This is a genomic window from Clostridium neonatale (assembly GCF_900465025.1).
Lineage (GTDB): Bacteria > Bacillota > Clostridia > Clostridiales > Clostridiaceae > Clostridium > Clostridium neonatale.
Map to the genome: position 1 here is coordinate 288,358 of NZ_UICR01000002.1, position 57,671 is coordinate 346,028.

Genomic DNA, 57,671 nt, shown 5'->3' on the forward strand with positions numbered 1-57,671 from the left:
CCTTCAAGTGAAATAAACCCACCTTTACCTTTAGATACAATAAGTTTATTACTTCCACTAATAGATACATTTCCAGCACTCATACTTATTCCGCCTTGAGTACCTATATTTAGATTATTATTACTGCCTAGGCTTATTCCACTCTCATCATTAAAGCAGACATTCATGCCACCTCTATAAAAGTTTATGGCTCCTGGAAGCATATCTAAGTAGTTTCCACTTTCTGTTGCATAATATCTGTTATCTGGATTTGCACATCTTCCAAATGTAGATCCATTTTTTCTTACACATCCAGTTACTACAGGTCTATCATATTCATTTTGGAAATAAAGCATTACATTATCTCCAACTAGTGGCATTGAATAAAGTATATTTCCTGTTGGTGGTGCATAAACAAACCATGCAGCCTTATTTATATCCTGTTTTTCATCAATATTTAGTTTTAACTTTAATATTTCTCCTGTTGTTTCTAGTACTGTTCCTTCAAGAGACATTCCGTTTAGCTTCTCATTATAAATCTTTTCCTGCCATATGCCATTTTCTCTGCAAAACCTATACTTATATATCAATTCGCCTTTAATATATTCAGCTTTATATTGATTAATATAAAAATCTATATTTTTGAATTTTATAGAATCTCCAATTTTCATACTTTCTCTTAAGTTTACTTCATAATAGAAATAATCTGTATCATGAAGATTTCCATTCAATGCTGATATTTTATTATACTTGTCTAAATCCTTAACGGCATTATAATTGACATCATCATTTACTATATAAGATTTTCCTGTAGGTTTTCCAAAATAAAACATATTAGTCAAGTTTATTATATCAGAAATCAGCTCTAATCCCAACTGGCTTACTATCCTTTTTAAAAACTCATAATCTGTTTCTTTATATTGAAATAATGGCTTTTCAATTCTCATTGGCATACTCATACATTGTCCAAATCCAAAACCTGCATAATCTTTTAATATTTCATTAATTAAATCATCATAGCTCATATTCTCATCTTGAAAAGATCTGCTTTTTTCTTGTATATCTAATAATGAACTACTTGTTAATGCTTCTATTTCTAAATAATATATACCATCAATATTAGTTGTTCTAACATTTTCTATTATTCCATTAAATATTATTTCCCTTTTAACTTCTTTACTTTCATCTTCTTGTATCTCATATAAAATTACATTATCATTTGTGGAAGCTTCTATAGAATACCTAAAATTAATACTGTCATCTATCAAACATTTAAGATACAAATATCCATGTTCGTTTGGTTTATTTGTAACCTTAGCATCTTCTATTTTTAGTATTTCATAAGGACATTCTACACTTAATTTTCGAATTGCTTCCTTAATTATTGTAATCCCCTCCCTTTTATTTCCCCTTATTTTTGTCCGCTTGTTACAAATGTTATTATTCCGCCTTCACAACAGCAAGCAGTTGATTCTTCTGTGATAGCAGCTTGTCCTTCAACTAATGTATCTTCTTTAGGATTCTGCCAATCTCCAGTTACACTAGGAACACATATTTCTCCTGTCTTTGTACATATTCCAAAAAACGGTATATTAGCACCAGTTGCTGTATCTTTTTTATTTAAAATAGCCTCTCCTTTAACATAGCTTCCATGACTTACAGGTAAATTTATTTTCCTATCATGTGTTCCAAGTGAGCAGTGCATAAAAGCTCCTCTTACTACATACTCAACTCCCATAAAATCACTCCTTACTTTTCTGCTTCCAATCTTTCTAAAGCAATACCTTTAAAATCTCTTCTTAATAGACTTTCCGCTGTATCTAGCCTTACAACTATTAAAGTTTTATCACTTTCTTTAATTTTGAAGATTTTTTTGTTTTTTATCTTTTTTTCATCTAACACGATTTTTTTAACAATTGTTTTATTTAAATTAAATTCACTTTTTTCACTTAAAGCTTCAATTTCTTCAAATATAGGTATATAATAAACATTTTGCTCTTTCTTTTCATAATCAATTAATATAAGCATTTTAAAAATTATATTTCTATTATATTTTTCTAATATTTTCTTTAATTCTTTTGATATTAAAAATATCTGAGTATCAAGAATATCTAAGTAATCAATATTGTCGCTTGATTTAACATAAATACAATTATTATCTTCAATATTATCTGCTCTTAATAAATTCAAATCTCTTGTATTGATATTGTTAAATAAATCTATGATTTGCGGAGTATTTGAATATCTTTTATCTTGCTTTAATAAAAAATAATCCATAAATTTTTCCTTCCATTCTTATCTTATAGCTTAATTTATTTTTTCTGCCCTTTGACTTACTGTGTATTGATCTTAAACCCACTCATAACAATATCATCTTTAATTACAATACTTGCGCCATTTTGTGCTAATGTTACTCCTCCACCACCAGAGATTGAAACATATCCTCCATTTATTCCTATACTTGGAGCTGACATTGATATTGATTTATCACTATTTACTGTAATTCCATTCTTATCATTTAAAGTCATTGTATTTCCACTTGATAAAATATCTATTGCTCCTGGCCTCATTATTATCTGCTTGCCATATTTTGTTGAAAAACTTTTTACTGCTGGATCTTGCCTAGCTTGTGAATTTGTAGACTTAAGATCAACTGCATTTATAACGTAGCTGCTTCTTTCAATAGTATCTGGAAAATATAATCTTATTGCATCTCCAATCTCAGGCATACAGTACAATCCTGTTCCATCTGGTGATGAAAATACTGTTGAATAATGTATCCATATTGTTTTATCCACTGTATTTGAATATCCATCGATTTTAAGTGCTACCTTAACTATATCCTTTGTTACATCTATTATTTTTCCATCTAATGATGCTCCAGATATTTTTTCATTGAATATCTTCTTAACCATAGTTCCATTATCATCTCTTAAATAATACTTATTAGAAAGTATTCCATTTACTAAAGCTATCTCACACTTGTATACACTTAAGCTTTTTTCCTTAAAGGTTACTGAACTAAATAATTTTAAAATTCTATTAGTAGTGACCTCATAAGTTATAAAATCCACATCATTTAGTGGAACATTGCTGCTACTGCTGGCTTTAAGGTTATATTCTCTTAATCCCTTATTTATTGAATAATTAAACTCAGTTAAATTGCATGGTACACTTGCTCCACCTTTTCCTATAGAATATTTAACTCCACCTAATATACATTCTGGAATAACTGGAACATTAAAATGTGAAACCAGCCTCTTTAAGAATTCCCAATCTGTTTCATTATATTGAACAACTATTTTATCTATTATTCTTCCTGCTGATACATAATCTATCATTTGAACATTTCCATACATACTATTTATTTTGTTAAAGATTTCCCTATAAGCTAAGTTGTCCCCTTGAAAACTTCTGCATTTCTTTTCTATATCCATTAAATAAGTATTGCTCATAGCACTAACTTCTAATGTTTTTACATTATTAAAAGAATTTATTGATATATTAGTAACTCCACCATTAAAAACTTCAGTTATATTTCCTTCATTATCTTTTATAGATACTTTTATAACTGGAGAATTTCCTGATTCTTCTACATACCCATCATTTAATTCATCTGAAATAATGCCTTTAATATAAAACTTAGCATGTTCATTTATTTCTCTTATTAGTTTTAAATCTAATATTTTTTCAAATACATATGGCTCAACTATTATGTCCCCTTGTGTATACACATAATCTAAACTCATAAATTTCTCATCTCCTAACTATTTATTATCTATTAATTCTTCATTAGATATTTTTATTGTATTGACCATTTGAACTATAACATCATCTTTCCATTGTTTATGTTCACTATAGCTACAGCTAAAAGTTCCCATTAATGTCTTTCCTTGAAATTCCAGTAAAAATACAAAATTATATAAAAAGTCATCTATTGCTGAACTTTTATAATCAAAATACCCTATTTTCTTTTTATTTACCTCTAGTACTCCTTCATCAAAATATATGTTTGCTGGATTTAGTCTTTGGGTTATTGCCTTCATCATATCTTTTAAATTTTCTACATACTCATCACTCAACTGACTATCAATAAGCTTTAAGGTTATTGCAATGGCTCCAGTACTATTACTTTTTATTATTTCTGGTCTATTCTCTGATGGATACTTAAGCTTTCTTGCTTCAATTGGCATATCTTCAAATGTATTAGGTATATACATTTGAAATAATCCATCAAAAAACTCTGTTTCTTCAAATTCATAAAAACTCTTATTAATTTTGACTTGCCCTGAACATATGTCTTTTCTAAGTTCTTTTTCTTCTGCTGCATTAATATAGTCTAAAATTTTCTCATCCATTCCTTTTTCCAACTTTTATTACCTCCCTTGTGTTAATCAATCAATATCTTCTTACGTCCTCTCCCTTGTCTGCTATTTCCTCCTAAGCCTTCTTTTTCTCTCTTTAAAATATCTAAAAGATAAAAATAAATTTCTTCATTAGAATAATTTCTATTTTCTATTTCTAACTTGTAGTATAAATAATGCATTATTATTTCTTTCTCAATACTCTCTTTAGCTTGAATGCACATTGTTCCAAATGTTATATCCCAAGGTTCAATTGAATTACATCTTAAAATCTCACTTCCAAATGATCTTAAAATTATTGGAGATAATCCAGCCTCATAATTAGTTGAATGCAGTGAATAAATAATATTTACCGTATCATACTCTGTGCTTAAATCTTCAAATCCAGTATAATGAATTCTTAAATGTGCACCTTCCCTAAGAAAAAATCTGCAAAGTTCTATTTCATCTTCTTTTATTTCTATATTTTCATCTAAATAAATTTCTGTAGTGTTTTCTATAAAATCTTTATTTGTTATTTGTTCTAAAAAACGTATTTTAAGCACCATGAGCTTGTTATTACACTTATATTCAACCTCTTTATCTTCTTCTAAAATATAAATAACATCATTATGTTTGATTATTCCTCTTTTTATTATTAAAACTTCATCGTTAACATCTATTTCACAGCCATAAATTATTCCATTACAATATGATTTAAAAGTTATATCAATAAAGTTCCTTGGATAATCTCGAAGCTCATTAAGCATTTCTGTTTTTAAAAGTCTTCCTGCCTTAAATAATGGATACTTATTCTTAAACACTGAATCCTCCTTACGTTGTCTAATTTTATTTTTTACTCTTCTAATCGGATTATTTTTCTGCCAAGAAAAATAGATGAAATACTAAAATCAAAGAAATCCATCAGGATTTCCTCCTTAATTGTTAATTGTAAATTGTCAATTGTACATTGCCTCAGTTTGTTCCATCAAAAAAGTTTTTCTCCCATTTATCATTTTCAAAGTAAAAGAATTCTTCTTTTCCAATATACAGTTCATGATCTTGCCTAAGTATTGCAAGTACATAAAATCCCCACTGCTCTTTTTCTACCCACACAAAGAATTTCACTTCATTATTTTCAATATTATCTGTTTCGTATTGCTTTATATGAGGATATTTTTCTATAATATTTTTTGCATTTATAATTTCTAATTCATCATTATTAAATTTATAATCATATTCATATTTCACATTATTATTACTATCTTTTAAGTAAAGTTTTAAAAGTATTCTATCCATAAACCTAGAAACAAAGCCTCTATTTACCTCATTATTTTTTATAAGAGTAATTTCTTCACCACTATGTGTAAATGCTGTAAGAGTATATGGAAGTGTTAACGTCTTATTTTTTATCTGTATGTCTGCATATCCAAAATTCTTAGAATGTAAATACTTTAATGTACCCTTAAGACAGCTTAACTTTAAGTCATAATCTTCTTCTGAATCTTTTTTACTTTTATTTATTTCAATAATTCTTCCTGGAATAAACTCCTTTAATGCATCTTTAAATATATCTACCTTGCAGGATTGTCCAGTAAGTTTTATTAATGAATAATCATAAAGTTCATCATTTTCATATAGTTTTTCTAAGAATTTTTTTATAATTCCATAAACATCACCCTTAATAAGGCTGTTAATTTCATACGTTGTTACTGTTAAGCTTGGTGCCTGTTTTACTATTCTCAATGAATCTTCTGCTTTATATGAAAGCTTCCATTTATCAAATATAATAAATTCACTTTCTTCATCAGTTTCAACTGAATTATTTTTCACCTCTTCTGGAACTAAATTTATTTTTATAAGCTCAGGCCTTGCAAAAAATATTTTTTTAACTTCTTCTGCTAAATTAAATAAAAAGTAATAATTATTTCTAACTTTACAGTAGTCTTCTTTATTTCTAGTTTCATATGATTTGAACTTTGTTGGAATTATGTTTTCTGCTTTTTCATATTCATTGTCCAAAGTTTCATAAAGTTCTTTTATTCCATGTTTATCTATGCTTCTAAAAATATCTATTTTAAATTCATCAATAAGTGCTTTCTTAATTTCTACATAGTTCTTTTTTACTAACGCATCTGCCATAAGTATTTTTAAAAACTGCAATATTCTAAAGGTAATATTATTTCCTCCAAAATCTGTATCACCATTTTCATAAGAAGTTTCTATATTTATTTTGTAAGAAATCCTGTTATTTTTTATATTAAATGTAGCACCTGAAAGATCCGTCGTTCCCCCACCACAATCTATAATAAGTGCCTTATATTCTTCACCCTGCACATACTTATTTCTATCAATTAAATCACTTATAGTGTTATAAAGTACGCCGACACTTTCTTCTAACATATTTTCACTTTCTACATTGTAATCACTTAAGATTTCTTTAAATAATTTATGGAATTTATACTTTTGCTTTATAGGACATGAAATGTAAATATTTTTGAATTTACATTTAAATCTTTGGGTTGCTAAAGATATGACATATTCTAAATAAGCTTTTATAATATGCTTTCTTTTTATAAAGGTTGTTTTTCCATGAATATCTATTACTTTTTCACTTTTTTCAAAATCACTTATCCATCTTTTTATATCATAAAAAACAGTTAAACTATCATCTACATATCTTTTCTTTGATGCTGCCATTGCATCATATCCAAAAATATATTTTATTTCATCATCATTTTCATTTATATATTTAACTCCTACTATGCTTGGAATAAGTGGTGATAATACATAATCTTTTTTTGTTGTATCTACAAGCTTTACAAGCTTTACTTTCTCATCTTCATATAATTCATATTTTCTTTCTTTAATTAAATTTTCATTTAATCCATTAAAGACTTCCTTATCTATGTAAATTCCTGCTGTAGTGTTTGATGTACCAAAATCTATTGCAAGAGGCATGCTTGTCTCTTCTAATTTTTTTAATTCATATCTTAAGACTGGAACCGAAGAATATTCTATTTTTTTATCAATATCACTATTTACTCCTTCATAAATATCATAAAGAAGCTCTGATTCTTTTTCTTTAAAAAATAATAAATTGTAAAACTTACTTTTTCCCTCTCTTGCTTCTACATCTTTTCCTTTTACTAAAAAATATTTATAGCTGTTATTTTCTTTAATTTTTTTAATATTTAGTATTGTGCATATATTAAAATTACTATCAGCTAAAATTACATTTCCTTCTTCAATTTCTCCATCAATTTTTAGCTCATAATCATCATAGATTTCCATTGATAAGTTTTCATATATTATTATTTTTCCTGAGTAATCTGTAACATTACTTGAAACCTCTTTTTTTGAAACTTCTTTAATAAATTTTTCTATGTTATCTAATCCATCTTCAATATAATTATTAACAAGGCGATTATCCTTTTCACCTCTATATTTCATTATTAATTTTATAAGTTCTTCCTTATCAAGAGGATTAACTATGCTTTTAACTAGCTTTTCTTTAGCGCATATTTCTCTCAATTGAAAAGTGGTCATAAGAAGCAAATCTTTTTCTTTATAAGTTTTTGATATATCATCTTCTATTTTATGCAATTTATATGTGTATAACCCCATATTATCCTCTCATCTCCTTAACTACTCAACCATCATTATTTCATTAATATTCATAGTTTTTTCTTGGCCAATTATTCCAAAATGTTTATCCCAAAACAAAAAACTAGTCATATTTATAGGCAGAAATGTATCTACTATTGCATTTATCTTACCTTCAAAAGTCTCATTTTTATATTCACTTAAGTAAATGTAAATATCCTTTGGTGCATCTTTGCTCAAATATATTGTGCTGTATTTAAATATTTTAACTAACACTTTATTGAATAATTCTAAGGATGTTCCTGTCTTATATAAGGTTATTAAACTATTTAAAAATATGTCTTTTTCTTCTTTGTTAAAAAAATCTATATTTGTATTCAGGTCTTTTCCAAATACATTTTTCCTTATATCCTTTAATAGAAACATTTTATAAAATTCATTTTTTGAAAGACCACTTTTTAAATCCATCTCTCCTAAATAATGAATCAATATATCAAAGAGTGTATTTCTAAGTTCAATATTCTCTTCAAAATTACTATCAAATAGCTCCTGAAATATTTCTTGAAATCTATAAAACGAGTTTATTTCTATTTGTTTGTCTCTTGGAATATCTGTAAAATTAATCTCATCAAATGCTATTTCCATATATGGGCTGAATACTTTTGCCTGCTTAAATCTAATCTTTTCCCTGTTAACATTTTGTTCATCAGCTTTTAAAAAGATATCGTAAATGTAATTCATATTAATCGCCCTTCACATTTATACTCTGGATAAATAAATTGAACTTCACCTACTAGAAAGCTTAAAATATCATTATTTAAATAATCTTCCTTATTTCTAGACTCAAAATATAATACCAATGCCTTTTTCACATTATCTTCTCTTATTTCATCTATTATAAAATCATTTGCATCATATATTTCTCTGCTCTCTTCTTCAAGTAAATCCTCAACAACTACATCTTTAAATATTAATTTTTCAGAAATTTTAAATGATCCTATAAGTCTTGCAATTTCACTTTTACTTTTTATCATATATCTATTATTAAATAAAAATTTATTTGAAAAATTTATGTTCATATAGTTATTCATAATCTCATATTCATAAGCTCTAATCTTATCTTCCTTATAATTAACTATTTTATATATGCGCCATGTTACTGGGTTTGATATTTTTGATGTAAGTAAAATAGAATCATCTTTAAAAGTTACATAATTTATTTCTTCATCACTCGCATTAACTAAATACCCACTATCTTTTCCTTCTTTAGCTAAAGAAATATTATGTTCATAATTAATCTTATCTATGCAGGGTACTGGAAATCCGTTGCATTTCATCTTTATATTTTTAACATTCCATATTGGCACCATATCATATTTTATATATTTACTGTATTCTTCAAAGTCTATATCAATTTTCATAATACTTTCATCTTTTTCAAATTCACCTTCATAACTAACAAGCATTACTTTTGCTATTTTATTAACATATGGCATATTAAGTGTTTTCCACCTAATATTATTATTTATAAAAGCTTTATATAAGTTACTTATTTTATTTTTATATTCACTGTTTTCTATTACTTTAAAATAAGCTTCATGTGTTCCTTTATTTGTTGTTATAGTACCTTTAATTTTTAAATTACTATTTATAAATTTCTTAAAAATACAATAATCACATTTTAAAAATATACTGAATAATTCATATGTCTTATTGTTTCTTAAAGTTCCTAGTAAGTCTTTAATGTCATATGTCTTTTCTTCTTTGTCCTTCTCAATCATTGGAAAAAATATTTCATCTGTTATATCCAGTTCATTTCTTCTAATGATTGTTGAATATATGTTATATTTTTCTTCTACATATTCCACTTCATCAAAGACTCTTTCCTCTAGCTGTGCATATTTTTCATTTGAATATTCCTCGAGGGAAGAAAAAACACTCATCATTATTTTCTTTAATATGACCTTGTCATCTAATTCCTGTATATCATTTAACTTTTCATATATCCTATTCATTACTTTCACCACTGCTTTTCTCACCATTACTTGCTAATTGCTTATCTATTCCTTGGAGCATTTCATCTATTAATTTAACTTCTTCGTCTAATCCAAGCTGTGTATATATATCCTTTGATAATAGATATAGGACCTTTGCTGATTCTTTATCATCCTTAACAATTCTTGCATTGGCTTCTTTCAAATACTCATCTGCCTCATTTTTGAGATCTGCTTGCCCCTCTATTCTTTTATCTATAAGAGCCATTTTTTGATCAAGCTCATTTGCTAAAGAATAGTACTCATTTTTCTTAAAACTCTCTTTAGCTAAAGCATAATACATTTTTGCATTTACATAATCTCCAGAAATATAATTTTCATCACCTTTTTTTCTTAAATCTATAGCTTCATTTAAAGCATCTTCCTGCTCTTTTTGTAATTCTTTTTCCTCATCCTTAGCCTTTTCCTCATCTTCCTTTGCTTGTTTTTCTTCTTCCTTTTTTGCAGCAGCTTCTTCCCCTTGCGTATCATATATTTCTTTGAGTTTATCTATTGCTTCTTTCTTTTCATCTTTTAAATAATAATTACTAGCAAGTCTTTTTGCCTCTAGATAATTCGCTTCTGCTTCAGCGGTTTTACCTGCTTCTAATTGGGCATCAGCTAATTCTAAAAGATCAGATACACTGATGCAGGTTTTTGCTATATCAATTTTCTTTAAAATATAGCTTTTTGCTATATCGTCAATATCTTCACCTTTTTCTAAAGCTAATAAATATTGATCTAAAGCTTCTTCAAAGTTCTTTTCTTCTAGCTTTTTATCACCTTCAATTATTATTTCTGTATATTTACATCCAGCATCTATTTCTTTTATGTCATCTTTAAGCTTATATTTACTAGCAATTTTTAAAGCTTCATCATATTTTGAATTTGCTTTTTCAATATGATCATTTTTTATGTACTCTTCTGCTTCTTGTACATAATTATTCATATTTATAATTTGTTCTTTTTTCTTATTTTGTTTTATGTTAAATACAACCAATCCAACTATTATAACTAGAAGTATTGGAATTGCTGCCATTATAATTTTCTTTATTAATGCTTTTCTCTTTGGATTTATGTATGCCTTTTCTACATACGTAACTGCAAAAGTATAGTTTTCTAATTCTTTAAGTTGCTTTGATAAAATCATTTCTTCAACTCTATCAACAACTTCTTGTGGCTCTTTTGCACCTTCAAGTGCATCTTCTATTTCTTTTTCATCACAATTTTCCCATATACCTTTTGTAAGTAATGTAAATACATCACCATCATTAAGTTTTAATTTTTTTGAAATAAATGGTGAGCTTATTTTATTTTGACCTAAATAACACGATAAATTATTTCTTTCTATATGCCTAGCTGCTTTATCTAGTGGAATCATATAATCATCAAGCATTTCTTGTGTTAAAGATAAATCTTTACTTTTTTCCTTTAAATATCCATCCTTAAAGAAATAAAATCTCGAGTTTCCTATAGAAACATATCTAACTTTACTATAATTTGTTATAGCTATTGTCATAGATGCCTTAAGTCTTACATTTCTTCCACTATTTAAAATTTCATCATTTACTTTATTTAGATATCTTTTTATTATGGCTTTATTCATTGTAGGTCTTAATGTAAATAGTCTTATAAATTCTGTTACTGCAATTTTGCCTGTTTCTATTTCTGTATCTTCATCGATTCCATCACTTATTACATAACATGCCATTTTATCAAGCTCTACGAATGCAAAATAATCTTTATTTTGAAGATAACTTCCCTCTTCACTTATAAAGCTTGTCTTAAATTTTGAATTTAATTTTCTCATTTGCCCTCACCCTAACCTAATTTATATGATATTATCTAATTCACTCAAACCGCATAAAATAAGCAAATTCCTAAGCAGAGAGCCCAAATCTTGTATTTGGTGCGAATCGCTTACTCAGCGAACGTACAATGTCGTCAACTTAAGTAATTTGTAAATATAAATCACGATTATTTTTAGATGATATATTTAAATTTCTTCTAAAAAATGGTACACTAAATAAATCCACTGGTTAAAGTGAATTTTGAAATATGCAATTATTTGTAATTTAAATGCATGATTTTTTATTGTGATGATGCTTTTTCCTTGGATGTTTGTTTTTTCGCTCACGAGAACGATTGGGACGTATTTGTGAGCGAATTTTTTTAGATTTTTCTAATATTATTTCTAAAATTTTTCTTGTTAATTTAGCATTAACTAATAAATTAATAATTCTATTAAAAACTTGCCCAAGTATAAAATTTCGATTTGCTTGATACATTGATTTTAAATTCTTATCTTTAATTTCATCTGCTATCGCAGCATCGGCCTCATCTTTTATAAGAGCTACAACCATTGATAAATAAATAGAAACAAAAAAGTCTTGTTCTATAGAAATTGGTTTTGTTCCCGAAAATTCTTCTATCTGAATACTACTTTTTAACTCTTTGTATTTACTTTCGACTCCCCATCTAAGGAAATACAACTCTTTAAATTCATCATATTTAATGTTTTCATCAAAAATATTAGTGACTAATATTTCTGTAATGTTGTTTGAAAGCTCTATTTTTATAACACGCAATTTTCTGTATTTTCTCTTTATTTTATATTCCAAAATACAATCATTGGAATCAATATTTTGTACTGTTTTAAATGATGATGGTACTCTCATTAAGAAAAGCATATTTTTAGTATCTAAATAGTCAAACATCTCATAAGAAGGGTATCCTCTATCAAATATTACAATACTGTTTTTTGATAATTTTTCATTGTTGATTTGATCTAGATGTTGTTTTGCTAATTCTCTTTCACTAGTTTTAAATTTAGTTATTGAAGCATCAATTATAATATCATTTAATATATCATATAAGGCTGATGCCGTCGCAACTGCTGTTTGAGTTTTATTTTGATTTTTACTTACTCCAAAGTATTTACCACATTCAATAGTATCAGGAACTTGTATAGATGTTCCATCAACTGCAAGAATATTAAATCCATGCCATTTATTCAATTTCTTTTTTGAATTATAAAAAGAATCAACAAATAATCTACATAGTTCTTTAAAGGCTTCAGGTGAAATATTTTGTCTTGCTTTAGAAAATGCTTGCTTTGATATATTAGGAAAGTTTAAACATGTATGATTTTCAATAAAATTATCTATTTCTAAAGGTATAGACTTTCGTAATACAGAACAAATTAAATAAACTACATTAGAAAACGATAGTTTTCTTTTCCTTGAAAAAGAATTTCCTAAACTATATGACTGCTTATATTCATCTGAAACAATTAATTTATTTGTTCGTTTTAAAATTTGTGATAGTAATTTAATATTTTTCATAAAATCAAACCTCGCTATAAATTTAATATCTATAGCGAGGCTGCATTTTTTTACCTATTGTCAAGTGTTTTTTATTAAATTTTCTATATTTTCTTAAGTTGACGACATTGAGCGAACGTATGTGAGTCGAGTTTCCTTTATATATTATTAAAGTATTCTATCTACCCCTCATAAAATAAGCATATTCTTGTATTCTTGTATTCTTGTATTCTTGTATTCTTGTATTCTTGTATTCTTGTATTCTTGTATTCTTGTATTCTTGTATTCTTGTATTCTGAGCATTTTATCTTTATTCATATAGTAATTCAAGTAATTCTTACTTTATTTTTTGTACTTTCATTATTACTATGCTACCGTTTTTATTAATTCTTCCATGCTTATTTTCTTCCGTTTCTAATATAATTTCATTCAAAGCAATATCTAAATGCTTTTTATTTTCTGATAATATATTCTCAAGATTAACCCATCTTATATTTTCATAAATTCCTTTACTCATAATAAGAATCAAATCATTTTTTTCTAGTTTAATATTCTCCATTTCTATTTTTGAATTGTCAAAGTTTTCTTGTCCCAAATAATACAAAATCTTTTTATTATTTAAAACTTGAAGTGCTTCTATTCTTTCAATTTTTCCCTTGTAATATTCTCTTTTAGCAACCTCATTAATGCAATGACTCTCATTTAATTTTATAAGTTCATTCTTTCTAAAAAGTGCTAGCATTACATTTCCTAAAGATGCATAGTATAAATTTTCTTTATCAATAATTATGCTTAAGTTACTCGTCCCGCCTTTATTTTTTTCCACTCTTTTAATTATTTCATGATTAACTTTATTAAAAGATTTGTAAAAAAAATAGTTTATTTTTTCATTGCTATATTCATCTAAGAACATTTTTTCTATTGTTTTTACAGAAGCAATGCTTGATATTCTTCCTGCTTCATTTTTTCCAAGGCCATCTGACATAGATACTAAAGTAGCATCTTTATTTTTAGCAATATCAAAATAATCCTCTTGTATTTCTTCATCTCCAGTTTTTGAATATGTGAATATCCTCAGTTTTTCTTTTTTTAAAAAATAAAATAATATCTGCTTTAGTATTAATAACATAGATAATACTATAAACAATGCAAGTAGCATGAAATATACACCGTGTTCATCTATAAATAACATATAAATTACCTCTGTTCTTTATCTTGCCATTCAAAATGTTCTCCACAAAATGGAACAAATAAAAATTTACTCTTCCCAAGCTCTATTACATCATAAGCAGTAAGTTCTGTTGGCATATAGACAGGTTCATTATTTAAATATGCAATTCCTGTAGACTCTCCTGGTAAAAGCACACTATTTTTCTTTTTAGAGTCATATACAACAACTGCATGATTTCTAAGAGCTACATAATTGTCGCCTATTAGTTGTATGTCCATGTCATCTGAACGTCCTATAAAGTTCTTTCCACTTTTTATTTTGTAATCTTTTCCTACTCTAGAACCATCTATACATACAAGCCACCCACAAACTGGATCTACTTCTTGGTAAAGTAAATCAAATTCAACCTCTTCTTCACTTGGTAAAGAAGAGGCCTGCTTTTCCTTTTTACTTGTATCTAAGTTGCAATAAGGGCATATAGACCCATAACGTCTTTCACTAAACATATGTCCATTTTTGCATCTGATTAATGCCATATATATTCCCCCCTATTTAAGTAATAATTTAACTTTAGAAATAAAAATAATATCTCCTTTTTTAACAGTGCAAGGAGTATTCTTAACAACTCTATATTTTTTTCCGTCTTCATTTTTTTCTATACATACTCTGCTTTCTACTGATAAATCTTCAATATACCATTTTCCTGAAGCATAATTTAAAACAGCATGATTATCTTCAATGAATTGAGAATAAATAGATGAATTTAAATCTATAAGCACATCATTTTCTCTATTACTTTTCACAATCAAAAATGATACTTTATCAGCAATAGACCATTTTTTTATGATTTCATTTTCCTCATTTATAAGTTCAATCATATTTATTATGTCACTATCTTTAATATTTCTCTTATGCATGATTATATATAAATAAGTAAAAATTATAATTCCAAATATGACTAATAAACTTAAAAGTGTTATTTTAAGTTCTTTAGATTCTATATTTATATAAATTATTGTGAAGATAAGTGTTAATAGTATTCCTATAAATACATTTATCAATTGAATGCTTAGCATTAGTTTATTTTTATAATTATTCGCCAAAGTAACTCACTCCATTACTTTTTAATATTGAAAAAATTGTCAAAAATATCACTTGTATCAATCGGGTTGTTATTTTTCTTTTTTAATTTACTTTTATCAATATCATTACTTTTTGCATTAAATCCAAAGAAGCTCTCAAAATATTGATTTAAATTATTTATTGCATCACTTTTATCATAATTCTCAGTACTATTATTACTATTTTCTGATTTCTTATTTTCATTTTTCTTTTGATTAAATTGCTTACTATTTCTTTTTCCATCATATTCTTCTCTTGAAGATTCATTACTAAGAACTTCATATGCTTCATTAACTTCTTGAAACATTCTAAGTGCATTTTCATTTTCTTTATTTCTATCCGGATGATAATTTTTAGCTAAGCCTCTAAAAGCTTTTTTAAGTTCATCCTTATTAGCTGTTTCAGAAACCCCTAAAATCTTATAATAGTCCTTCATCTTACCACTCGCTTCTCTTAATAATTATTAGTGTTTTATATATAAAATCTTTACTTTTTTCTAAATTCTTTAGTATACTATTACTAATGATACTGAAGGTTATTCAATTGATTGTGATTAATTTCTAATAATGCCTATGCAGCATATTACCCTGGTAAGAGTTTAATATGCTACATAGTAGTTTAGTCTGGTTTTATGTTATTAATTAATACATAAAACCCCAAATGATACATGCTTTTATGCAGATTGCATTAAGCGCTATATCCACCTTCGATTGTCACTGCAGTTAGCTTGTCTTTCTTTTGTCTAGCTACAAGTGTAAATGTACCAATTCCTTCAGTATCACCAAAGTTTTCTTTGTAATCTACAACAAAAGCATTAGGGTAAGTAATTTTTCTTATAATTTGATCAGCAGAAATAACTTCAACAGTTATTTTTCTATAACAATCTGCTTTTTCTGCTGGTACTAATGACCAAAGTCCCATTTGTCTTGTACTATCAAATGGATCTCCATCCACAGCTGTTAATATTTTCCCAGTTATAGTTATTGTACTTCCAACGTCTTTTGAACGAGCATTGCTGTCTTTTGGAGTATCTGTAGTAACTTTTACAGTTTCAACGCTTTCGATGCTTAAATCAATTGTTTCTGCACCTTCAATTTTTACTCTAAATCCCATTTTTTATACCTCCTATTCTTCTCCAAATCCACCTTCAAATTTTACAAGTGCTGTCTTGTCCTTCTTTTGCTTTGCAGTCAATTTAAAAGTACCGATTCCTTCAGTATCACCGAAGTCCTCTTCCTAATCCACTACGAAAGCATTTGGTAATGTCATTTGTCTTACAACTTGTGATGCTGCAATAACCTCCACCTTTATACTTCTATAGCAGTCAGCTTTTTCTGCTGGTACTAATGACCATTGAGCCAATTTAATAGTACTATCAGCAGCTTCTCCACCTACTGGAGTTAAAATTTTTCCTGTAACAACTAATGTTGTTCCTTGATCTGTTGAACGAGCATTTGAATCATCTGGAGTATCTGTTTTGAACTCTACAGTTTCAATACTTTCGATACTTAAATCAATTGTTTCTGCACCTTCAACCTTTACTCTGAATCCCATCTTGCCATCTCCCTCTTATAAATTTTTTATAATTAAAATAGACATATTTAATATCTATTAAAATTAGCTAGCTTCACTTCTAGTGATCTCTACTTCTAAGTTCTTTATATTTCCATTAAATACAAGATCTATATTGCATGTACCATTTTTATCATTTATAACAAAATTTATATCATCACCATCTTGTATAATGGCATTAATAAATTCTTTATTTGACACCCATTTGCTCTTTACACTATTTGGATTATTACTAAAGAATTTAACTATATTATCTTCTTTAAAATCATTAGTATAAAATCTTAGCATTCTCTCTATATAAGTTGTAACTAAAGTCTTATACATTGATTCGAAATCATTTCCTGCTGCTTGAAGACTTCTTGCCTTATAAACAGTAATTTGCTTTATATCTTTTCCTTGGAATTTAGCATTTTCTGATGAAAATACAAATCCAAAGTTTTTCCTATTTATTGAGTTTTTGATTTCATTTGTAAATCCTGATATTTCTTTAGCTAAAGTTGATGTAACTCTTAATGAATTATCTGCCGCTTCAATATCAAATCTCACGCCTGGATAATCATAAAATACATTTTCATAATACTCTCTAAGGTATTCTGGGCACTGATATGCCGCAACTATTCCTGCTGCAATATATGAGCTACCTATATAAACTCCCTCTATCCATAATTTAAAGATGTCTTCCTTTGCTTTTGATAATTCTGCACTACCTTCTTCACCCATAACCATTTTGCTATCAAGAATTACCCCTGATTTTTCTTTTGGTATTATAGTAAAATTAGGCACACATGGAATTGCAAACTCACTATAATCTTGTCTCATAAGTGGTGCACATCTATCAATGAACCTATCTATTCCTGCTGTAGCAACATGATTAAATGTAGTATCCTCTCTTGGCTCAAAGCTAAAGAATATTTGTACCCTATATTTTTTTACTGTATCTAGTAGTAATAATAAATCTTCCATACTATTTGATTCAGTTTTTTCAATTTTCTTATTTCCCTTGAATCTTTCTCTTTTAGCACCATTTTTACTTTGTGATTCTAGCTCAATTGATGGGACGATACCAAACCAAATGGCATTATCAAAATCATTTTTATCATTAACAGTGCTAAGATATGCTTCAAGTCTTGGTAAATTAGCACTATTCACCAATCTATTTAGTTTATTGTTTGTTACAAGCAAACTTGGTTTCATACCTTTATTTTTTGTCTTATATTGTTCAAAAAACATTTTTACACCAACAATTTTTTCTATAAGAGGTTTAACTGTTTTTATAAAATCATCTTTTGAATTTTTATAAAATTCAAGATATGTATTATAGTTTTGAACTTCACGCCCTACATCTATTGTGCTTACCATTGTAGATGCTAACGGACAAAATGTTCTTACAACTAAGCTCTTTACATAATCAGATTTTGTGTCATTTACAGCCTCATAATCATCTTCAAATGCCTCAATTAATCCTGCATTCTTATTGTCATCTATTGCCACTAATGATGTTTCTTCACTCTTTGGTGCTTCAAGAACCTTAAGTTCTCCATCTTCACCCATACTTAATACTCCAATTTGTAGAGCTTCTCCACCATTTTGATTTTCATCTTGTCCAAGAAGTAATCTTGTCTTTATATCTTCAATTGCAAGCGGGAGCATTGCCATTATATTATTATAATTTTCGCTTGCATTATCAAATAGTGTGTTTAGTTTATCGCCTAAATCTAGCTTACTTGGATCTTCATCATCTAACTCATCATATTTAGAATATACATATTGAATTTCTTTTCTAGATTGTTTTATATCATCCATCACTTTTTTTGGAGATATCATATCTAGTAAATTTTCAAATTTAAAATCCACATTAGCAATTCCTTGTGCTCTTTTTGTGTCTATCAATGTGAATAGCATTTTCAAAAAATCATTTGACTAATTTATTGGTATCTCTGTTATAAGGTTCTCAGGTAAGTTCCCTGGTTTTTCTAATGTGTATATGACCTTTTGATTATTTGCATTGTAAAAAGAATATACAACAGGCGCAAACTTATCTAAAAATTCATCAAAACTTTTTACTAAGAACAAATCATTGATTTCCTTTATTTTTTCATCACTTAAACTGTTTATTCCTTCTGTTCCCCCAATTACTGATATTAAATCTAATTTTTCTGGATTGATCTCTTCAAATAAAATTGTTCTATTAGTTTGTTCAATTACATCCATATTTTTATTCCTCCCAAAAAATAACAATATCTTCTCTTTAAATTTTACAATATATGCAAATATCTTGTCACGTTTTTTGTCCGAATGGTTTTTTTTCTCCCCAATGATGCCTTTTTCTTTCCTAACGATAATTTTTAGCCCGAGCGGTTAACTTTAGACAAAAAAGATGCCCAAAATATAAATTTTGAGCATCTTAGACGAACTTTATCACTATATGTTGTTATATAAATATATATGTTTTTTAATCTCCTTTTCTCTTCTTCTGCTTACCTTTAGTCTTTCTTTATTTTTCAAAATAACTTCTGATTTATCAAACGATAATATATTCTTACTATTTACTATACATAACCTATGTATCAATATAAAATTATCTTTACTAAATTTTTCAACTATAGAATTGAATTGTACACCAATTATTCTAAATACATTAGTTTCTGTCTTTAAATACACTTTCTTATTTACAGATTCTAAATAAAAAATATCCTCTACATTAATATTCATTTGTCCTATATCAGTCTTAAAACTATATACACCAATTCTTCCCTGAATAATTTCATGCATAGCTTTTAAAAAAGTATTTTCTAACTTTAATTTAAGTTCCTCTTTATTTAATACTGTAAAGTTATTATATATATCTTTATTCTCACAATTATCTTCTAAATTCATAACTATAATTTTTATATCTTCATTGTACTTTTTTATAAGATCTAATATATTTACTCCTTTTAAATCAATTAAATTTCCTTCTAGCAGTAAAATATTGCATTCACCATCTTCAGCACAACTTCTTAATAAATCGATATTATTATCTACAATATTAATTTGAAATTCTTCTCTTTTATAATTTCTATATATTATTTCTTCTAAATACATATTTACAAAATCTAATCCCGCATCTTTATAGCAAATTGTAATACTTATCATTTTCAAATTCCTCCCATAACATAACAACCATAACCGATTATACATACGATTCTTTCAAAATACAAGTGTTCATTTTCTATAGATTTGTAATAAAAAAATGCTATATTATGTCTATTAAAATCTTTTTTTGTATATATGTCGTTATATCAAAATTCATTCTAAACTCTTATTTTTCATGCTTTTTCTATATATAACCATGCATATTTTTTGCATTTTGTTATCTTGTCGAAAAATAATATTTTTTAGTTGAAACTTTTTATATATAATCAATTAAATGCAGTTCTGCTATTCTATGCCTACACTTAATGAAAAAAGTCAAATCTATATATCTCACACAAATTTAACTTTTAAAAATTATTATCCTATTAATCATAATTTTCCAATTTGTTTTTTTCAAAGCATTTCATATATGCCACGATTAATTTATCTAAACATTGGCTAACATATACTACATCTTCATAGTATATTAAATAATTTTGATCTGCGCACATACTATTTAAAATACTTCGAAGTTCTTCCATTTTACAGCTCAATTTGGATAAATCATTTTTTTCTACATTTTTAACTTCTACTAATTTATCAACTTTTCTTTTTATTTTTTCTTTAAAAAGCTTTTTATCTATTTCATCAAAAAAATTAGTTCCATCTATTTTTTCATTTTCCGTGCAGTATACTCCAAAATTATAATTTAAATTAATATTTATATTATTGTAATTAAATAATTTAGAATTTAGTTTTTTTAATATTTTCTCAGATAAATCTATTGCTCTATTTTTATTAACATTCTTTAATTCAATAAATAATTGGTTGTCGTTATATCTTCCAATCCAAGATATCTCTTCAATATTTATATTATTAACTATATCACATATATGCAAAATTATTTTTTCTTTAATATGAATTCCAAACTCCTCTACTATGGTCTTAAAATTATCTACTTCTATGTTTATTAAAGATAATGGATATTTTTCAATTATGCTACTGTTCACATCTACTGGTAATCTTTCCTCTATATATTTTCTATTATACAGTCCTGTTGAGCTATCTATAATGATTTTCTCATTTAATTTATCTATTACATCATCAACGCAAAGACTCAATTCTTGACTACCTTTTGATATATCTTTCAAAACTTCTAAAACGTATAACTCTCCATTTAAATATATGGGTGTTACAATTATGAACATAACCTTAGTAAAACTACTCTCTATTTTCACAAATGTATCTAATTCATTGTATGCTCTCATAGAAATACAATTATCACATATCTCTCCGTTCTTCCAGAGATCATAGCAATTCCCTTTAAACTGTTCTATTTTTGTATTCTTTATGTTCAATACTTTTTTATTAAGAGGATTAACAATTCTAATATTGTCATATATGTCTTCAATAAGTGATAAATTCTTTTTTACATCTTCAAACAATTCTTTCATATCTTTATCTCTCCTCCCATAATAATATATATTTTCATAAATAATATATAAGAAGACTCTCTATATATTATTTATCGTAGCTTTTTGTAAATATTTAAACAAAAAAGCCACTTTTAACTAATTATGTAGTTAAAAGTAGCTTTTCAAATTTTATTTATTTTAATTATCATCTCTTTTAATGCACTTATTTTTTGTACTACACTTATCACATCCACAATTACACTTTCCATTTTTAGAATTAAACATAGATTTAATAAGTATAAAGACAGCCAAAATTACTATTATAGATGTAATAACTATTTCTATCATATGCAGCACCTCTAATTTAAAAATCTTATATCATAAGTATAACATTTGTATAACTAAGCTTCCAACATTAAAAATTAAAAATGATACAACCCATGCAACTACAAATTGAAAAAACACAGAGAATACTGTTAATTTACCACCATATTCTTTTTTCATTGTTCCTACTGTTGAAATACATGGTGTGTATAATAGTATAAAAGCTAAAAATGAATATGCAGTTAAACTATTAAAATGTGCAGTAAGAACAGTTTGAAGATTTCCTGAAAAAATAACTTCCATAGAAGATAAAACTGTTTCCTTAGCTAAAAGTCCTGATAAAAGTGCTACAGCTGACTGCCAGTTTCCAAATCCTAATGGTTTAAATATAGGTGCAATAACATTTCCTATGCTTGCAAGTATACTATCATTAACTTCTTCTACCATTCCACTTAAATTAAAGTTAGATAGAACCCATATGACAACGCTCATTGCAAATATCAAAGTACCTGCTTTCTTTAAAAATTCTAATGCTTTATCAGCAGTTACATTAAGCACAGAAGAAAACTTTGGCATTTTATACTCTGGAATTTCTATTATAAATGGTTCCTCATCCTTCTTAAAGTATGTATTTTTAAGTAATATTCCAAGTAAAAAAGCTACAACTATCCCAAGTAAATAAAGTGATGCTACAACAAGACCTCTATGATTTGTAAAAAATACTGCCGCAAACACAGTATACACTGGAAGTCTTGCATTACATGACATGAATGGTACTAAAAGAGCTGTTAATTTTCTATCTTTTTCACTTTCTAAAGTTCTTGCTGTCATTATAGCTGGAACTGAGCATCCAAATCCTATTATCATAGGAATAAATGCTTTTCCTGACAGTCCCATCTTTCTCATAAGCTTATCCATCATAAAAGCAACTCTAGCCATATATCCGCTATCTTCAAGTAATGTAATACATATAAAAAGTACTAAAATAATAGGTAATAATACTAGTATTCCACCAACACCTGCAACTATTCCATCTACAATAAGTGACCTAAACCAAGGTGAATTATTAGAAAGCAATTCTGAAATAAATGGTATTAAACTATTATCTAATAAATCTGAAAGTAAATCAGAAATGGGCTGTCCAACCCATGAAAAAGTTAATTGGAACATTAGTGCCATAAGTAAAATAAAAATAGGATACGCAAGTACTGGATGAAGTACATATTTATCTAATTTTTCTGTAAATGTTTCTTTGTTTTTTAAGTTTTCTGTCACACATTTATTTAATATTTTTTCAATAAATTCATACGCTTCTTTTTCACTTTTAAAATCATATTTGTTAATTTCATTATCTTTTTTAAAGTTACCATCTTTTAATCTATCTTTTATTTTATCTATACCTATATTTTTTCCTGCAATTATTGGTATAACTTCTACATTTAATTCTTTCTTAAGCTTTTCGTAATCTATTACGATTCCTTTGCTATCACATATATCTATCATATTAAGTGCCAATATAATTGGCTTATCAAACTTTTTAAGCTGAGTAGTAAGATATAAATTTCTATTTAAATTTGATGCATCTACAATATTTAGTATTACATCAACATCACCTTCTTCAAGAAACTTCTTTGATACCTTTTCTTCATTTGAAAATGTGTCCATAGCATATATTCCTGGAAGATCCACTACTTTAACATCTTCAAAAAAACCCTCTTTTTTATCAACAGTTACACCTGGCCAATTTCCTACATACTGATTGGATCCAGTAAGTGCATTATATAAAGTTGTTTTCCCAACATTAGGATTACCAAGTAAAGCTACATTTGTCATTTCTTAAATCCCCTTTGTTTTGCTACCGATATATATTCAGCATCTTCTTTTCTTATAGCTAAATCAAATCCTCTAAAATTCACTATTATAGGATCTCCAAGCGGCGCACATCTTTTATATTCAATTGTTGTTCCTTCTATGCATCCTAAAGCAAGTAATCTCTTCATAAGTTTAGCATTCCCATCAATTGATAATATAACAGCCTTTTCTCCAGGTTTCAAGTTGCATAAATTCATGATGACTCCCCCAAATGAAATTATTTATCACATAAATTAGAATATCATTACTACTATAATTTATCAATATTCATTTTGTTATATTTATAATAAATATATTATTTCTTACACATAATGTTTTAAAGGTAACTTTAGTTTATGTATATTATAAAATACACACTTTATGATAATAATATTGATATTTATAATAAAGTTTACTTTTCATAATATATATGTTGAAAATCGAAATCTACATTAAATGTACAGTACGTATACTCAAGTATTGAATAAATCATATTGCAACATATATAAATAAATTGCTTTCTAAAAATCAAAAAACCAAGAATTAATTCCTGGTTTTTCTTCTCATTCTTCATGCCCATAGTATTGTATAATTAGGTTAGAAATGTCCGTTTCCCATAGTTGAAAAATACTTAATTTGCTTGACCTTCTTTACACAAAATATTCTATCAGCATATAAATTTAATGTAACTACCCTAAAAGGTAGTTTTTATTAAAAATTTAATTTTTAATAATTTTATTATATAATTTTAAATTCTTTTGCGACAGAAATGGCCATAGTCCTATTTTTCACATTAAGCTTACTGTAAATATTCTTTGTATGAAACTTAACAGTATCTATTTTTATATTTAAATATTCACTTATTTCACTATTAGACATACCATTAGATATTAAGTTTATTATTTCTTTTTCAGATTTTGTTAATTTTATTTTTTCATCTTCAGAATATATTTTTTTACTTAAATATTTAGGATACATTCGTGCAAATTTTCTACTTTCAGTTAATATTAATTTTATATATTCTAAGTCAATACTTTCATCTCTTTTATCATATTTTATATATTTATTAATAACTTCATAGACTCCATCACCTTCATCAGCATAAATTCTAATAAAATCATATGGCTCTGTTATCTTTAGCGCTTCTTCTATTTTATTAAATGCTAATTCTTCTTCTAATCTATTTAATGCAATGCTCTGTAATATTAAACATTCTGCCATATTCATATTGTGCTTTGCTTTTTTATTCAATTTATATAATATCTCTAAAAACGCTATAACCCGTGTATAATCTTGCATAGCAATAAGAACTCTAGCTTTAGTAAAATATTCATACATATTTATAGATAAAAATTTCTTTTCTGTTTGCTTATTATAATTTATTAACCAGGTCTTAGCTTCCTCTATATTTCCTATTAATAGATTATATCTTGTATATGCAGCATTCAAATTATTTGATATATTACAATCCTTACATCTTTCTACTTCTTCTTTAAGACTATTAAGTATCATATTGGCATCATTAATATTTCCACTTGCTATTTGAATCTTTAATGTTAAAATCTTGCTTACAAAAATGAACTCTAGATTGCATGATTCCTTATAAAAAGCAGTATTATCACTTAACTTTAATGCTGCTTCAATTATATTATTCTTTTCATAATCAATTTCAGATAATGCAATATTTACTGCTGAATAATAATTATTATGATAAATATATTTTAATATTGCATTAGATTTTACATTATCTTTATCATATTTAATCCACCAAGAACTTGTGTCATTCATACCTTTTAGTATACTTGGGAAATTTGCTGTTGGTACTACATTAACAATATGATCATCATTAATATTTTCCCTTTTAATTTTATCTTCCCATATTTCTTTTACATAAATGCTATTATTCTCTTGAAGCATAGCATATAGTAATATTAACCTATCTTCAATAACTTTAAGCTTATTAAAATATTGTTCTTTATTTTTTGACCTATTATATTTTGTGAGAACTTCTTTTCTTAAATATTCTAATTTTTTTATCCATTGTCTACCTTCTTCAAAATTATAATGAATTATTTCAAACATAGCTATAAAACCACATATAGATGAATTCTTTTCCATTAATTCTTTAGATACTTTTATTAAATATTCTTTAATTAAGGTAAAATTATCTAGAAAGTTAGCTTGATCGCAAAACTTTTCCAATGCACGTACTTCATCTTTTTCTAACTTGGCCTTTGAATAAGAATATGCCGCTTCTATAAATTGATTATTTTTTTCATAACATTTACCCATTTCTATATATGCTAAAGTAAATTTTTCTCTATCAATATAATCATATTTTTCTTTTATGCTACTTTTGAATAACTCTTTAAAAATATATTTTTTATCTTTTTTTAAAAATACAATTTCTTTCAAAAGTTCTTCTATATTTTCATCTTTTGTTATAAATTTAGCCTGTTCTAATGTTACTTCTGGAAATAATGATATTATAATTAACTGTTCTTTTCTTTTTTTGCTTAATTTGTCCCAAATGTACTTATCAAATGCTTCCTTATAATATTTACTTTCTACAAATTTTTTATAATCTAGGGTATTATCATTTAATTTGAAGTACATCATCCCCAAAATCACTAATATAGGTACCCCACCAGTTAATTCCAAAATTATTTTAATATGCTCTTCTTTAAAAGTATTAATATTATTCTTTTTAAATAATAACTCTATTTCTTCTTTTTTAAATAATAGATCTTTTTTTGATACTATCCCAATTTGATTTTTTATCATTATATTAATAAATTCTTTTGGTATCTTCTTTGAACTTATGAATATAAACTTACAGTTATCTCTTGAGTTTTCAATGTAATATGATATTTCTTCTAATATATTTCTTTCATAAATACGGTTAAATTCATCAAAAATAATTACTTTTTTTCTTCTGATATCTGTATTTAATACTGATATTAATTCTTTTTCAATTCCATTTATATTATCCTGTTCTTCGCATTCATACCAAACATAATGCTCCAGATAATTTTTTGAATAGCTCATAACAGATTTAGTTTTTCCAATACCTAATGATCCATAAACATATAGTACTTTATTAAATTTTAAATTTTTATCGATTATATTATTTACTCTTTTTCTTTCAATATCTTTTTCATTAATTTTTGCATAATCAAATAATCTTTCAATCATTTTTATCTCCCAGTTACCTTAAATTTCCACAAAATCATTATGAGAGGGTATTGCTATTACCAAATAACAATACCCTCTCATAATTTAATACATATTTAATTTTCATTTCCTTTTATATGTACATCCATTTGGTTATAAGGAATACTTATTTCTTCTTCATCAAACTTCATTTTCACTCTTTCTAGTAAATTAAAATGAACAGTCCAATAATCTTCTGTTTTAGTCCATACCCTTACAACAAATGTTATAGCACTATCTCCATGTTTAGATAACGCAACAAAAGGTTTTGGATCTTTTAAAATAAGTTCCTCTGTATTAATTACTGAAAATAATGCACTCTTGACTTTACTTATTTCTTGCTCATAACCAACAGTAAAATTCAAATCAACTCTTCTAGTATCTTTACTTGTATAATTCACTATACTCTTATTTGCCAATTCTCCATTTGGAATAAGAATCTGCTTGTTATCAAAAGTAACTAAGTGAGTATAAAATATTCCTATTTTCTCTACTGTTCCTGTATGATCTCCACTGTCAATTAAATCTCCAACATTAAATGGTCTAATTATAAGTATTATAACTCCACCTGCAAAATTTGAAAGACTCCCTTGAAGTGCCAGACCAATTGCAAGACCTGCAGAACCTACAAGTGCAACTAAACTACTTGTTTTTAATCCTACATAATCCATAACTATTAGTATTAAAAGTATTTTTAAACTTATGCTTATTACTCCATCTAAAAATGAGCTTATTGTAGGATCAATGTTTCTTTTTTCTAATATAGCGTTAAATATATTTACTGCTCTCTTGACTAATTTCCAGCCTATACTTAAAATAAGTAGTCCTATAAGTATTTTTACTCCACTTGAAAACATCCAAGTTTGCAAAGCTATAAACATCTGCTCTAATAAAATCATCTTTTCCTCCCTTAAGTCTAAATCATATTGTCATAAATGATTATATATAAGAATTAATACTATAGTCTAGTGTTAATTTTTACTTTAGCATTATGTGACAATCGTTATCTTTCTATATTATCTCCTTCATAGGAAATAATTCCACCTGCTACATTAATAACATTGTAACCTTCTTCTCTAAGCATATAACAAGTACTTGCAGTTCTTGCTCCTGACCTACATATTAAATAATATTCTTTATTCTTATCTAGAAATTCATCTGGAGCATCTAATAAATCCTGCATTGGTATGTTTATTGCTGTTTTTAACATTCCAGATTTACATTCATAAGGTTCTCTTATGTCAATTAATTCTATATTTCCTAATAAATCATCTATCTCACTTACATTTATGTTTTCTCTTTTTAAATTGCTCATTAAAAATTTCTCCTTAGTTTCTTTATAAAATTTTAAATCCATATAACCATATAGTATAAGTAAAAACTTTAAATATTGTATTTTCCCATTTTCTTTTATGTGAACTCATTTCTATTAATGAACATTTCATAACAATTCCACATTTCACTTGAAGCTTTAAATTTATTTTTAATTAATTTATATTTTTTAAAGCCTGCTTTTTCGTAACATTTTATTGCACTTTTATTAAAATCAAATACTCCAAGCGTTATTTTGTTTAACCTTAAGTTTTCAAACCCTATTTTTAAAATTTTAAAAATTGCCTCTTTGCCTATTCCCTTTCCTCTATATGTTTCATCGCCAATTAATACACGACATATTCTTCCTATTGTTCTTCCTTCATCTGAAATCTTAAGTTCAATTGTCCCTATCATTTTATTTTCTTCTGAAACAATTTTATATATAAAAACATTCTGGCTTTCTTCTGCCTTTCTTAAATAATATTTTAGCTGATTGATAGTTAATGGATACGAATATAGATTTCCAGACCACTGCAATAGAAAATCTGATGTTGTGTTTTCATTCCATTTAATTATATTTATTAAGTCTTCTTCCGCTATTAATTTAAGTTCTATCATTTTTCACCACTATTACTTTAATATATTTATTCATTATTCTTATTAATTTTATTATTCTAGCTAGTATAATAAATAATTTAAATATAAATATAATTTTATTTTTATTATTTAAATTTTCATATTCACTCTTTAATTTTCGTTCATTATTTATATATTTTTAATGGAAGATTCTCAATATTACTGTTTTTATGCAAAAAAATTTATAAATAAAAAGAGACATCACAATAAGTATATGTACAGATTAATTTTAATCACACATAATTTTATAAAACAGGTATTATGATATCATCTTTTTATGTAACTTATATTAAATTCTATAACTTTTGTTGTGCTCCAAAGAACTCATAATGAATATCCTCTTCACTTACACCAAGTTCTACAAGTGCACTATTTAATGCTTTCATAAATGGTGGTGGTCCACAGAAATAAAATTGTGAATTTAAATCTAAATTATCTTTTATCCAGTCTTTAGTCACAAATCCCTTAAAATCATAATCTTTACCTAGTATTTCATCATCATTTGGATCACTGAAAAATACATAATGTTTATTTTGACTCATTTCACACAAAGCCTTTACATCATTTGCAAATGGCTGCATTTGTGAATTTTGAACAGCTTCAATAAATGTAATATTTTTTATTTTATTTACACTATCATAAAACATTGATAATAGTGGTGTTATTCCTATTCCTGCTGATACAAGCACTATTGGCTTATCCTTCTTATGTTTTTCTAAAGTGAAAAGTCCAGCCGGCATCATGGCTTCTATTAAATCTCCCACATTTAAATTATCATGAAGGTAATTACTTATGAGTCCATCTGGAACTCTTTTTACACTTATTCTATAAATATCTTCATTTGGTTTCATTGATAAACTGTATGTTCTTGTTACGCCTTTATATTTAGGATCATCAGTTTTTATTGTAAAAGGTAAAAATTGTCCCGCCTTATGCTCTACAAGCTTACTTCCATCTTTAGCTTTAAAGTAAAATGATGTAATATCCTCTGTTTCTTTTACTTTGTCAACTAAGACCAATTCTTTTTTCCCACTCCATGGTTTTCCTAGTTCCTTATTACTCATAGTCCCCGAATACTTTTCCATTATGTCTTCTATATTTGATTTATCCATACCATATTCCTCCAGTTACTTTATATAATATATTTTACATCAACATATTTTATTATTCAATAATAATTACTATCAATTATCATTAAATATGATATCTATTTCTATATTTAATAATATTCTTTGGTAATCATTTAAAATATATTCTTTGAAAAATATTTTAATTTTGCAATGTCTATTATATCGATAATAACATACTTTTCAACTAATGTTTCTTTATACAAAATCCTTTTTTTAACTCATGTTTCCTTATATAAAATCATTATAAATTGAATTTATATATATTAATGATATAATAAATATTAATTATACTAAATACTCATTGGGGGAAACTTATATGCTTGATTTCAGATTTGATACTTTTTTAACTTTATGCAAAGTTAAAAATTACACAGAAACAGCAAAACTACTTCATCTTACTCAGCCTGCCGTATCACAACATATAAAATATTTAGAAAAAACATATAATTGCAAACTTTTTTCTTATAAAGGAAAATCATTGAGTTTAACTCCTAAAGGTGAAATTTTAAAATCCTTTGCAATGTCACTTAAAGCAAGCTCCGATAAAATTAAAAGTACACTTGCCATGGAAGATGATATATATCATTTGAAATTTGGATCTACATTAACAATCTCTGAATATACAATGAAACCTATAATATCTCAGGTACTTTTAGATAATCCAACTATAGATTTGACTATGGAAGTAAACAATACAAAAATACTTCTTGAAAAACTTAAAGACGGTAAATTAGATTTTGTTGTACTTGAAGGCACATTTGATAAGCTAGACTACGAATCAAGGATTCTTTCTTTAGAACGATTTATTCCTATCTGCTCTCCAAATAATAAACTTGCTAACAAAGCTATTGAGTTCACTGATATTCTTAATGAACGTTTAATTACACGTGAATATGGTTCAGGTACAAGAAATATACTTGAGCACATATTATGTGATCATAATCTATCAATTACATCATTTAGAAATTTAACAAAGATAGGTAGTATTAATATAATAAAAAACCTTGTTCAGAACAATTTTGGAATCACTTTTCTATATGAACAAGCTGTTTACGAAGAAATTAAACAAGGTACTTTATGTGAAGTATCTATAAATAATTATAATGTTTCTCGTGAATTCAATTTTGTATTTTTAAAAGACAGTCTTCATAAAGAAGAATACCTTAAGTGGTTTGATTATTTCTATAGAATAAAAAAATCGCCAAGGCGACTATGATATAATCTTTTAAAGAATACAAATCCAATAGAATACAATAACTTTAATTTAAAAAATAATTTGGCCATCGATTTTTTCAGCGCATTCTGGATTTTCTGAGCGAGCCTGCGAAAAGGCAAGGCGCATATAATTTATTTTTTATTCTTTAGGCACTATGCATTGGTCTATTACAATATTCTCAAAAATAACTTACTCACAGATTCTCCTTCAATATAATTTCCTAAAGAATAAAAACAATCTTGCATATTAACAGGAGTAAGCTTGCTCCTGAATATACAAGATTGACATAATATTATATTTATTCTATAACTTCTAAAACGGGTCTGTATCCTACAGTTTTATAGCTAACATCTTTATTTACATAATTGAAATATGTATTAGAATAAAAACCTCTTACTACACATTTATCTTTACATTCATTTTGTGTTAATGAACAGAAGTCATACCAGTTCCATAATGTATTGTTATCTCCATATAATTTTTCAGATTTATTCTTGTCTCCAGATGCTGTATCAAAACCATTTGATACAGGTAATCCTGGTATATTATCTACATTTACTATATATTTATTCCATTCATTCTCTTCATTGTCCCTCTTTTTGTCTCCACCTTTTAGTAATCTTAAAAGATATCTTGTATTGTCAATAACAACAACCTTACCAAAAATTAAACCTTGGTTATTTAATTCGTCATAAGATATACTGCTTAAAATGTTCCTATCACATATAAGAAGTTTTTTTCCTTCATGATTTATTTCAACCCAACGAAGATTATATGAATCGTCTTTATCTGTATCTTTTATCTCTATCTTTTCTCCATTATACTCAGTCACATCTTCATAATTAATCAAATCCAGTGGACATATTATTTTTCCACCATCTAAATATAATGATCCAAGTTTTCTTATTTTTCCTGTTTCATAAGTTGTTCTTTGTATTAATTTTTTAAATTCTTTTTTCTCTTTTCTCTTTTTATTTAAAATACTTCCTCCAACTACTGCAATTGCAGTAAATAATGTTCCTGCACCTATTAATGCACCTTTCTTCTTATTGTCCATTTTTTTCCCTTCTTCCTTTATCATATATTAATTTATTATAAAGAATCAATATAAAATTCTTTCATATCATCTAATCTTAAGCAGGCAAGCTTCCCACCAGCCTCTTTTCCAAAACAGTAGCCACAATCAATATATATAGTACCTTTTCTATGAAGTATTTTCACATCCTCCATCTCTTTAATATTTTCATCTATTATCTGTACTGGAGTATGACCACAAATCATAGTAAAATTCTTATACTGTTTTTCATGTCCTATATTATCTCTCCCCCATAAACATGTAACTTCAGTCTGATTACTTAAAAATTCATTTAGGGATAATTCATTAAACCCATCTGGAAAATCAAGACCAGCATGCACTAAAATATAATTATCTACAATTCTTATAAGAGGCAGAAGTTTTAAATAATTATAAAACTTTTTCTCATAATCTAATCCTCTATTTTTTAATTCATTATGTGTACTAAATCCACCATTACGATACCAGAGTTTTTCGTCATTACTGATGAAATAATTCATAAAAAGCTGTTCATGATTACCACGTATCAAACTTATATTAGGATGTTTTACTATATAATCTACTATATCTAATGGCTTTTCACCTCTGTCTAGTATATCTCCCAATATGCATAAAGCATCATTATCACTAAATTTTATTAAATTTAGCATTGATAAAAAGGCATCATAACAGCCATGGATATCTGACATAACATATTTGCTCATAATATCATACCTCTTTTTTATATAAGAAATATCACTCTAACAAACATAATAATATCTTATTATTAAAATTTCTATACATTTATTATATCAAAATAAACGCCTATACTAAATGTTTTTTACAAATAGTATGGCATCATATTTATCTTTTATTTATGTTTAAATCTTTAAATTTATTAAATTTCATTAGAATGTCATCATTTTCTTTAAAAAACATGTTTAGCATATAGATATCTCTTACCGTCTCAACACTTATGGCATGTTCTATAAGTTCTGTTTCTTTGAGCACTTTATCTTCACATCCCAAATATATAAGAAAGTTTTCTATTATGTTATGTCTGTCCAATAAATATTTTCCAATTACCTTCCCCTGCTCCGTTAATATTATCATCCCATATCTCTCGTATTTTATAAGACCAAATTCGCCTAGCTTTTTCATCATTTTAGATGCCGATGAATCACGTACATTAAGCATTTGAGCTATTTTATTTAGCCTTACAAAATCTTCATTTTTAGAGCACCTATATATCATTTCCAAATAATCCTCCATTGACGGAGTCAAAAAATTCTTTTTAGAATTAATGCTCTCATATCCTCTATATGTGTGAAAATCCATATTGATTTTTCACCTCCATACAATATTTTTTATTTTATGTGTCATTTATACAAATTAACGCATAAGTTAGACTAGAGAAAGATTTTTTCTTTAAACTTAAACTAATATATTAAAAGGAGATAAAATTATGGAAGCAAATATATATACACCCAATCAAAGTACTCTTAATTTAATTAAACTTGGAACTAAATGCAGGGTTGTTGAACTAACTGCTACAGACCATATAAGAAGACGCTTTTTAGATCTTGGTCTTATTAATGGAACTGAAGTTGAAGCACTAACGAAAAGTCCATCTGGTGACCCTATTGCATATCTTATAAGGGGAGCAGTCATTGCAATAAGGTCAGAAGATGCTTCAAAAATAGTTGTTGAAACACTTTAACTCATGAATATAGGTAAATGCAAAAGCTTTATCCATATTCATAAGTATAAATGGACTATAGTTATGCAAGAATATTGTAGTTAACCAGCATAATGATAACATTAGTAAATATACACATTATTATTGCATAACTTCGATTTTACTTTTTCTATATATAATAGATATTTTTAAGATTCTATTATAATACCTAATTTATATATTATTTATTATTAATTTATAAAGGAGTTTAAAAATGGGATTAACAAATCAGTCTACTGGTACAAATGCATTAGATAAAGATTTGAATATTATTCGTACTTCTGATAATAAAATAATAGCTCTTGCAGGTAATCCAAATGTAGGTAAAAGCACTATTTTTAATAGCTTAACAGGACTAAATCAGCATACTGGAAATTGGCCTGGAAAAACTGTTACAAACGCTACTGGAAAATGTATTCATATAAATAAAGACTTTGTATTAGTTGATATTCCAGGAACCTATTCTCTTATGGCACATTCAGCTGAAGAAGAAGTTGCAAGAGATTTTATATGCTTTGGAAATCCTGATGCTACTATTGTTATTATGGATGCCACCTGTCTTGAAAGAAATTTAAATCTTGTTCTTCAAACACTTGAAATAACTAACAATGTAATTGTCTGTGTTAACTTGATGGATGAAGCAAAAAGAAAAGGCATATTAATAAATATTGAGAAACTTTCATCTCTTTTAGGAGTTAGCGTTGTAGGAACTAGTGCTTCAATTAATAAAGGTCTGGATAAACTTATGGATGAGGTATATAACATCACCTTTAATAAAGTCTTACAAATGCCAATAAAAATGAAATATGATACACCTATTGAAAAAGCTCTTACCATGATTCAGGAAAAACTTCTGCCTTACTTAAAAGGCAAAATCAACACAAGATGGACAGCTCTTAAGTTACTTGAAAATGATGAAAGCTTATTAAACTCGTTAAATGATTACTTAGAATTTAATCTTTCTGAAAAAGAAGAGATTTTACATTCAATAAACAAAGCTAAGGAATACTTACTTTTACAAAATATAGATACTAACACGCTTAAAGATATGATTGTATCAACACTCATAAAAAAATCTGAAGACATAAGTAAAAATGTAGTTACTTTTTCTTCTGATGAGTACAATGCTACAGATAGAAAAATTGATGAAATTTTGACTTCCAAAACATTTGGGATACCTCTAATGATTTTACTTCTTGGAATTATATTTTGGATTACAATTGCTGGTGCAAATGTTCCTTCTGACATTCTTGCATCTGGACTATTCTGGGTACAAGACAGGCTTACAGAATTTTTTGTTTTTCTTGGAACACCGCCTTTAGTTGAAGGAATTTTAGTACAAGGTATATATAGAACACTTGCATGGGTTATATCAGTTATGCTTCCCCCAATGGCAATATTCTTCCCACTTTTCACACTTCTTGAGGATCTTGGATATTTGCCTAGAGTTGCTTTTAACTTAGATAAATACTTTAAAAAAGCATGTGCCTGCGGTAAACAAGCCCTTTCTATGTGTATGGGTTTTGGATGTAATGCTGCTGGAATAGTAGGATGTAGAATAATTGATTCTCCCCGTGAAAGATTAATTGCTATAATTACAAACAACTTTGTTCCTTGTAATGGTAGATTTCCTACTCTTATTGCCATAATTACAATGTTTTTTGCCAGTTCATTTGTTGGACCATTTAAATCATTATTTTCAGCAGTAATTTTAACATGTGTAATTCTTCTTGGAGTTTTTATGACGTTTTTAATTTCAAAACTTTTATCAAAAACAATACTTAAAGGACTTCCAACTTCATTTACACTTGAGCTTCCACCTTATCGTAAACCCCAAGTTGGTAAAATTATAGTAAGATCAATTTTTGATAGAACTTTATTTGTACTTGGAAGAGCTATTATGGTTGCTGCTCCTGCAGGTCTTGTCATTTGGATCATGGCAAATATAAATATTGGATCTTACAGCATATTAACTCACTGCGCAAATTTCTTAAATCCATTTGCACATCTAATTGGCTTAGATGGATATATATTAATGGCATTTATCTTAGGATTTCCTGCAAATGAAATCGTAGTTCCTATAATAATAATGAGTTATATGGCTACTGGAAGTATGGTTGAACTCGAAAATACAGAGCTTTATAATTTATTAATTCAGCATGGATGGACTTGGCTTACAGCTGTAAATGTTATGCTCTTTTCTCTTATGCACTGGCCATGCAGCACAACATGCCTCACAATAAAAAAAGAAACCCAAAGCTTAAAATGGACTGCTGTCTCATTTTTAGTCCCTACTGCATGTGGAATAATAATCTGCTTTGCATTTACAACCATAATCAGATTACTTGGACTTGCATAACATAAATAAGGGACGTACAAAGTTTAGTGGATAACAACCGAAATTCAATATATGAATAAGTGCATCTTTATCTCCATAGAACCCGAATAAAATAAGCGAATTCTTAGGAATTTATATTCTGATATGTATATATTGATACCTTTTTAAAAATGATGAAATATTAACTTTTTAAATCTTTAATATGTATAAATAACTATTCCATAGTTTAAAAATGCATTTATTTACAAAAATAATAATGCGGTGCTTAGAATTTAGATGGAACAAAGAAATAAAGCCCTTATGTTTGGCGGTGTCTTGCATTAAAAAATGAAGCTTTAGAATTCTTCATGTAGACTTGTTCCACAATTGTTTGTCCGATGCATATTAAAGGAAACATCTTCATCGGTAGATGAAGATGGGCTATACAGCTAAGTTAGTACCTCACTAAGCATTATATGCCTTGGAGCAAACATTTGTGGATGCAAGTCTGCATGTTTGAATTCTTAGCTTCATTTTTGTAGCAAGCGAGCACAACATAAGGGCTTTATTTCGGTTGTTATTCACTAAATTCTGATTCTACGACCTTTATTTTAAGGAAATACTATTTTAAATGTAGTTCCATTTTCTTCATCACTTGTTACCAAAATCTGTCCTTTATGTAATTCTACTATTTCTTTTGCTATGGATAATCCTAGTCCATATCCACCATTTTCTCTTACTCTAGACTTGTCTACTCTGTAAAATCTTTCAAATATATGTTTTTGTTCTTCTTTTGGAATAGGTACAGCACTATTATTTACCCATAGATTTATTTTGTTTTGATTTTTATTTAAATTTATTTTTATTGTTCCTTTTTCACTACAATATTTAATTGCATTATCAATGAGTATGACTACTAATTGCTTTATTTGATTCTCGTTTCCTGTAAAAAAAATATCTGAATCTATATTACTTTCAAGCTTCTTATTATTTTCAAAGATTAAAGATTCAAATGGAAGTATAACACTCCATACAAGGTCACTTAAATTTATTTCTTTAGATGATATTAAATTTTCTTTATAATCTAATTTTGCTAAAAACAATAAATCATTAACAAGCCCTCTCATTCTTTCACTTTCTAATTTTATATATTCTATCCACTTTATCTGACTAGATATTGTTTCATTTTTATGTGATAATAAAATTTCTGAATTTGCAAGAATTGTTGTAAGAGGGGTTTTCAATTCATGTGATGCATCAGCAATAAATTGTTTCTGTCTGTTAAATGCGTCTTCTGCTGGTTTTATAGCCCATTTGCTTAAAAATATACTAATAATAAGAAATGCCGATAAGCTTAAAGCTCCAACTAGAATGGATGTGGTAATTAGTGAATTTAATGTATCTATTTCTTCGCTTCTATCAATAAATGCTATTTCTAATCCATTTTCATTTTTATGCTTTAGATACCTTAAATCCTCATTTATAATAATTCCATAATTTTTCTTACTATCTACACAATCTGAAACTATTTCCTTTAATGTTTCTTCATCTACTATTTCTATATTTTCATCTATAATATTAATAATTTTGTTTTCATTATTTAATTCAACTAAGAATGTCAATTTATTTAAGGGAGATTGTGAAGGTATATTTATTTTTTCTCCACCTATTTTTCTCTTCCTATTTTCATCATGTCCTTTTTCTTCTATAACTCTTTTTAGAATACAATTACTTGTATGACTTAATTTATTATACGTAAATGCATAAACTCCAATAAAAGTTATAGCAAGCACTATTGATACTAAAACCATATTTATAAGTATAAATTTCTTTTTTAACTTGTCTATCATTTCTTAGTCCCCTTTAAATGATAACCAACTTTTCTTATTGCTTCTATTGATATTTTCGATCCTAAAAAATTAAGCTTCTTTCTTAAAAAAGATATATATACTTCTACATTATTATCTTCTGCATCAGATTCAATTCCCCATACCTTTTCTAATAATTCTTCTTTGCCAACAGCTCTATTAGAATTACACATAAGAATTTCAAGTATCTCTGATTCTTTTAAACCTAAATGTATAGATCTATCATTACAAAAAAGTGCATTGGTAGACTTGTCTAATTTTATATCTTCATATGAAAGTTCATTTAATATAACCTCACCTTGTCTTCTAGATAATGCCCTTACTCTAGCTAGAAGCTCTTCTTTTGAAAAAGGTTTTGTAAGATAATCATCAGCACCACAGTCTAATCCTCTAACCTTATCTCCTATTTCATCTTTAGCAGTAAGCATTATTATAGGAGTTTTTACTTTATTATTTCTAAGTTTTAAAACAATATCAAATCCATTCATGTTTGGAAGCATTACATCAAGTATTATTACATCATATATTCCACTAGCTGCATAATCATATCCTTCTTCACCATCATTGACTATATCAACTACATATTTATTTTCTTTCATAATCTCACCTAGTACTTCTGCAAGTCTGATTTCATCTTCAACAATAAGAATCCTCATAAGCTAACCTCCTAGTTTTATCTTTTATTGTTTAATAATATTATTTTACTATTTTTTCTTTAAAATAGCCTTAAATATTTTTCCATTTAACTATACAAAAGCTAGGTTTAAAATAGAATTACTTAAACTTCACATTTTAAATCTAGCTTTGAATGCTATTATTTTGTTTTTGCTTTAGTCTTACTTTTTGAAGTAGTCTTTGATGCTGGTCTTGCAGTTGTCTTTGTTGAAGTTTTATTTGTACCCTTTGTCTTTGCAGTTGTCTTTGGAGTTGGTTTTGATTCAGCTTTTACTTCTATTGTTGCCTCTATTTTACCCTCTGGCTTTTCTTCTATTTCAACCTCTGATTTTTCTTCTATCTGTGGCTTTGATAAATCTTCTATCTTTGGTTTATATAAATTCAATATCTCTAATGCTTTATCTAAATCTCCCTCTGCATTCAAGATACCTTTTGAAATAGCATCAGCTGGATTTAACTTTTTATCAACAATTTCTAATAAATCACTAGATGAAACATTTAATATTACATTTCTATCATAATATTCATAAGGCTCTATAGATAAAGTTTTATCTTTTACTTCTAAATATAGTGTTCCTCCCTCTTCATCTCTTAAATCTACTTGTGCTGCTACTACTCCTTCTACATTACTTGCGTCAGAATCCTTAAATCTTTCTTTTAGTTCTTTTACAACTTCTTCTTTATTCATAATCCCTATCCTCTCAAAATCCCATTTAATTTATTAATATATTTATATGGTACTATAATCACCAACTTTTTACAATATATGTTTTTATTGAATTCATAGTAAATAATTATGTTAACATAATATGTTACATATTGTTAATGAAAATAGTTTAATTTCATTTATAATAAAAATATATTTACTTTTTTTATAATTAATACCTGTCTTACAAAATAAATTTTGAATTATTACATCTTTATTATTTGACCATAAAATCTGGTATGCTATAATTAACATTAAATAATACAATAATTGTAGGAGGAAAAATTTTGGAAAACAAATTACGATTAACACATAAATTTGCATATAGTTTTTTTAACTTTGATGCATATAAAGATTTCATAAAAGAAGGATTATCTAAATCTATACTATATATATTTATAGTATCTGTAATATTCTCTTTTTTTGTGAATTTTAACTTAACTAATATAGTAACTGACAAAGGTGTTGAAATAAAAGAAGTGCTTTCAAGAAATATCCCTAACTTTTATATAAAGGATGGTAAATTTCATTTAGACTCTACAGAACCAGTAGTTTATGAAGATGAATCCGGAATGGCATACATACTAGATACAACTGGAAAAAACAATGCTGCTTTATTAAATAAATATGATTTAGCTTTAATTGTAGATCAAAATAATGTTAAAGTAAAAGTAGATTCTAATATAGTAAATGCTTCTTCAATTAATATGGTTCCTGATCTAAATAAAGAAGATGTTTATCCTTTAATAGACTTTTATGTTAGTCTATCAATAACACTTTTATTTTTATTTGGTCCTATATTTTCTTTCATCGGAAAATTGCTTTCAGTATTTATTATAATAGGTCCTATAGCATATTTAATTAATAAAATTCTTAACACAGGATTAAATTACACTAAATCTTGTATAATTGGTTTTTATGCAATTACTCTTCCAATGCTTTTAAAAACTTTACTAAGCGTGGCTGGGATCAATTTATTAGGTTTTTCTGTTATCTATTATAGTACAGCTCTTGTTTATGCTGGATTTGCTTTAAGTAATATAAAAAATTCTGAAAATACTAATATGAATATAGTATAGGTAATAATTATCAATGAATAATTTTCAATGATCAATTATGGATGATTTTTCTTCTTGAAAAATCTACAATATATAAAAATAAGAGATCTTTAGAAAAATTCTAAAGCTCTCTTATTTTTAATATTATTCTAAAAACATTTTTAAATCATCTTCCACATTTGTTATTCCACCAATTCCAAAGTTCTCTACTAAAACTTTTGCAACATTTGGTGAAAGGAATGCTGGAAGTGTTGGTCCTAAATGAATATTTTTTACTCCAAGATATAATAATGATAATAATACTATAACAGCTTTTTGCTCATACCAAGCAATGTTAAATGCTAATGGCAACTCATTAATATCTTCAAGTTCAAATACTTCTTTTAATTTTAATGCTATTAAAGCAAGTGAATATGAATCATTACATTGTCCTGCATCTAAAACTCTTGGAATTCCGTTAATATCTCCAAGGTCTAACTTATTATATTTATATTTTGCACATCCTGCTGTAAGAATTACTGTATCCTTTGGAAGAGCCTTTGCAAAGTCTGTATAATAATTTCTTGATTTAGCCCTACCATCACATCCTGCCATTACAAAGAATTTCTTTATAGCTCCAGTCTTAACTGCTTCTACAACCTTATCAGCTAAAGCAAATACTTGCGCATGAGCAAATCCTCCAATTATTTCTCCTCTTTCAATTTCAGTTGGTGCCTTACATTTTTTAGCCATTTCAATTATTTCTGAGAAATCTTTATGTCCATTTTCATCTTTTTCAATATGCTTGCATCCTGTAAATCCTGCTGCACCTGTTGTGAACATTCTTTCTTTATAGTTTTCTTTTGATGTTGGAGGAACTATACAGTTTGTAGTCATAAGAATTGGTCCATTAAAACTTTCAAATTCTTCTTTTTGCTTCCACCATGCATTTCCGTAGTTACCTACTAAATGTTTATATTTCTTTAATTTTGGATAGTAATGCGCTGGTAACATTTCTGAGTGAGTATAAATATCTACTCCAGTATCTTCTGACTGCTCTAATAATTCTTCCAAGTCTTTTAAATCATGTCCTGATACTAAGATCCCTGGATTTTTGCCTACACCTATATTAACCTTGCTTACTTCAGGATTTCCATAGCTTTCAGTATTGGCTTTATCAAGTAATGCCATACCATCTACTCCTACTTTTCCTGTTTCTAATGTTAAGGCTACAAGTTCATCTACGCTTAAAGAATCATCTAATGTTTTAGCTAGAGTATTTTGCATAAATATATTTACATCTTCATCATCATATCCAAGTTCATTTGCATGCTTTAAGTATGCTGACATTCCTTTTAATCCATATATAATTAATTCCCTTAAGCTTCTTATGTCCTCATCTTTTGTAGCAAGTACACCTACTACTCTTGATTTTTCATCTAATTCTTCTCTTGTCTTACCATTATATAATGCTGCATTTGATAAATTTTCTTTATTTTTAAGCTCATTTAATAGTTTTTCTTTTATACTTAATGTTTCAAATACTCTATTATAAAATATTTCATCATCAAAATTTGCATTTGTAATTGTAGTAAATAAATTTAAAGTTATATAATTGTTTATTTCAAAAGAAACTTTCTTTCCTTCTTCTCTTAATTTAGTTGTTACTTCACTTAATCCCTTAGTAACATATACTAATAGATCCTGCATTCTTGCTAAATCTGGACTCTTTCCGCACACTCCAAATTTTGTGCATCCGCTGCATCCTGCTGTTTCCTGACATTGAAAGCAAAACATTTTGTTCTCCATAATTAAAATCTCCTTTAACTTCTTATTAATTTATATATTTTTATTTCTGTTAGGACTTACTTTATAATGAGATTTTATACCGAAAACAAAAAAGAATCTGTAACATTTGTTACAAACCCCTTTAATTAAATAAAATATCTTCTAGCTCTTCAATATTTAATATTGTTATTTTATTTCTGCTAAAGTTAATTAATCCTTCATCTCTAAGCTTAATTAACTCTCTAGATAGTGATGGTCTCGGTATACCTATATCATTAGCTATTTCTTCTTTGCTGTATTTCAATTTAATTTCTTCATTTTTTTCATTCATGTACTCACATAAAATATAATCAACAACTTTTTGTCTAATAGATTTAAGAGAAATACTTCGTATCTTATTATTAAGAATTATTATTTTCTCACTTAATAACATCATAAAATTTTCCATAAGTTTATTTTCCACAGAAAATAATTTTATAATTTCATTTTTTGTTAAATAAAGTACCTTACAATCACTAAGTGCTATCACTGTTGCTGGATATTTATTTACTTTAGAAAATAATAACGCTTCTCCAAAAACATCACCGTCTTTAAACTTGCTCATAACTATACTTTTTCCATTTGGATATATACGTTCTATATTTATTGTTCCATCAATTATAAGCCCAATTGCACTGCATATTTCTTCTTCTTGGAAAATAACTTCACCTTTTTTATAAGAAACTATTGAATATTTCAAATTACCTAGTATCTTTAGCATTTTAGTTTTATCTACATTATTAAATAATTCATTCTTTTCTAGTTTTTTTATAATTTCTTCCATAGCATCTTTCTCTTTTCATTTTTAATATTATTTAATCTTCTATAATTTTATATATCATATTTAACTATGTTTGTTAATATAAATTTTTCATATTTTTCTTTTTATTTATCATGTTAACCATTAAATTTATATCATCATATATATTAAAATCATCATCATCTTTTTCTTTAGAAGTTTTACTACTATTTTTAGGTGATATTTTTATATTGCTTATAAACATATACTTTCCTTCTTTTATATATGTATTTTTTCTTCCATTTTTATAGCTTATCATCATTTCCATATCTCTTCCCCCTAAAATAAAACAGAATTTTTATACCAGCACTTGTTAGTTAACATTCATAACTTAATTATTAGAACATTTTTTCTAATGCAATAAAAAAATCGCCAAGGTGACTGTGTAACATTTTCCTCTCAAAAAATAAATACATTAACAGTCAATGACTTTAATTAAAGGTCTTATGAGCCGTCGATTTTTTAGGGCATTCTGGATTTTCTGAGCTTGCCGAAGAAAAGGCCAGGCGCATATAATTTATTTTTTATTCTTTAGGTACTATATATTAAGTTGTTACAATATTATCCACAAGTTATACTGTAATATAATTTCCTAAAGAATAAAAAAATAGTATAGATATAAATCCATACTATTTTATATTTCTATATAATATATGCTGTCTTAATAAATATATTCCATAATATTTATTAATTATTATCTATACAAATCTCCTGATAAGCATTTTAATCTTTTTATGTCTTTTATTATATATTTTTTACCATCCTTTTGTAATACATTATCTACACATAGTTTGTTTAAAGTTCTATTCAGATGTCTATAGCTTGTTCCAAGCAGTTCTGCAATCTCACTATAACTTTCTTCAAAAGCAAATTCTTCATAATTTTCTTCATTTACAAAAGCATATATATAACTAGCTAATCTGCTTTCTAAAGAACATAATATTGTTATTGAGTTATTATTACTTGAATCACTCAGCTTCTCACTTAAGTATTTACATATAAATAGTAAAAACTTTGAATCCTTTGAAAGCTTAGCTCTTGCTACATCAAAATGAATTCCTATTGCATAAGTATCTTTTATAGTCTGAACACTGCAATCAGCAATATTATCACGAACAAATTCAATATCACCTATTATTCTAAATGGCTTGTAAAATGAAATAAGCAAACTCTTACCATTAGCCAAATTTTTAGAAACCTTAGCTTTTCCTCTTACAAGAAAAAATATATTATTTAATTCTCCTCCTTCTTTACATATGTACTCATTTTTATTCCACATATATAAAGACATATATTCTGTCATATCTTCAGTAAATAATTCATTGATTTTATATTGAATTATAAAATTTTCTAAAAGTTTGATGTTTTCTATTTTTTTCATATTTAATTACCTAAAACATATTTTTTTGATTATTATCTTCAAATAAAAATTCATCTATTATATTCATTATTTCTAGCCTAATTGAATCGTCATGTTTTGCTATTTCAAATGCTTTTTTTAAATTATTTTTTTCATATGATTCGTAACATTCAGTTTTTAAATAACTTTCAACAGCATGCATTAATTCTATATCTTTATAGATTTTCTTACAATTTATTTTCTTATTTTCGTTATTTAAATTTTTGATTTTTCCTTTCATAGGATAATCTCCTTTACTATAATTCTATCCGAACTTATATATATTACCACATATGTTTTATTTTGTGAATATATATTAAAAATATTTAAAACATGACATATGTCCTATTTAAATTGCAAATAATAAAATAAACTATATTTGTGATTTTACTATATCATAATAAATTTTAAAAGGAGAACTTATGTATAATATTTTATCATTATTAATCGGTATGCTCATTGCAGTTATGATTGCTTTTAATGGAAGATTATCTTCTACAATGGGAACTTACTCTTCCCTATTACTTATTCATATTATAGGATATATTTTTCTTGTTATAATAATGTTAATCAAAAAAATAAAAATACCATTTAAAATGAATCTGCCATTATACCTTTATAGTGCTGGTGCTATGAGTGTTCTTACAGTTTTATTTAACAATATCAGCTTTCCAAAAATAGGAGTATCTTTGCCTGTATCCTTAGGGCTTCTAGGGCAAATTTCCACATCATTAGTTTTTGATTACTATGGTCTTTTAGGAATGCCAAAGATACATTTTAACAAGAAAAAACTAATTGGATTTGCCGTTATAATAGTTGGTATTGGCATTATGACATTTATTTAAGTTAGGAGGATATAGATGTTTTATATATTAATTTCCATGCTTGCTGGCGTTATTGTTGTAGTTTCTAGAGTTCTTAATACAAGACTATCAGAAAAAATAGGATTAATCGAATCTAGTTACTTTAATTATCTAACAGCAGCATTAACATCTCTTATTTTATTTATTATAATAGGAGAAAAATTATCTTTAAGCTCTTTGAACGGGATACCATTTTACGCTTATTTAGGTGGTTTCTTAGGTGTAATTATCGTTATTTTAAATAGTGTAGTAACTCCTAAAATGCCTTCATTTTATGTAACATTGTTTGTATTTACAGCTCAGCTTTTTACTGGAGTTTCTATAGACTGGATGATTGAAGGTGCTCTACCTCTAAATAAGATAATTGGTGGTTTATTTGTAGTCTTAGGTTTAGGTTATAACCTATATATTGATTATTTAGATAATAAAAAAGCGTAATAAATATTTTCACATTACTATTTACAATAATAAAATTATCTATAAATAGTAAACTTACCTTACATGTTACTATTCATTATTAATTAAATTTGTGTTTATATATTTGCTTAGGATATTTACTTGACTTTTTTTAATAGTATCTATACTATACTTAATGAAGCTATATTATTTCTAATTTAATATACTATAGCTGTCTTATAATATATTTGGAGGTAATAATAATGGCTTTAAACAAAAGTGAACAAAATAATTTCTGTTATGATAATGCTGATAAAAGTAATAAAAACTTTAGATATAATAATTTTTTCAAAGCTAAATGCTATGCTTGTGATTTTTCTAACTCACATTTTGAATACGCAAGTTTTAGAGGTGCTCACTTTAAAAAATGTAATTTCTTTAGAGGAAATTTTACTTGTGCAGAATTTATAGGCTCTAATTTAAAGGGTTCTAAATTTAAAGAAGCAAAATTCAGTAATACAATATTTGAAGGTGCAAATTTAAATGGTGTAGATTTTAATGGTGCCAAATTTAATAAGACTATTTTTGTAGGATGTGATTTATCTTCTTCTAAAAACTTGAATCTAAATCATCCTGAAATAAAAATATTTGATTCTATGCCAGAATTAAATATAAGTGATGAGTTAAAAGATGCCATTAATGTTGCTATGGAAAATGAATATGTTAAAAGATCAAGAATCTTTGATACAAAAGATGGAGATATAAATGGACTAACATTTATGCTTTTAAGTGAACTTTTTGATGAAAAAACATTAATTGAAGGTATGCATTATTTAAAATTTGAAGTAGATAAGGATTTTTATACTCTTAGTTATGTAGTTAAACTTATTAATGAAATGAATTTTTAAAAGCTAAGTTTATATAATAACTATTCTAAATAAAATCTATCATTAAAATAAGTATTTGAAAGAGAGAAAATAAATGAGATTTGAAAAATTAGAAAAAACAATAAATAAGCTTGATAAAGATATTGAAGCTTTAAGACGATCTAAAAATTATTTAAGCAATATAGATGAAATTAATGAAATTATGGATGCTTTGAATCAAGAAAGACAAGTCTATGCAAATGAACTCTATGCTGAAGATTCTATAGTTTATTACGAATGTATAGAAGAAATTAAAAATCTAATTAATAAACAATTAGGAAAAGATGAACAAATCAAACTGTTAGATTATTTAAAAGAAAAGCATGGAAGAAAATCACCAAACGTAAGTAAAGATAGCCATGGCCTTAATGCTTGGCTTAAATTTCTTAATGTTCAATGTGAATGGACTGCGGTTCCAGAAAAAGATTGGGCTTACTTAGTTATAACTGGATATACACCTAAAATCAATAATTAAGGTGTTCTTTATGAATTCATTACTACTTTTTACATAGAAAAAAAGTTTTGCCACAAGACAATAATGATTGTGGCAAAACTTTTCTTATTATCTTCTAAACTGCGAGTTCCTTTACTTTACATTACCCTCCATTCTATTTCCTCTTCCCATTCCTCCATTTTTGTTCATGCCTCCGCCATGAGAATTGGATACTGTAACTCCCTCTTGAGTTGCACTTGTTATAATTTCTGAAATAGAAGTACTTATAACTTCTGTCCCTTTAGTATAATTACTATTTTTATATAATCCATTTTCTTCATTTCCGCCATCTACACTTCCGCCAGTATAAACCTTATAGTTTGAACCTTTCTTTAAATCTGGAGTTGATATTATAAATGAAGCAAATTTTTTATCTGGTGCAATCGTTATTACTTCATTTCCATCTTCATCTTCAATTCTTACCAGTGTATTAGCTTCCTGATCACTTAAAGTTAAATTAAGAATATACTGTGTAGATGTGCTGCTTGGAGTTTGAGCCATACCTGTACTTCCAGTCGCAACTAAGATTCCACCAGTTATGTTAAATTCCTTATCGTAATCTAATGCCCCATTTCCACTATTTGTAGGACCATATACTATTACAGTGCCGCCACTCATATATATTGATCCATTTGCATCAAGACCATCGCCATCTGCATCAACTACAATATATCCACCATTGATATTTAATACACCAGTACCTGAAGATTCTCCACCCATTGGTCCTCTTCCGCCTTGCATATCTCCCGTTGATGGTTGAGCTTCTTTTTGTGCATTATTTCCATTAGCATTAATAGCCTCTCCAGCATTCATTTGTGGCATATTATTGGTATTTTGCGTCTGATTCTGATCATTTGATTGTCCTAGTTCAGGCTTTTCACCTTCACTGTTTGGCATACCCTCTTGCATATTTGGTGCATTATTCTCGTTAAATTGTGGTTTTTCACCTTGCATTCCTTCTTCAGATGGCTTTGTTCCACCCATAGGTCCTCCTCCTTGAGGTGCACCCATTTCTTCTGATTCAGAATCACTTCCATCTGATGCATTTATACCATCATCGCTGGCTTTAACGTATATTTTACCATCGTTTATATTTATTGTTTTTCCTTCAATACCTTCATAAGATTTGTTTACATTTATAGTTCCACTATTTATTTCAATCAGTGTATCAGCATGTATACCATCATCTCCAGAAGATAAGTTAAATGTTCCTCCATCTATTATTATAGTATCATTTGTATGTATAGAATCATCTGCTGAATCTATATTAAAAGTTCCATTTTCAATTATAATTTTACTGTCCGCTTTTATACCTTTATGGCTATCAGATATTGTGCTTTCTTCTGCTGAGCTATTTTCAGAAGTTTGCTCATTATCATTTGAATTGCTATTGTCTGTTTGAACATTTGTTGAAGAATCTGCATTTGCTGTATCCTCTTCACCAGGTTTTCTCATCTCATTCATTCCTCCTGGCGGCATTTCATTGTGAATTTCACCATTTTCACTTCCACCACCAGAATTTATAGTTATGTCACCATTTCTTATATAAACATTATTTTCACCTTGAATACCATCATTTCCAGATGTAATATTCATTATACCACCTTCAATTAATACATAACCTTTCTCAGTATTTTCATCATTATTAGATTTCATACCATCTTGGCCGCTATTTATAGTTATGTTACCACCTGTGACAACTAAAGAATCTTTTCCTTTGATTCCGTCATTAACAGCATTTACTTTTATATTTCCGCCTTCTATTTTTAAATCATCTTTTCCTGTTATTCCATCATTATAATTACCTTCAACAGTTAAGTTTCCACTGCCAACAAATGTTAAATTATCTTTGCTATATATGGCAGCATCTCTTTTATCATTTTCATCTTCTAATTCATAATTTGCTCCATCTCTTATATAATTTTCTGTGTTATCAGCCAATGAAATTACAGTTTTTTCTGCTTCTTTAACATAAATTGCTGATGTATTTGAACATGTTATATCCACACCATTTAATACCAAATATACTTTTTCAATTTCACTTGCTGCAACAATTATCTGTCCATCTTCTAATTTACCACTTAAACTATACGTCCCTCCACGATTAATAGTAACAATGTTATTATCAACACTTACGCCATCACCATCTACATTTATATTTTCACCTAATTCTATATATGTATCTACTTTAGGAACAGTTTCACTTTCTCCTGCTGAAACTATTATTTTAGAATCTACAGTTCTCGCTGTTATATTATTTGTATTTGAACATCCAATTAATGCACTTATACATAAAGTTAACGCCACCAAAATGCTAATAAGCTTCTTCTTCATAATTTCCTCCTATAACTTTCCCTATTTAATGTTGTTATATCTCATTACATTAAACCTTGAGCAACAAAAATATCATTCTTCTTTGTTATAGGATTATATTATCATCCTTGTCTTAATTTAAGCTGAACGGTAATTAACTATTTACTTAAAATAATTAAATAATTAAAAGACCAATATCTCTTTTATATTTAGAAATATTAGTCTTTTAATTCTACATATTTATTTCATCACTATTTATTTTTTCTAGTACCAAAGTACCTATACCTTCTCCTTCAAGCGTATCTTGAAGTTCATATACTTCTTTAAATTTTAAAAACACATCATCTCCAAGCTGAATTGTATGTCCTGCTTCTATATGTACATCACTTTCATAAATATAATAAAATACATCTTCAAATATATCATAAATTTCTTGAGTTTTTTCAAAATCGCCATAAAAAGCAAACTCATGAACGCCAAATAAATTATTTCCCTTGGTAGTAAACCATACTCCATCATTATGTGGTATCTTTAGAAAATTTCTATATATCATCATAGCTGGTGTGTTTGCAAATTCTTTCAACTCTTCATCTTCTGCCATTCCTTGTATTAAACTTGGTGTTACTACATTCCAGCTATATCCATTAGCTAATCCTAAAAATCCATGTTCTAAAAAGCCATATGATAATTTGTAATACAAATTTAAGATATGCATCATATCATTGCTCTTCCCCTCATAAAAAGCTATAATATGATAACTATGTTTACTCATGTCTTCTAATTCTTCTCTTTTTCCATAAGCACAATCTATTGTATAACTGCTTATTTCTTCTGGCACTTTCGAGTCGATTCCTACAAGTTTAAAATTCTCATCATTTATTGTTATATTGCAGTATAAAGCTTCTTCACCATTTAACCCTAATATAGGACTAACTTCAATCTTGTCATTATTAATTCTTTTAATTCTCTCACTTATGTTTTTCTCATTCATAATAAGTTTTTCATTAAATAATAAATACAAAGCAAATGAATTTTTCTCTTCCTTATTATTAAACATTATTATCTCCCCCAGCTTATAATATTTTTTATATTATCTCTAATCAATTATATATGATAAATAAGTGAAAAGATATGGTAAAAAATCAAAATTCCCCTGTTAAGGAAATTTTGTAATAGTATATTCTTCTAATTTCCACTACTTAACAGGGGTAATCTTATTCTTTAATTCATATTTTATAACTTGTCTATACAATCATTATACATTCTAATTTTGTTTTATTGGCTATAATGCTTGGTTATGTACGAGCCTAGCATTATATCACATCTTCATCTACTGATGAAGATTTTTCATTTTTTATATAATATATAAGAATATACTATTGGAACAAATGCTATTATTATAAGTACAACAAGCATAATAGATTCAAATCCTATAAATGATGATATTGTAATAATGAAGCCTCCAATAACCCATAAATATCCTGATATTTTATGAGTCTTATTCCAAACTTCTTCATTATTAAGAGTCCATGGGGTTTTAATTCCTACAGTATAATTTTGCTTACATTTTGGAAGATAATTACCTATTATCATAATAAGTATTCCTAGTCCAATTGATACATACATTGAAATATTAATCTTGATTCCTACTGCATTTGCAATAATACTACTCTGCATAAGTACAGATAATATTGGAACTGTCCACTTTCCTATAATTTTAATTCTTTTCGAAGCATTTGCTCTTTTAGGATCATTATCTATAGTAAAATTACTTATAAAATTTATTACTAACATGATAAGTGGCAATCCAAATGCTGCAAACATCTTAGAACTGTATCCATCTGGCATACCATTAAAGCCAAAATGTGTTGCTACTTGATCTGGCAAAGACTTGTAAAATATAATTGATATGAAAAATGGAATTAAGCATATTATACTAGTTATAATCATAGTTCTACTAATTATCTTTTTCATTTATGTTCCCTCCTTTAAATTGCGAAAACCATAGCATAACCTCTTCAAATACAGAAATATTTATTTCATAGTATATAAAATTTTTATATTTACTTTCAATTATTAAATTTGCTTTTTTAAGCTGTGATAAATGATATGAAATTGTAGCATTTGTCATATTAAAATTTGATGCTATTTCCCCTGCTGACATTTTTTTATCTTTAAGCATAACTAAAATTTCTCTTCTTATTGGATCAGAAAGAGCTTTAAATGTATCAGCGAATCCCATGTAACCCCTCCTATAATCTATTTTGAAATATATCTAAATAGATTATAGGATAATATAAAACAAAAAGCAATATCTATTTAGAACTTTTTCTAAATAGATATTCTATACAATTATATCTTGTAATATATAAAAATCTGCTTTAAAATACTTATACACGATTATTTAAAGGAGAAAACAAATGAAAAAGAAATTAATTATAATACTATCAGCCATTTTTGTTGTCTGTGCAATATTATTTATGACTAATTTTGATAATATAAATTCAGATAAAATTAATAATAGTATACCTGAAAGCAGTGATAGTAATACTGAAGATGAAAAAGAATTAGAAACTGATTCTATAAATACAAATAGTGACCTTGTAGAAAACAATACACCATCTATAATAAGAAATAATGATATAATAATAAAAGATGAATCCTTCATTACTCAGTTAGATGATATATTTATAAATTTAGATGAATACATTGGAAAAACTCTTAAAATCCAAGGTATTGTTAAGGTTATAGACGATTCAAATTTTAGTATAATACGTTTATATGATATGGCACATGATGATCATACTCATGAAGTATTTGTTGGAATTGATGCAAATTATTCTGGACATATTCCTCCTGAAGATACTTGGGTTGAAGCATCTGGGATAATAGGTAAACAGTTTAAAGATGGAAAAGATGAACCCGTTTTAAAGATTCAAATTATTTCCAATATAGAAGCTGGTCAAGAAAAGGTGACATATTAAAAATAAGAGCTATTGTGAATTTATGCAAATTACAATAGCTCTTATTTTGTATTTATTATGTTATATCATTCTATCTTATATCTATATCTTTTAAAAATTATTTTGCTCTTTCTCTTTTTGCAAGATATGGCATGATTAATCCTAATAGAATTAAAACAAATGGTGTTATTATATTAAGAATTAATTGGAATTTATCTTCTGAATACATACCACCTATACATGCAAAAGCAGTAAATGCAAAACACCAAACTCCAAATATAATACCTACAATCTTATTTTTTACAAAGAAATACTCTCTGCCAAATTTATCTCCTGCCTTTTTAAGTGCAATATATGCTACAAATACCCAAAGATAACGTAGTGGCATACATACTGCATTTAGCTTTACAAGCCATTTAACCAAATCATCAACATTTCCTATACCGAAAGCTGGTACTATGATTAAAATTGAAACAATAACCATTACAAGTTTTTGTCCATTTACATATGCACCATGTTTATTTTGCTTAAACATAGCTTCTGGTATAAATCTCTTATCAGCACTATCAAGGAGCATACGAAGTGGTGCATCAATTGATATAATAAGTGTAGATACTTGCCCAACTAAATTTGTAAGAGCATAAATTACAACAAATAAATTACCTACATGATAATATTCTCCTAATCTTTGGAATGCATAATAAGCACCATTAGTCATTAAATCATTTGGAATGTTATTTGAATCAAACATCATTCCAAGAGAGATTGTTCCTAAGATAGCACATACCGCTACCATTATTGCAAGTGTTATCATTCCTTTTGAAAAACCTTTTGCTGGATCTTTCATTTGATTTACATATGGAGATATTTTTTCACATCCACCAACTGCAAATACTAAAATGGATAAACTTGTAAAGAATTTTACATCAAATGTAGGCATAAATGTTTTTACTGACCAATCAATTGAATTTAGCGGTGCATTTGTTATAGCTGGTGCCGCTATCATCAATAATATAAATAAAATTGACATTATAAACATAGATGAACCTGCAAGTGTTGCTAATTTCTTTAATGGGTTCAACCCTTTTGAAGCAATATAAAGTCCAATTAAGAAAATTGCTAAACAAATTCCTTGCATAAGGACAGGGTTCATATCACTAATTCTTTTATCTTGGAATATTGCCCAGCTTGTGGCAATCATAACCCCTTGTGGCTTTTGTGAAATATAAGGCATATGAACTATCCAGTATGTCCAACCTGCATAATATGCTATTTTAGGCCCTATTGTTTCATTAATCCATGAGCTAACTCCACCACCATGTTCTTTAAATGCTGAACCTAATTCTCCTACCATAAGTGCATATGGTACAAAATAAATAGCAAATATTATAAGCCATGCTACAATAGCTTGTAAACCATTGTATTCAGAAAACCCATTTATAACATTTCCAAATCCCCATACAGTTGAGAACGCCATAAAGGCCAATGTATACCACATTATTTTTTTATTATTATTTTCCGACATTTTACCCCTTCTTTCATTTTATTATTTTTTAATTTTCATTTTAAAATTTTAACATTTTGTTTATGATCTAGCTATTTATTGCATTTTACTAATTGATATTTCATAAGCATTTTAAGTATCAATAAAGCAAATTTAGTAACTATTTTTTATTATAATTAAAACTTAATATTAATAATTACTATATTTTTATAAATAATTATGCACTAAAAATATTTATATCAATGATAATTGAAAAATTTATTACATCTTATATAATTAATTAAGTGATGTAAATAATGTATGCATAATATATGGAGGACTTTATGAATGTTCAAAATGTTATAGATATTGCTCTTACAGCAGGAGAAATATTACTTGAAAATGGTGCCGAAAATTATAGAATTGAAGATACTGTCTCAAAAATATGTAAGTCATATGGATTTAATAGTGAATGTATTGCTATGTCTAACGGTCTTTTACTTCTGGTTGAAGATTGTAATCTAGAAAAAATAACTTCTATGAAAAAAATTAAAGAAAAGCATGTTGATTTATATAGGATAGAACTTATAAATTCTTTTTCAAGGAAGCTTGAAAAAAGCTTACTAACATATGAAGACGCCAAAAAAAGTTTAGAAAAAATTAAAAATGCTCCAAACTTTACTCTTAGTGTTCGAACAATGGCAGCATGTATGACAGGCTTTATATATACTTTATTCTTTAATGGCTCAATTTTAGATGGACTTATTGCAATAATAGTATGCTTAATTACTTATATAGTATTTGAAAAGATATCGAAGCTTGGGTTCTTTCAATTTTTAGAGTCTTTTTTAGCCGGATTGCTTATTGGCGGACTTAGTATGTTTTCCCACACTCTAATTTCTAGTGTCAATTCTCATAATGTAATTGCTGGTTCAATAATGATTTTGATTCCTGGTGTTATATTAACAAATGGAATTAAGGATATCATTTATGGAGACTTTTCTGCAGGGTGCTCTAAGTTTTTTGAAGCTCTGCTTATAATTGTAGCAGTTGGCGTTGGAATTGGTACATCATTATTTATTGGAATTAATACATTATAATTATTTTTTGAAAGGATAATATAGAGTTATGTTAATCAAAATGACTTTTCTTGCTTTTTTAGGAAGCGTTTTTCCCGTCATATTATTTAATATTGATAGAAAAAAGATTCTTTGGTGCGGACTAGCTGGAGCCCTTGGCTGGATTGCTTATAGCATATTTTTAACACTTACTAATAGCTCAGTTTTTGCTTCATTTTTTGGTGCTTTTGCTGTTAATTTTTATAGTGAAATTATGGCTAGAATAATTAAGACTCCTTCTTCTATGTTTTATGTTCCTGGAATTTTCCCCATCGTTCCAGGGTTTACTGCTTATACTACAGTCATAGCTTTAGTTCAAGGTAATTTTGCTGAAGCTCTTCATAAAGGAATATTGACTTTGTCCATTGGTTTTGCTATAGCATTTGGAATAATGCTGTCTTTTACTATATTTAAAATTTTACATAATATTAAATTAAGAAAATTATAATTATAAAAAGCTACCATACAAACACATATTCGTATATAATGTTTTTATAATCACATACTGGTTTTATAAAATATTATGCAAAACAAAAAGGAGAAAAGAAATACATGAGCGGAAAAGAACATATGACAATAGGAACTAGCGCAGCAATAGGTTTAGTAATCGGCCTTGTTTTCTTAGGAAATATGACTTTAAATTTTAATATGATTGTTTTAATAATTGGAGGAATAATAGGCTCATATATGCCTGATATAGACAGTCATAAGTCAACTGCAGCGCAAATTTTCAATAAAGTTTTAACAATAGCTGTAATCATAATCAGCATATTTTATTATTGTGGAATCAAATTTCAAATGTCTTATATATATAACTTTAATAAATTTTTAAATCTTAATGTTGAAGGTATAGTTTTATTTTCCATATTAACAATCTTAGGTAAGCTTTCACCCCATAGAATGTTTACCCATAAATGGCTTGGATTATTATTATTTTGTTTAAGTACTTATCTTATGGGAAATGAATTTTTAGCTGTTGGATTTACTATGGGATACATTCTTCATATAATTGCTGATAGAATCACTAAAAATGGCAAATATTTAAACTTCTTTCAATTTAAACTTCCACTTAAAAATTCACGAAATAAATTTACAATAAGCTGGTAATTATTCAATGCATAATGCATTATTCACAATACATAATTAATAACCAATAAGCTTTGTTTTTATACTACTTTAAACATAAAAAGAAGGACTGTGGCACCAAGAAAGACCACAACATATTCTGTCAAGTTCAAAAACTATAACAGTATATTGTTGCCGAATTTTTTAGCGCTATAGCTCCCTCTTTATTTTTTATTTAATCCATAAATTTATTTTACATCTCGTCTACAATATAACTTTGAAGTTATATTATATGATATTACTGTAAATATTGCAACTGCTATCAAAGTTAAAATCATTAATGTTGATTCACTTATATTAATGTTGATACTAGAAATTAAAGTCACTAGTGTTGGGCTAAAGCATATTGGTGCTATTGCTAAAATTGTAATAATAAATCTAGCCTTTTGAAATCCAACAATAATACCAACTGGAACTGTTACTGTATTAATAACTACGCCTATTAATAATACAGACATTAATAATGTGCTTAATGTAATTCCTTCTAAATTTTGTATATTAAATATATTCACTATATTTAATATAATTAATGTTATAATCATGACCAATACTATGCTTATAAAACCATAAATATATTTTGATAATATATATTTTTTAGGGCCCACTGGCAGTGAATGAATTAAATATCCCATTTTACTTTTATCTTCATAAGCAATAACACTATAGTTTACTGCCATTAGTATCATTCCACCTGCAAATGCAATAAAAGTTGGTTGTGTAAATATTGTTATAAAACCAATGACTACTACTAATAAAATATAATTTTTTACAGCTAATAATGAATACCATTGCATTTTTATTAAATTATTTAATTCTCTCATTATTCTCCTCCCCTTTTGTGTAATAAAGTAATATATCCTCTAAAGAGCATCTTTCATATACTACTTCTTTACCGAATAATTCAAACGCTTTTTTTCTTCCATATATCATTCCCTCAAAACCAAAAGAATTATTTTTGATTCCTATAAATTCTTCTTTAATTTCTTTATCAAATAATTCTTTTTTCCCTTTTACGAGAACATGTTCTTCTAATATTTCATCTTTCTCACCTTTTAATAATATTTTTCCTTCATCAATCAAAACTATATAATCAGCACATTTATCTAAATCACTTGTTATATGCGTTGAATAAAATACACTTACATTTTCTTTTTCCATAATCTCTTGAATCATCTCTATAAATTCATTTCTAATTATTGGATCCAAATT

At 26.9% G+C, this 57,671-nt stretch carries 56 protein-coding genes and 2 pseudogenes (2 of these 58 only partly in view); 12 read left to right on the plus strand and 46 right to left on the minus strand.

From position 1 onward, the window contains the following. The 28 genes and pseudogenes from CNEONATNEC86_RS12930 to CNEONATNEC86_RS13065 all read right to left on the minus strand — a co-directional run. Positions 1-1,247, minus strand: partial view of a phage late control D family protein gene (locus CNEONATNEC86_RS12930; protein WP_243145360.1) — the 5' portion only. It extends 937 nt beyond the left edge of the window; only the first 1,247 of its 2,184 coding nucleotides appear in the window; the start codon lies at positions 1,245-1,247; the stop codon falls past the left edge of the window. A gap of 143 nt (positions 1,248-1,390) precedes the next feature. Beyond that, on the minus strand, positions 1,391-1,717 hold the full coding sequence (locus CNEONATNEC86_RS12935; RefSeq protein WP_159136157.1) for a DUF4280 domain-containing protein: 327 nt from the start codon (positions 1,715-1,717) through the stop codon (positions 1,391-1,393). 11 nt (positions 1,718-1,728) lie between these two features. Then, entirely contained in the window at positions 1,729-2,256 is a 528-nt protein-coding gene (locus CNEONATNEC86_RS12940; RefSeq protein WP_159136158.1) for a hypothetical protein, read from the minus strand. Between the two features lie 56 nt (positions 2,257-2,312). After that, positions 2,313-3,728 (minus strand): phage tail protein, encoded by a 1,416-nt coding sequence (locus CNEONATNEC86_RS12945; RefSeq protein ID WP_159136159.1) that lies wholly within the window; start codon positions 3,726-3,728, stop codon positions 2,313-2,315. 18 nt (positions 3,729-3,746) lie between these two features. Further along, positions 3,747-4,349: a hypothetical protein gene (locus CNEONATNEC86_RS12950; protein ID WP_159136160.1), complete on the minus strand. Its 603-nt coding sequence runs from the start codon at positions 4,347-4,349 to the stop codon at positions 3,747-3,749. Positions 4,350-4,369: 20 nt separating this feature from the next. After that, entirely contained in the window at positions 4,370-5,146 is a 777-nt protein-coding gene (locus CNEONATNEC86_RS12955) for a hypothetical protein (RefSeq protein ID WP_159136161.1), read from the minus strand. A 151-nt stretch (positions 5,147-5,297) separates the two neighbouring features. Beyond that, positions 5,298-7,949 (minus strand): Hsp70 family protein, encoded by a 2,652-nt coding sequence (locus CNEONATNEC86_RS12960; protein WP_159136162.1) that lies wholly within the window; start codon positions 7,947-7,949, stop codon positions 5,298-5,300. Between the two features lie 21 nt (positions 7,950-7,970). Continuing rightward, complete coding sequence (locus tag CNEONATNEC86_RS12965) at positions 7,971-8,669, minus strand: hypothetical protein (RefSeq protein ID WP_159136163.1); 699 nt, start codon at positions 8,667-8,669, stop codon at positions 7,971-7,973. Continuing rightward, positions 8,666-9,943 (minus strand): normocyte-binding protein, encoded by a 1,278-nt coding sequence (locus CNEONATNEC86_RS12970; protein WP_159136164.1) that lies wholly within the window; start codon positions 9,941-9,943, stop codon positions 8,666-8,668. Before CNEONATNEC86_RS12970 ends, CNEONATNEC86_RS12965 begins: the two co-directional genes overlap by 4 nt. Further along, positions 9,936-11,771 (minus strand): PP2C family protein-serine/threonine phosphatase, encoded by a 1,836-nt coding sequence (locus CNEONATNEC86_RS12975; RefSeq protein ID WP_159136165.1) that lies wholly within the window; start codon positions 11,769-11,771, stop codon positions 9,936-9,938. Before CNEONATNEC86_RS12975 ends, CNEONATNEC86_RS12970 begins: the two co-directional genes overlap by 8 nt. Before the next feature lie 265 nt (positions 11,772-12,036). Next, positions 12,037-13,305: an IS4 family transposase gene (locus CNEONATNEC86_RS12980; RefSeq protein ID WP_125147759.1), complete on the minus strand. Its 1,269-nt coding sequence runs from the start codon at positions 13,303-13,305 to the stop codon at positions 12,037-12,039. A gap of 316 nt (positions 13,306-13,621) precedes the next feature. Beyond that, on the minus strand, positions 13,622-14,476 hold the full coding sequence (locus CNEONATNEC86_RS12985; protein ID WP_058295603.1) for a PP2C family protein-serine/threonine phosphatase: 855 nt from the start codon (positions 14,474-14,476) through the stop codon (positions 13,622-13,624). 5 nt (positions 14,477-14,481) lie between these two features. Then, positions 14,482-14,991 (minus strand): FHA domain-containing protein, encoded by a 510-nt coding sequence (locus tag CNEONATNEC86_RS12990; protein WP_159136166.1) that lies wholly within the window; start codon positions 14,989-14,991, stop codon positions 14,482-14,484. 12 nt (positions 14,992-15,003) lie between these two features. Further along, a complete protein-coding gene (locus tag CNEONATNEC86_RS12995; RefSeq protein WP_159136167.1) occupies positions 15,004-15,558 on the minus strand; it encodes an FHA domain-containing protein in 555 nt (184 codons plus the stop codon). Between the two features lie 14 nt (positions 15,559-15,572). Further along, positions 15,573-16,013, minus strand: coding sequence for a DnaJ domain-containing protein (locus tag CNEONATNEC86_RS13000; protein WP_159136168.1), 441 nt, complete (start codon positions 16,011-16,013; stop codon positions 15,573-15,575). 251 nt (positions 16,014-16,264) lie between these two features. Next, entirely contained in the window at positions 16,265-16,690 is a 426-nt protein-coding gene (locus tag CNEONATNEC86_RS13005; protein WP_058295606.1) for a hypothetical protein, read from the minus strand. Between the two features lie 12 nt (positions 16,691-16,702). Beyond that, a pseudogene (locus CNEONATNEC86_RS13010) lies at positions 16,703-17,131 on the minus strand (membrane-associated protease 1). 63 nt (positions 17,132-17,194) lie between these two features. Beyond that, positions 17,195-19,360, minus strand: a pseudogene (locus tag CNEONATNEC86_RS13015) (transcriptional regulator). Between the two features lie 210 nt (positions 19,361-19,570). Beyond that, on the minus strand, positions 19,571-20,284 hold the full coding sequence (locus CNEONATNEC86_RS13020; protein WP_159136169.1) for a LytTR family DNA-binding domain-containing protein: 714 nt from the start codon (positions 20,282-20,284) through the stop codon (positions 19,571-19,573). A gap of 365 nt (positions 20,285-20,649) precedes the next feature. After that, entirely contained in the window at positions 20,650-21,717 is a 1,068-nt protein-coding gene (locus CNEONATNEC86_RS13025; protein WP_058295610.1) for a diguanylate cyclase, read from the minus strand. 159 nt (positions 21,718-21,876) lie between these two features. Next, positions 21,877-22,026, minus strand: coding sequence for a FeoB-associated Cys-rich membrane protein (locus CNEONATNEC86_RS13030; protein WP_200848531.1), 150 nt, complete (start codon positions 22,024-22,026; stop codon positions 21,877-21,879). 30 nt (positions 22,027-22,056) lie between these two features. Then, positions 22,057-23,835 (minus strand): ferrous iron transport protein B, encoded by a 1,779-nt coding sequence (gene feoB / locus CNEONATNEC86_RS13035; RefSeq protein ID WP_159136170.1) that lies wholly within the window; start codon positions 23,833-23,835, stop codon positions 22,057-22,059. Beyond that, positions 23,832-24,071 (minus strand): FeoA family protein, encoded by a 240-nt coding sequence (locus tag CNEONATNEC86_RS13040; RefSeq protein ID WP_058295612.1) that lies wholly within the window; start codon positions 24,069-24,071, stop codon positions 23,832-23,834. Before CNEONATNEC86_RS13040 ends, feoB (CNEONATNEC86_RS13035) begins: the two co-directional genes overlap by 4 nt. 520 nt (positions 24,072-24,591) lie before the next feature. Beyond that, positions 24,592-27,048 (minus strand): helix-turn-helix transcriptional regulator, encoded by a 2,457-nt coding sequence (locus CNEONATNEC86_RS13045; RefSeq protein WP_125149866.1) that lies wholly within the window; start codon positions 27,046-27,048, stop codon positions 24,592-24,594. A gap of 95 nt (positions 27,049-27,143) precedes the next feature. Continuing rightward, positions 27,144-27,965, minus strand: a complete 822-nt coding sequence (locus CNEONATNEC86_RS13050) for a mechanosensitive ion channel family protein (protein WP_058295614.1) — start codon at positions 27,963-27,965, stop codon at positions 27,144-27,146. Between the two features lie 104 nt (positions 27,966-28,069). Next, positions 28,070-28,381, minus strand: coding sequence for a rhodanese-like domain-containing protein (locus CNEONATNEC86_RS13055; protein WP_058295615.1), 312 nt, complete (start codon positions 28,379-28,381; stop codon positions 28,070-28,072). A gap of 95 nt (positions 28,382-28,476) precedes the next feature. After that, positions 28,477-28,998: a GNAT family N-acetyltransferase gene (locus tag CNEONATNEC86_RS13060; protein WP_159136171.1), complete on the minus strand. Its 522-nt coding sequence runs from the start codon at positions 28,996-28,998 to the stop codon at positions 28,477-28,479. A gap of 314 nt (positions 28,999-29,312) precedes the next feature. Next, positions 29,313-30,128: an FAD-binding oxidoreductase gene (locus tag CNEONATNEC86_RS13065; RefSeq protein WP_159136172.1), complete on the minus strand. Its 816-nt coding sequence runs from the start codon at positions 30,126-30,128 to the stop codon at positions 29,313-29,315. A 334-nt stretch (positions 30,129-30,462) separates the two neighbouring features. Between CNEONATNEC86_RS13065 and CNEONATNEC86_RS13070 the strand changes: the two genes are divergently transcribed. Continuing rightward, positions 30,463-31,362, plus strand: coding sequence for a LysR family transcriptional regulator (locus tag CNEONATNEC86_RS13070; RefSeq protein ID WP_159116478.1), 900 nt, complete (start codon positions 30,463-30,465; stop codon positions 31,360-31,362). Positions 31,363-31,660: 298 nt separating this feature from the next. On the opposite strand, the gene CNEONATNEC86_RS13075 is transcribed toward CNEONATNEC86_RS13070, so the two are convergent. The 3 genes from CNEONATNEC86_RS13075 to CNEONATNEC86_RS13085 all read right to left on the minus strand — a co-directional run bounded on the left by CNEONATNEC86_RS13075 (position 31,661) and on the right by CNEONATNEC86_RS13085 (position 33,760). Further along, complete coding sequence (locus CNEONATNEC86_RS13075; RefSeq protein ID WP_058295619.1) at positions 31,661-32,419, minus strand: hypothetical protein; 759 nt, start codon at positions 32,417-32,419, stop codon at positions 31,661-31,663. 35 nt (positions 32,420-32,454) lie between these two features. Next, a complete protein-coding gene (locus CNEONATNEC86_RS13080; protein ID WP_058295620.1) occupies positions 32,455-33,141 on the minus strand; it encodes a metallophosphoesterase family protein in 687 nt (228 codons plus the stop codon). A 139-nt stretch (positions 33,142-33,280) separates the two neighbouring features. Then, a complete protein-coding gene (locus tag CNEONATNEC86_RS13085) occupies positions 33,281-33,760 on the minus strand; it encodes a metal-dependent transcriptional regulator (RefSeq protein WP_097919301.1) in 480 nt (159 codons plus the stop codon). Between the two features lie 121 nt (positions 33,761-33,881). On the opposite strand from CNEONATNEC86_RS13085, the gene CNEONATNEC86_RS13090 reads away from it, so the two are divergent. Then, positions 33,882-34,136 (plus strand): FeoA family protein, encoded by a 255-nt coding sequence (locus CNEONATNEC86_RS13090; protein ID WP_058295622.1) that lies wholly within the window; start codon positions 33,882-33,884, stop codon positions 34,134-34,136. Positions 34,137-34,368: 232 nt separating this feature from the next. Further along, positions 34,369-36,513 carry a ferrous iron transport protein B gene (feoB, locus tag CNEONATNEC86_RS13095; RefSeq protein ID WP_159136173.1) on the plus strand — a complete coding sequence of 715 codons (2,145 nt, stop codon included), beginning with the start codon at positions 34,369-34,371 and terminating at the stop codon, positions 36,511-36,513. Between the two features lie 569 nt (positions 36,514-37,082). Here the strand turns inward: feoB (CNEONATNEC86_RS13095) and CNEONATNEC86_RS13100 are convergent. From CNEONATNEC86_RS13100 to CNEONATNEC86_RS13110, 3 genes are all read right to left on the minus strand, one after another. Next, on the minus strand, positions 37,083-38,321 hold the full coding sequence (locus CNEONATNEC86_RS13100; RefSeq protein WP_159136174.1) for a sensor histidine kinase: 1,239 nt from the start codon (positions 38,319-38,321) through the stop codon (positions 37,083-37,085). After that, complete coding sequence (locus CNEONATNEC86_RS13105) at positions 38,318-38,995, minus strand: response regulator transcription factor (protein WP_058295625.1); 678 nt, start codon at positions 38,993-38,995, stop codon at positions 38,318-38,320. Before CNEONATNEC86_RS13105 ends, CNEONATNEC86_RS13100 begins: the two co-directional genes overlap by 4 nt. A 158-nt stretch (positions 38,996-39,153) precedes the next feature. Continuing rightward, positions 39,154-39,702 (minus strand): SCP2 sterol-binding domain-containing protein, encoded by a 549-nt coding sequence (locus CNEONATNEC86_RS13110; RefSeq protein ID WP_159116480.1) that lies wholly within the window; start codon positions 39,700-39,702, stop codon positions 39,154-39,156. Positions 39,703-40,007: 305 nt separating this feature from the next. Between CNEONATNEC86_RS13110 and CNEONATNEC86_RS13115 the strand changes: the two genes are divergently transcribed. After that, positions 40,008-40,799 (plus strand): DUF1189 domain-containing protein, encoded by a 792-nt coding sequence (locus tag CNEONATNEC86_RS13115; RefSeq protein WP_058295627.1) that lies wholly within the window; start codon positions 40,008-40,010, stop codon positions 40,797-40,799. Positions 40,800-40,922: 123 nt separating this feature from the next. Here CNEONATNEC86_RS13115 and hcp read toward each other — a convergent pair whose 3' ends face one another. From hcp to CNEONATNEC86_RS13140, 5 genes are all read right to left on the minus strand, one after another. Next, complete coding sequence (gene hcp / locus CNEONATNEC86_RS13120) at positions 40,923-42,566, minus strand: hydroxylamine reductase (RefSeq protein ID WP_125149874.1); 1,644 nt, start codon at positions 42,564-42,566, stop codon at positions 40,923-40,925. A gap of 121 nt (positions 42,567-42,687) precedes the next feature. Further along, complete coding sequence (locus tag CNEONATNEC86_RS13125; RefSeq protein WP_159136175.1) at positions 42,688-43,368, minus strand: Crp/Fnr family transcriptional regulator; 681 nt, start codon at positions 43,366-43,368, stop codon at positions 42,688-42,690. A 73-nt stretch (positions 43,369-43,441) separates the two neighbouring features. Continuing rightward, the gene (locus CNEONATNEC86_RS13130) at positions 43,442-43,651 is read right to left on the minus strand and encodes a hypothetical protein (RefSeq protein ID WP_125149875.1); all 210 of its coding nucleotides are present in this window, start codon (positions 43,649-43,651) and stop codon (positions 43,442-43,444) included. Between the two features lie 426 nt (positions 43,652-44,077). Beyond that, positions 44,078-44,764 carry a helix-turn-helix domain-containing protein gene (locus CNEONATNEC86_RS13135; RefSeq protein WP_125149876.1) on the minus strand — a complete coding sequence of 229 codons (687 nt, stop codon included), beginning with the start codon at positions 44,762-44,764 and terminating at the stop codon, positions 44,078-44,080. Between the two features lie 10 nt (positions 44,765-44,774). After that, positions 44,775-45,023, minus strand: coding sequence for a hypothetical protein (locus CNEONATNEC86_RS13140; protein ID WP_058295632.1), 249 nt, complete (start codon positions 45,021-45,023; stop codon positions 44,775-44,777). Between the two features lie 181 nt (positions 45,024-45,204). Between CNEONATNEC86_RS13140 and CNEONATNEC86_RS13145 the strand changes: the two genes are divergently transcribed. From CNEONATNEC86_RS13145 to CNEONATNEC86_RS13160, 4 genes are all read left to right on the plus strand, one after another. After that, entirely contained in the window at positions 45,205-45,627 is a 423-nt protein-coding gene (locus CNEONATNEC86_RS13145) for a DMT family transporter (RefSeq protein ID WP_125149877.1), read from the plus strand. Between the two features lie 15 nt (positions 45,628-45,642). Beyond that, positions 45,643-46,083, plus strand: a complete 441-nt coding sequence (locus CNEONATNEC86_RS13150) for a DMT family transporter (protein ID WP_125149878.1) — start codon at positions 45,643-45,645, stop codon at positions 46,081-46,083. A 221-nt stretch (positions 46,084-46,304) separates the two neighbouring features. Continuing rightward, positions 46,305-46,949 carry a pentapeptide repeat-containing protein gene (locus CNEONATNEC86_RS13155; protein ID WP_125149879.1) on the plus strand — a complete coding sequence of 215 codons (645 nt, stop codon included), beginning with the start codon at positions 46,305-46,307 and terminating at the stop codon, positions 46,947-46,949. Positions 46,950-47,022: 73 nt separating this feature from the next. Further along, complete coding sequence (locus CNEONATNEC86_RS13160; protein WP_159116482.1) at positions 47,023-47,442, plus strand: hypothetical protein; 420 nt, start codon at positions 47,023-47,025, stop codon at positions 47,440-47,442. Between the two features lie 111 nt (positions 47,443-47,553). Here the strand turns inward: CNEONATNEC86_RS13160 and CNEONATNEC86_RS13165 are convergent, their stop codons facing one another. The 4 genes from CNEONATNEC86_RS13165 to CNEONATNEC86_RS13180 form a co-directional block, all read right to left on the minus strand. Beyond that, positions 47,554-49,794 (minus strand): carbohydrate-binding domain-containing protein, encoded by a 2,241-nt coding sequence (locus CNEONATNEC86_RS13165; protein WP_159116483.1) that lies wholly within the window; start codon positions 49,792-49,794, stop codon positions 47,554-47,556. A gap of 211 nt (positions 49,795-50,005) precedes the next feature. Then, the gene (locus tag CNEONATNEC86_RS13170; protein WP_125149882.1) at positions 50,006-50,830 is read right to left on the minus strand and encodes a DUF4261 domain-containing protein; all 825 of its coding nucleotides are present in this window, start codon (positions 50,828-50,830) and stop codon (positions 50,006-50,008) included. Positions 50,831-51,120: 290 nt separating this feature from the next. Further along, entirely contained in the window at positions 51,121-51,747 is a 627-nt protein-coding gene (locus tag CNEONATNEC86_RS13175; protein ID WP_125149883.1) for an SdpI family protein, read from the minus strand. Beyond that, the gene (locus tag CNEONATNEC86_RS13180; protein WP_058295640.1) at positions 51,731-52,015 is read right to left on the minus strand and encodes an autorepressor SdpR family transcription factor; all 285 of its coding nucleotides are present in this window, start codon (positions 52,013-52,015) and stop codon (positions 51,731-51,733) included. Before CNEONATNEC86_RS13180 ends, CNEONATNEC86_RS13175 begins: the two co-directional genes overlap by 17 nt. 178 nt (positions 52,016-52,193) lie before the next feature. On the opposite strand from CNEONATNEC86_RS13180, the gene CNEONATNEC86_RS13185 reads away from it, so the two are divergent. Then, positions 52,194-52,757 carry a TIGR03943 family putative permease subunit gene (locus tag CNEONATNEC86_RS13185; RefSeq protein ID WP_125149884.1) on the plus strand — a complete coding sequence of 188 codons (564 nt, stop codon included), beginning with the start codon at positions 52,194-52,196 and terminating at the stop codon, positions 52,755-52,757. A gap of 97 nt (positions 52,758-52,854) precedes the next feature. Here CNEONATNEC86_RS13185 and CNEONATNEC86_RS13190 read toward each other — a convergent pair whose 3' ends face one another. Next, on the minus strand, positions 52,855-54,261 hold the full coding sequence (locus CNEONATNEC86_RS13190) for an amino acid permease (protein ID WP_125149885.1): 1,407 nt from the start codon (positions 54,259-54,261) through the stop codon (positions 52,855-52,857). 302 nt (positions 54,262-54,563) lie between these two features. On the opposite strand from CNEONATNEC86_RS13190, the gene CNEONATNEC86_RS13195 reads away from it, so the two are divergent. From CNEONATNEC86_RS13195 to CNEONATNEC86_RS13205, 3 genes are all read left to right on the plus strand, one after another. Next, positions 54,564-55,319 carry a threonine/serine exporter family protein gene (locus CNEONATNEC86_RS13195; RefSeq protein WP_125149886.1) on the plus strand — a complete coding sequence of 252 codons (756 nt, stop codon included), beginning with the start codon at positions 54,564-54,566 and terminating at the stop codon, positions 55,317-55,319. A 28-nt stretch (positions 55,320-55,347) separates the two neighbouring features. Then, positions 55,348-55,785, plus strand: coding sequence for a threonine/serine exporter family protein (locus tag CNEONATNEC86_RS13200; RefSeq protein ID WP_125149887.1), 438 nt, complete (start codon positions 55,348-55,350; stop codon positions 55,783-55,785). Positions 55,786-55,889: 104 nt separating this feature from the next. Further along, positions 55,890-56,444, plus strand: coding sequence for a metal-dependent hydrolase (locus tag CNEONATNEC86_RS13205; RefSeq protein WP_125149888.1), 555 nt, complete (start codon positions 55,890-55,892; stop codon positions 56,442-56,444). Between the two features lie 206 nt (positions 56,445-56,650). On the opposite strand, the gene CNEONATNEC86_RS13210 is transcribed toward CNEONATNEC86_RS13205, so the two are convergent. Beyond that, positions 56,651-57,283 carry an ABC-2 transporter permease gene (locus CNEONATNEC86_RS13210; protein WP_159136176.1) on the minus strand — a complete coding sequence of 211 codons (633 nt, stop codon included), beginning with the start codon at positions 57,281-57,283 and terminating at the stop codon, positions 56,651-56,653. Beyond that, positions 57,267-57,671, minus strand: partial view of an ABC transporter ATP-binding protein gene (locus tag CNEONATNEC86_RS13215; RefSeq protein ID WP_125149891.1) — the final stretch only. Its footprint extends 468 nt past the window's final position; only the last 405 of its 873 coding nucleotides appear in the window; its start codon lies beyond the right edge, outside the window — the gene reads right to left on this strand; the stop codon is at positions 57,267-57,269. The genes CNEONATNEC86_RS13210 and CNEONATNEC86_RS13215 overlap by 17 nt, the downstream gene beginning before the upstream one ends.

Bases quoted from the DNA above. Each gene is read 5' to 3' on its own strand.
- CNEONATNEC86_RS13030 (WP_200848531.1), bottom strand. From the start codon at position 22,026: ATGATAGAAATAGTTATTACATCTATAATAGTAATTTTGGCTGTCTTT.
- CNEONATNEC86_RS13155 (WP_125149879.1), top strand. From the start codon at position 46,305: ATGGCTTTAAACAAAAGTGAACAAAATAATTTCTGTTATGATAATGCT.
- CNEONATNEC86_RS13065 (WP_159136172.1), bottom strand. From the start codon at position 30,128: ATGGATAAATCAAATATAGAAGACATAATGGAAAAGTATTCGGGGACT.
- CNEONATNEC86_RS13100 (WP_159136174.1), bottom strand. From the start codon at position 38,321: ATGATAGACAAGTTAAAAAAGAAATTTATACTTATAAATATGGTTTTA.
- CNEONATNEC86_RS13080 (WP_058295620.1), bottom strand. From the start codon at position 33,141: ATGAGCAAATATGTTATGTCAGATATCCATGGCTGTTATGATGCCTTT.
- CNEONATNEC86_RS12945 (WP_159136159.1), bottom strand. From the start codon at position 3,728: ATGAGTTTAGATTATGTGTATACACAAGGGGACATAATAGTTGAGCCA.
- CNEONATNEC86_RS13190 (WP_125149885.1), bottom strand. From the start codon at position 54,261: ATGTCGGAAAATAATAATAAAAAAATAATGTGGTATACATTGGCCTTT.
- feoB (WP_159136170.1), bottom strand. From the start codon at position 23,835: ATGACAAATGTAGCTTTACTTGGTAATCCTAATGTTGGGAAAACAACT.
- CNEONATNEC86_RS12940 (WP_159136158.1), bottom strand. From the start codon at position 2,256: ATGGATTATTTTTTATTAAAGCAAGATAAAAGATATTCAAATACTCCG.
- CNEONATNEC86_RS13000 (WP_159136168.1), bottom strand. From the start codon at position 16,013: ATGAAGGACTATTATAAGATTTTAGGGGTTTCTGAAACAGCTAATAAG.
- CNEONATNEC86_RS13180 (WP_058295640.1), bottom strand. From the start codon at position 52,015: ATGGGATTCGCTGATACATTTAAAGCTCTTTCTGATCCAATAAGAAGA.
- CNEONATNEC86_RS12960 (WP_159136162.1), bottom strand. From the start codon at position 7,949: ATGGGGTTATACACATATAAATTGCATAAAATAGAAGATGATATATCA.
- CNEONATNEC86_RS13125 (WP_159136175.1), bottom strand. From the start codon at position 43,368: ATGGAAGAAATTATAAAAAAACTAGAAAAGAATGAATTATTTAATAAT.
- CNEONATNEC86_RS12980 (WP_125147759.1), bottom strand. From the start codon at position 13,305: ATGAAAAATATTAAATTACTATCACAAATTTTAAAACGAACAAATAAA.
- CNEONATNEC86_RS13205 (WP_125149888.1), top strand. From the start codon at position 55,890: ATGAGCGGAAAAGAACATATGACAATAGGAACTAGCGCAGCAATAGGT.
- hcp (WP_125149874.1), bottom strand. From the start codon at position 42,566: ATGGAGAACAAAATGTTTTGCTTTCAATGTCAGGAAACAGCAGGATGC.
- CNEONATNEC86_RS13055 (WP_058295615.1), bottom strand. From the start codon at position 28,381: ATGAGCAATTTAAAAAGAGAAAACATAAATGTAAGTGAGATAGATGAT.
- CNEONATNEC86_RS13090 (WP_058295622.1), top strand. From the start codon at position 33,882: ATGGAAGCAAATATATATACACCCAATCAAAGTACTCTTAATTTAATT.
- CNEONATNEC86_RS12975 (WP_159136165.1), bottom strand. From the start codon at position 11,771: ATGAGAAAATTAAATTCAAAATTTAAGACAAGCTTTATAAGTGAAGAG.
- CNEONATNEC86_RS13060 (WP_159136171.1), bottom strand. From the start codon at position 28,998: ATGATAGAACTTAAATTAATAGCGGAAGAAGACTTAATAAATATAATT.
- CNEONATNEC86_RS13145 (WP_125149877.1), top strand. From the start codon at position 45,205: ATGTATAATATTTTATCATTATTAATCGGTATGCTCATTGCAGTTATG.
- CNEONATNEC86_RS13165 (WP_159116483.1), bottom strand. From the start codon at position 49,794: ATGAAGAAGAAGCTTATTAGCATTTTGGTGGCGTTAACTTTATGTATA.
- CNEONATNEC86_RS12985 (WP_058295603.1), bottom strand. From the start codon at position 14,476: ATGTTATTTATAGATGAACACGGTGTATATTTCATGCTACTTGCATTG.
- CNEONATNEC86_RS13140 (WP_058295632.1), bottom strand. From the start codon at position 45,023: ATGAAAGGAAAAATCAAAAATTTAAATAACGAAAATAAGAAAATAAAT.
- CNEONATNEC86_RS13185 (WP_125149884.1), top strand. From the start codon at position 52,194: ATGAAAAAGAAATTAATTATAATACTATCAGCCATTTTTGTTGTCTGT.
- CNEONATNEC86_RS13150 (WP_125149878.1), top strand. From the start codon at position 45,643: ATGTTTTATATATTAATTTCCATGCTTGCTGGCGTTATTGTTGTAGTT.
- CNEONATNEC86_RS13130 (WP_125149875.1), bottom strand. From the start codon at position 43,651: ATGGAAATGATGATAAGCTATAAAAATGGAAGAAAAAATACATATATA.
- CNEONATNEC86_RS12935 (WP_159136157.1), bottom strand. From the start codon at position 1,717: ATGGGAGTTGAGTATGTAGTAAGAGGAGCTTTTATGCACTGCTCACTT.
- CNEONATNEC86_RS13160 (WP_159116482.1), top strand. From the start codon at position 47,023: ATGAGATTTGAAAAATTAGAAAAAACAATAAATAAGCTTGATAAAGAT.
- CNEONATNEC86_RS13105 (WP_058295625.1), bottom strand. From the start codon at position 38,995: ATGAGGATTCTTATTGTTGAAGATGAAATCAGACTTGCAGAAGTACTA.
- CNEONATNEC86_RS13045 (WP_125149866.1), bottom strand. From the start codon at position 27,048: ATGATTGAAAGATTATTTGATTATGCAAAAATTAATGAAAAAGATATT.
- CNEONATNEC86_RS13005 (WP_058295606.1), bottom strand. From the start codon at position 16,690: ATGGGATTTAGAGTAAAAATTGAAGGTGCAGAAACAATTGATTTAAGC.
- CNEONATNEC86_RS13075 (WP_058295619.1), bottom strand. From the start codon at position 32,419: ATGGACAATAAGAAGAAAGGTGCATTAATAGGTGCAGGAACATTATTT.
- CNEONATNEC86_RS13110 (WP_159116480.1), bottom strand. From the start codon at position 39,702: ATGAATAAAGAAGAAGTTGTAAAAGAACTAAAAGAAAGATTTAAGGAT.
- CNEONATNEC86_RS12970 (WP_159136164.1), bottom strand. From the start codon at position 9,943: ATGAATAGGATATATGAAAAGTTAAATGATATACAGGAATTAGATGAC.
- CNEONATNEC86_RS13175 (WP_125149883.1), bottom strand. From the start codon at position 51,747: ATGAAAAAGATAATTAGTAGAACTATGATTATAACTAGTATAATATGC.
- CNEONATNEC86_RS13170 (WP_125149882.1), bottom strand. From the start codon at position 50,830: ATGTTTAATAATAAGGAAGAGAAAAATTCATTTGCTTTGTATTTATTA.
- CNEONATNEC86_RS13040 (WP_058295612.1), bottom strand. From the start codon at position 24,071: ATGAATTTATGCAACTTGAAACCTGGAGAAAAGGCTGTTATATTATCA.
- CNEONATNEC86_RS13070 (WP_159116478.1), top strand. From the start codon at position 30,463: ATGCTTGATTTCAGATTTGATACTTTTTTAACTTTATGCAAAGTTAAA.
- CNEONATNEC86_RS13210 (WP_159136176.1), bottom strand. From the start codon at position 57,283: ATGAGAGAATTAAATAATTTAATAAAAATGCAATGGTATTCATTATTA.
- CNEONATNEC86_RS13050 (WP_058295614.1), bottom strand. From the start codon at position 27,965: ATGATTTTATTAGAGCAGATGTTTATAGCTTTGCAAACTTGGATGTTT.
- CNEONATNEC86_RS13200 (WP_125149887.1), top strand. From the start codon at position 55,348: ATGTTAATCAAAATGACTTTTCTTGCTTTTTTAGGAAGCGTTTTTCCC.
- CNEONATNEC86_RS12965 (WP_159136163.1), bottom strand. From the start codon at position 8,669: ATGAATTACATTTACGATATCTTTTTAAAAGCTGATGAACAAAATGTT.
- CNEONATNEC86_RS13135 (WP_125149876.1), bottom strand. From the start codon at position 44,764: ATGAAAAAAATAGAAAACATCAAACTTTTAGAAAATTTTATAATTCAA.
- feoB (WP_159136173.1), top strand. From the start codon at position 34,369: ATGGGATTAACAAATCAGTCTACTGGTACAAATGCATTAGATAAAGAT.
- CNEONATNEC86_RS13195 (WP_125149886.1), top strand. From the start codon at position 54,564: ATGAATGTTCAAAATGTTATAGATATTGCTCTTACAGCAGGAGAAATA.
- CNEONATNEC86_RS12990 (WP_159136166.1), bottom strand. From the start codon at position 14,991: ATGGCATTAATCAGATGCAAAAATGGACATATGTTTAGTGAAAGACGT.
- CNEONATNEC86_RS13025 (WP_058295610.1), bottom strand. From the start codon at position 21,717: ATGAAAGAATTGTTTGAAGATGTAAAAAAGAATTTATCACTTATTGAA.
- CNEONATNEC86_RS13020 (WP_159136169.1), bottom strand. From the start codon at position 20,284: ATGATAAGTATTACAATTTGCTATAAAGATGCGGGATTAGATTTTGTA.